Genomic DNA, 56,649 nt, shown 5'->3' with positions numbered 1-56,649 from the left:
GAACCGGAGTTGCCTTGATCTCGTTCCACAATTCGATGCGACGGCCGAAATCTTCCGGCGCCTGGAGGAAGACAAGCCTGTCGGAATAGGTCAAGCCGATCTTTTCATTGGCGTCACCATTGGTGGTGTTGCCGTAACCGGTCTTTTCACTGATGTAGGTTCCGACCGCCTTTTCGAGCATGGCGTCGACCCAGGCGTGGGCGAGTTCGGTATCGCGGGCCTTGGCGCTTATCGCCCAGCAATCGATCCAGCCGATAGCACCTTCCTTCGGAATTGTAAGCCCGACATTGGCGCCACGGCTGCGCAACATCGGCGCCTGAGGCTCACCCATCGACATCATAAGATCGATGCCTCCTTGGGCGAAAATACTGACGCCGTCGTCGAAGCCGGCATAGTAGCTCGCGACATTGGCCTTTTGCTCCAGAAGCTTGGCCTTGACCTGCAAGAACTGGTCGGCCGAGAGGTTGAAAGGATCCTTGAGGCCGAGCAAGAGCGCCGTGGTGACGATTGCGTTGTTGGCATCATCCATCACGATGATGCGCCCCTTGTATTTCGGGTCCCAAAGAACGCTCCAGCTGTCAGGCGCGGTTTTGAACGTGTCGGTGCTGTAGATCAGCGGAATGGAACCCCAGGCGAAGGGAACCGCGTACGGCTTGCCATCGAAAATAATCGCCGACACGGAACGGAAAGCCGGCAAAAGATTGCTCGACTGCGGGACTTTGGCGAGATCGACAGGCTGAAGAAGCTTCTCCTGGGTCAGCCGCTTGTAGGATGAGGTCTCGATGGCGATGACGTCGAAATCAGCGCCACCCGACGCTGTCATCTTGGCGAAGATTTCATCGACGCTGCCGGTGTAGCTGATGCTTACGGTCGATCCGGTCTTTTGTTCGAAGGCTTTAACCCACTGGTCGTCGGCATATCCCTCCCAGGTCAGGATGCGCAGTTCCTTGCCGGCCGCTTTGGCTGGCTTGAACGCGGACGATGCCAATGCGCCAGCTGCCATGGTGGTGGTCAGAGACAGAAATTCACGTCTTTTCATTTTCATTCCCCTTCGTTGAGTTTTCTATGCGGCGTAGTTAACTGGTGTCTGGTACCAACCTGCCTTGTGCTGTTCCCAATAGAATGACTTGAGCCGCTCGCTTAATTTTCCTGGTTTGCCGCCGCTCATGACGTGATCGTCGATACGCGATACGGGCATGACGCCGCCCGCCGTCGTTGTGCAGAACATCTCGTCCGCCGACAGCAAATCCTGCTTCCGCAACGGCGCAATCCGTGCCGGAATGGCGAGCATTTCGCAAAGTTCGAGCACAGAGCGGCGCGTGATCCCCTCGAGCGCGCCGCGATCGGGGGTGAGCACTTCGCCGTGGCGCACGATGAAGACGTTGAACCCCGGCCCCTCGGTGACATAACCGTCGCAATCCAGCAGGACGGCGGTGTCGGCTCCGGCATCATGGGCCTCGAAGAGGCCGCGGGTCAGATCGCCCCAATGGTAGTTCTTGACGGTCGGGTCAATGGAGGCCGCGGGGATTCGGGGCACCGAAGCGATATGGAGATGGGCCCCGCGGGCCTGCACATCGAGCGGGATGACGTCGATCCATGGAATGGCATAAACGATAAGCTTGTTGTCGCAGTCCTGCGGCCGCCTGGAACCGAAAACGCGGGGGCGACCCCGGGTGCAGACCATAGCCACATAGGCATCCCGCAGCCCAGAAAGCGCAACGCATCGCACTGCTATCGAAGCAATCTCCGCCATCGAATGAGGTGGCGCCAACCTGACGCCCAGCATCGATCGCTCGAACCGGGCAAGGTGATCGTCCAAACGAAAGAAACTCCCGTCCCGCACATGCACGACGTCGTAGGTGACATCAGAACGGGAGAAACCCCAATCCAGAACGGATATCTTGGCTTCGCCGGCGGGGACGAACTTGCCATCGCAATAGGCGACGCCGTTTGCATGCTTAGCGTTCATGGATGCAATCTACACTTCCCGAAATGAGCATGAACAAGCTGACAAGAAAATTGCCCACATGCAAGACAATTTTCTTTGGAGAAATTTATTGACATAAGAGAAAGAGGGTGGGAATTAGCTTCCAAGCGGACTTTTGGGGCGCGTTTGGGACGAATCTTTTATGCAAGAAACATCTGGACAAAGGCCGCTGGGCCGCACCTCGCTCGAAGCCACAGCCCTGGGTCTGGGGACGACGGCGATCGGCGGGCTGTACTCCGCGACAAGCGATGCCGCCGCTTTTGAAACAATGGAAACTGCCTGGGATCTCGGCATACGATTTTTCGACACGGCCCCCCAATACGGCAACGGCATGGCCGAACAACGCCTCGGTTCCTTCCTGAAAACCAAACCGCGCGACAGCTATATTCTATGCACCAAGGTTGGCAGGCTGCTGCGGCTTCCCCAAGAGCCTGAGGGCGAGGATGCGTACTACAAGGGGACGCCTCCTGAGCGGCCGGTCTTCGATTTTAGCCATGACGGGGTGATGACATCGGTCGAAGAAAGCCTGCGGCGCCTCGACCTCGACCGCATAGATGTGCTGCACATCCACGATCCTGACGCGCATTATGCGCAGGCGATGGACGGGGCCTACAAGGCATTGGACAAACTGCGCTCGGAAGGCCAGATCGGCGCAGTCGGCGCCGGCATGAACCAGAGCGAAATGCTGGTGAAGTTCGCGCGCCACGGCGTCTTCGATTGCTTCCTTCTTGCCGGCCGCTACACGCTCCTCGAACAGGGTGCGCTTGACGAACTCCTGCCACTTTGCGTGGAAAAGGAGATCTCCATCATCATTGGCGGCGTGTACAACAGCGGCCTTCTCGCAAATCCCGGCGCTGGCGCGAAATTCAACTACCAGGAGGCCGACAAGGAGCTGATCGACCGCGCCCTGCAACTCGAAAGGGTCTGCTTGCGTCATGGTGTGCCGTTGAAGGCCGCCGCCATTCAGTTTCCGATGTTTCATCCAGCGGTCGCAAGCGTCCTGACCGGAGCCAGAAGCCGCGAGGAGATCATCGAAAACGACGCGCTTTTCCGGCACCCCATCCCGGCGGCCATGTGGGACGATCTGCGATCCTCGGGACTGATCTCACCCCAAGCTCCCACTGTCTGAACCGCATGCAAGCGCGCGTGATCGACGCTCATCACCATTTCTGGAACCTGGCGACAGGCAGCTACCCATGGATGGTCGGCGACGCCATGCGCCCACTACGGCGTGATTTCGGCCCCGGCGACCTGCTGCCCCTGATGGCGGAAGCCCACATCGATTCAACCGTCCTGGTGCAATGCCGTCATGATCGGGAGGAGACCCGCGACTTTCTTGCCATTGCCAAAGATCATGCCTTCGTTGCTGGCGTCGTCGGCTGGGTCGATCTTCAGGCGAACGACTGCTCGCGCCAGATCGCAAAGCTGCGCGCTCTCCCGGGCGGGGAACGACTTGTCGGCATCCGCCACAATGTTCACGACGAGCCCGATGCCGATTGGCTGCGACAGCCGGCGGTCCGTGCTGGCGTGTCGGCCGTTTTCGAGGCGGGGCTAACCTTCGACCTGCTTGTGCGCACCCGGGAGGTGCCTGCGGCAATCGACCTGGTGCGGGAATACCCAAGCGGCCGGTTCGTGCTGGATCATATGGCCAAGCCTCCGATCGCATCAGGGGTTATCACCTCCTGGCAATCCGGCCTCGAAAAGCTCGCAGCGCATGGAAATGTCTGGTGCAAGATTTCCGGCCTCGTGACCGAAGCGGAATGGGGATCCTGGCGGACCGAAGATTTCGATCATTGCATGCAGGTGGCATTGGATGCTTTCGGGCCCGAGCGCATAATGTTCGGCTCAGATTGGCCGGTTTGCACATTGGCTGCTGGCTACAAGGACGTGAGAGAAATCGCAGGCAGGTTGGCCGATGCCAATCCCGCATTGGCTGACCGATTTTTCCATCTCAACGCGATGGATGCCTATCGCCTGCGGTCGGTGGCGGGGTCACGACCATCATTCTCACCAGAGGAAACGAAATGAACATCAACTTTAAAGACGGCGCATGGCTCAACCAGCCGGCAAACTGGTTGGCGGAGGATGCTAGCCTCACTATGACGACGGATGCCAAGACCGATTTCTGGCGAGAAACCTACTACGACTTCACTCGGGACAGCGGCCATTTTCTCGGCGTTCCGGCAACCGATGGTTTCACCGCCGTGATTCGCATCCAGGGCGAGTTTCGGACCCTGTATGATCAGGCGGGGCTCATGGTTCGCATCGATGACAAGCGCTGGGTCAAGACCGGCGTGGAGTTCACCGATGGCGAACTCTTCCTCAGCACCGTCATAACGGACGGCAAGTCCGACTGGTCGGTCTCGCAGCCCTTCAAGGAACTGGAGGACTTCTACATCCGGGTGACGCTTGCCAAAGGCGCCCTTCGCATTCAAGCCTCGCGGGATGGTAAATTCTGGCCGCTGTTGCGCCTCGCGCCCTTCCCGTCCGCGGCCTCCTACGCGGTCGGTCCGACAGCCTGTACGCCGGAGCGCAGCGGGCTGAGTGTCCGCTTTTCAGAATTCTCGATCGGTCCGGCCATCACCACCGATCTCCACGATCTGACCTGAAGGATACTCCATCATGCTGATTGGGATCGACCCTATCCTGAATGCTGACATTCTCCACGCGTTGCGTGCCATGGGCCATGGCGACGAAATTGTTATCGCCGATGGGAGCTTCCCCGCACAAACGGTGTCGAAGCGTCTGGTCCGCATGGAAGCGAGCGATTTGCCGCGCATGTTGAAAGCAGTGCTATCGGTGATGCCGGTGGACGATTCCGAGCCGGATCCCGTGATGGGCATGGAAGTCATCGGCGATCCGGACAAAATCGTACCGGCCCATATCGCAATACAGGCGGTGCTCGATGCCTTGCCCGGTCAGCCAACAAAGCTTGCTCGGATTGAGCGTTTCGCATTTTACGAGCGCGCCAAGCAGGCATTCGCCGTCATAGCCACTGGCGAAACCTTGTTCTACGGCAACGTGATTATTCGCAAGGGCACCGTCGATTTGGGCGCGAACTGACCGACTTTGAAGGCCATTTCGCGCCATTAGTGCGCCGATCGAAGTGGCTTTCGTACTCGATTGACGTTCAGTAGGGCAGTGACTTCCCCCTGTAGTCGCAATAACGAAAGGCGCTCGCACCCGACCCGTCCTCGAGCAGCGCCACCAGGCCGCGAACAGAGGTCGATACATCGATGTCGGCTTCCGTGCCCCCCATGTCGGTGCGCACCCAGCCTGGATGGGCGACCGTGACGGCGAAAGTCCCTCGGCCGCATCGATCGTAGAAGCTCTTGGCGGCCGAATTCAGTGCCGCCTTGCTGGCGCGATAGATCCAGTCGTCCCCCTTTGTATTAAGTCGGACCGAGCCCATACGCGAACCAAGGAGCATGATGTGGCTCAGGGATGGACCGAGCCGCCGCGCCAACATGTCAGCCAGCACGGCGGGCGCCACGCTGTTAGTGTCAAAAATCGCGGCGACGACTGCCGGGTCGAGAGTCTCGTCGATATCCTTGGGCATGATCCCTGCCGCGATGACGATATGGGTCGTGCCTTCAAGAAGCGGCGCATCGACAAGGCGCTCGCGGGAAGCGCTGTCTGTGATGTCGAGCCCAAGCCAATGCGCCGCTGGCGCGTGGGCGCCACCATCCCTGCTCGTTGCCACCACAAGCCGACCCTGCGCCGTCAGCACTTTGACCAGCCCGAGACCGATTCCGCGGGAGGCGCCGACGACGAGATATTTTTGCCCCGCTGGCCGCGTCGCAACTGCTTGACCGTTCATGGATAGCGCCTGCCTTTGTCCGATCCTAGCGATAGGTGGCCGCGCCGGCCTCAGTGATCCAACCCGCGGCAAGGTCCTTTCGGATGGCCTCGGGATCGCGCTTGCGCGAGTCGCCATAACCTCCACCGCCTGGCGCCACGACGATTACCTGGTCGCCTTGATAGACCTTGGCGTTCGAGAATTTCGAGGCCGAGACCTTGCCGCTATCCTGATGGAAATCTTTCCAGTCCTGAGACCCGGACCGCTTGATATGTAGGCTGCCGCAGCCGCCGGCCTGACCCTTGAAAAGCCCCCACGGCGCCAGTTCCTGTCGATCCGACATGAAGGACAGCGTGAGTTCCTCGGCGAGGCAAGTCATCTTTTTACGCAATGCCAGGCCGCCGCGATACTCGCCAGGCCCCCCGGTATCGGAGACGAATTCATGAGCATCAATGCGCCATGGGAAACGCGTCTCGAACACTTCGACAGGGTTCAGCCGCGAATTGCCGTTAATCGCGTTGCAGGCGCTGTTGCCATCGGCATGGCTGCGCCCGCCCCAGCCGGGGGTGGAAAGATCGTAGCAGACGATGTACTCCTCGGTCCGCGCATTGTAGCCGCCGAACAGGAAGTTCGAGTGGGTGCCGCCATCGGTCGCGAAGGCTCGTTCCGGTACGGCCGCCGCCAATGCGCCGATGACCGTGTAGCAGATGCGGATATGGGTTTCGGTGTTGCCGCCGACTTCCGGCGCCGGATAGTTGGCGTTGACCACCAGACCGGGCGGAGCGACTACCCGAATCGGGCGGAAGCAGCCTGAATTCTTCGGGATACTCGGGTCGGTCAGGTGAAGTATAGCGTTATATGAGGCCGAGAGCGCAACGGAAAGAACGCCGTTGATGGGACCCTTAGCCTGCTTGTCCGAGCGGCGGAAGTCGACAACGATCTCGTCGTCTTGGACAAAGACGTCGACTGCGATCTTGTAGCGTCGCTTCTCGATGCCGTCGTCCTCCATATAGTCCTCGAAACTGTAGCAGCCGTTCGGAAATTCCTTGAGCTCGGCCCGCATGCGCGCCTCCGAATAGTCGAGCAGGCTATCGGTCAGTTGCATGAAGCGGTCGTGGCCGAATTCGGTGACCAGCGCCCGCATGCGCTGCTCGCCGAGCTGGACTGCGCTGATCATTGCGCGGAAATCGCCGAAGTTCTGCCTGGGCGTGCGGTAGTTGGCCAGCATAAGGCGCCAGATGTCTTCGACGTCTTTGCCGCGACGCCGTATCTTCACCGGAGGAACGCGCAGGCCTTCGTGGAAGATTTCGGTCGCTTCGCCGGCGAAGGCCCCCGGCACCATGCCGCCGACCTCCGCAACATGCCCGATCGCCACCGAGTAGCCGACGAATGTCTTGTCGACGAACACCGGCTGAATGAAAGTGTGTTCGGGCGTATGCATGCCACCGCGATACGGATCGTTGTGAACGATCACGTCGCCCTCCTCAAGAGTCTCGACAGGGATCTCCTGGGTGATCGTTTGGATAACCAGCGGCAAGCCACCGATCATTGACGGTTGAAAGTCACCGGTCCCGATCAGGTTGCCCTTGGCGTCGGCCAATCCGCAGGTGAAGTCCAGGCCCTCGTTGAAGATGGTCGAATAAGACGTCATCATCAAAGTGATGCCCATCTCCTTCGCGATCTGGACCAGGCGGCCGTCCAGAATGCTCATCTGGACCATATTCTTGGCGTGTCTGCCCTGCATCGTCATTTTCCCGTTGCCACGCGTTGCCGTTTCGGCTCGACGCCTTCTGCGCCACGCTTCTGGTTTGCGATCTCGGATTCGCGCTTCATGTCCCAATCAACGCACCAGTCGGAGCAGTAGCGCTTGTTGGCGCCGTCTGTGGTGATGCGGATCGGCGACCGGTAGAGCAGAATCCCGCAATTGTCGCACTTCGTGTACTCTTCGAGGTAATAGCCGTTGTCTGAGAACTTCATCGCGTTTGCCTTTCCGAAACGTGGAGGTTGCCGTAGTCGTCTACGAGCAGCTCCTGGTCGGGATGCAACACGACCAGGGACACAGCCTCTTCGATGACCGCCGGGCCTTGGATCGTGTCGCCGGCCATCAGTTCCTCGCGCCGATATATCGGCGTGTCGTGGCGTCCTTCGTCATAGCCAACGGACCGCATTGAAATCGGCTTCGGTGCAAAGCTTGTCCTGTCCAGCTTTGGCACCTGTGGTTTCGAAAGCCGTTTGACTGCCGTTACGTTGAAGTTCACGATCTCGATGAACTCACCAGGAATGTTGAAGCCGAAGCGCTCGTCGTGCGCCTTGTCGAAACCGGCCCACAGCTCCTTCGCAGTGGCGTCGTTGAACGTGGTGAACCGGAGGGGTAGAGAGAGCTCGTAATTCTGGCCGTGATATCGCAGTTCGACGCGGCGCTCGACGCTGATATCGCCCTCGAAACCCTGGGCGTGGAGTTGTGCCAGGCAGTCGGCCTCAAGTTCCTTGAGATGCTGCGTGGCGCGACCGTGGTCCATGCGATTCGAGGTCATCTGCACCGTCCGCTGGCGGTCGACACGAGCGTCCGTCGCGGTAAATCCGAACGCCGAGAACTGACCGGGATGGACCGGGATGATAGCCCGTGACATCGAAAGGTCTTTCAGCAGATCGCATGCATGCACCGGCCCGGCCCCGCCGAAGAACATCAGCGAGAACTTGTCGGGTGACTCACCCTTTTCAACCAGCACACTGCGGATTGCGCCAACCATATTGTTGTTGACGATCTTGATCACCGCCAGGGCGGCGTCATCGACACTGAGGCTGAGGCGCTCGGCCAAACGCTTGACACCGGCGCGCGCGCCATCGGCGTCGAGCGCCACCGTGCCACCAAGGAAATTGTCGGGGTTGATGCGGCCCAGCACCAAGTTTGCGTCCGTCACTGTCGGCTCGGTCCCTCCGCGACCGTAGCAAATGGGGCCGGGGCGCGACCGGGCGCTTTGCGGACCGACGCGGAGCAGCCCGCCCTTGTCGATCCAGGCGATCGAGCCTCCGCCGGCGCCAATTGTACGCACGTCCAGCATCGGCACCTGGATTGGAATGCCCCATTCCACTTCGAAATCGGTTGTGAGCGAGGCGGTGCCGTTCACAATCAGCGAGCAGTCGGTCGACGTGCCGCCCATGTCGATGGTGACGAAGTTCTTTTCGCCGGTCACGCTGCCTATGAACTGCGCCGCCACCACACCACCTGTCGGGCCCGACAAGGTCATCTGGACCGGCGCCTCGCAGGCTCCTGCGACGGTTGTCTGCCCGCCATTCGATTTGGTCACCACCACGCGGGCCGCCCCGACTGCCTCAGCGATCCGGCTCTCGAGCTCGCCGAGTTGATCGGTGACGATCGGCTTCACATAGGCGTCTGCTATTGTTGTCGAGGCCCGCTCATATTCCTTCCATTTTGGCAGAACATCGTAGGAGATCGAGATCGGCAGGTCCGGAAAGCGAGACGCGAGATAGTCGCGGACCGTGATCTCGTTCTGGGGATTGATATAGGAAAACAAGAGGCACACCGAGATCGCTTTGATATCGCCCTGTTCGGCGATGCGGTCGGCGACGCGACGCAGGCTATCCATGTCCAGGGGAAGGATGATGTTGCCCTCGCAGTCCACGCGTTCGATGACCTCGAAACTGTTGGCGCGCTGGAGCAATGGCTGCGGCTTCACCCAGCGTGAATTGAAATGGAAGCGGCGATTGCCGCGCTGAATGAAGGGGACGTCCCGAAAGCCCTGGGTGGTCACGAAGGCGACGTTGGCGCCATTGCGTTCCAGGATTGCGTTGGTTGCGATGGTGGTCCCCAAGCGGATGCCGGAGATCTCGTTGCGGCGCGGAAACTGCTTCAGGCCGTTAAGTATGCCGTCGGACGGATCGCCTGGCGTCGAAAAATCCTTCCAGACGGTCACTTCGCGGCTCTGCTCATTATAGGCGACGAAGTCGGTGAAGGTGCCGCCGACGTCGATACCCAGTATGTAAGACATGTCGTTCCTTTCCTGCCGGTGTGGGCAAACACGCCCGCACAGGTGGCATCAATCTTCGTTCGGCACGTTTATGCCGGCCATGAGGTGAAGCAGTTCGCCCTCGTCTATCTCCGATGCCCGGACCGCAGCGACGATCTTGCCGCGCCTTAGCACCAGGATACGATCGGCGGTGGTGAGCACGTCGCTGAGCCGGTGGCTGATCAAGAGGATAGCGACGTTGCGTTGCGGCAGGCGCCGAATCAGCTCGAGTACCGGCTGGCCGGCCGAGACCGACAACGCGGYGGTCGGTTCATCCATGATGACAAGCTTCGGCTCATAGGCGACCGAACGGGCGATGGCGACCATCTGGCGCTGACCACCGGACAGCGCCGTCACTGGCTCGCGCAGGTTCGGCAGCTTGACTTCAAGCATGGTGAGAAGCTGCTGCGCCTTCGCCATCATGACGTCGTGGCTCAGCCGGGCGTAACCCAGCACGCTACGACGGGTTATCTCGCGTCCGAGAAAGATGTTGGCGCAGATATCGAGATTGTCGCAGAGCGCCAGGTCCTGATAGACCATTTCCACGCCGTGGTCGCGCGCCCAGGTGGTGGAGGAACTCTGAACCGAAGCGCCGCCGATCCGGATCTCGCCAGAGGTCGGTGGTACATCGCCCGCGATCATCTTCGTCAGTGTCGACTTTCCTGCGCCATTGTCGCCGACAAGTCCAACGATCTCGCCGGGGAATATCTCGAAGCTGACGCCCCGCGTGGCCTCCACGGCGCCATAGTTCTTGCGCAGATCGCGCACTGAAACGGCCGACGCCGACGTTGCTGAAGTGCTCATCTATGCCTCCTCTGTGCCGCGTGATCGGCCGACACAGCAACGATGAGCAGACCGCCGGTGATGATCATCTGATAGAAGGTGTCGACCCCCGCGAGGCTGAGCCCATTGTTGATACTCGCCATGAGTAGCGCCCCGATCACGGTGCCAAGAACCCTGCCTTCCCCGCCAAAGAGGGAGGTGCCGCCGATAATTGCCGCGCTGAGAGCGCTCAAATTGACGAATAGCCCAACGTTCGGGGGTCCAGCGTCGAGCCTGGATGTCTGTATGATTGCTGCGACCGCGGTGAGCGCGCCCATCAGCCCGAACAGCGCCAGGACCATGCGGTTGACGTTGATGCCTGCGCGCTTCGCCGAGGTCGGGTTTCCACCGATGGCATAGACGTGTCGGCCAAAGCGCGTGTGGCGCGCGCTATACTCCATCACGAATACCAAAAGTGCCAGGAACGCCAACGGATAGGGAATGCCGTTGCGGGTGGCAAACACCCATGCCGACAACGCGGCGGCGCATAGCGACAGTGCCAAGATGACCAGATTGACGGCGCGCCGCTCATATTTCTGGGGGCCGAGCAGCGCCGTATATGCGCGCACCCACCCGTGGAGATAGATGGCCGCGAGTGCCAGGATGATGACCAGGCTTATGGTCGTTGGGATTTCGCCATTGGCGATTTCATAGAAGGTGTCGCCGGCGCCCGACAACGTTTCGGCGCCCGACAGGACGTAGGCAAGGCCGCGTAGCCAGGAAAAGCCGGCCAGGGTGATGATGAAGGAGGGAATGCCAAGCGTTACGCGCAATCCGCCCTGGAGAAGCCCGACACCGACACCAACCAGAAGCACGATGAGGATTGTAAGATAGGCATCAAGCCCGGCCTTCTGCAGCAGCAGCATGCAGAGCACGCCGCACATGGCAAGCAGCGACCCGACCGACAGATCGATTTCACGGGCCACTAGCAGCCAGCACAGGCCTGCAGCGATGATGGCGGTTATCGCCGCCTGGACCGCTAGATTGGACAAATTGCGCGGGCTGATGAAGACGCCGGTCCAGACATGAAAGCCTATCCAGATGGCAAGCGTCGCCAGGATCAGAATGATGATGCGCCAGTTGCTTCGTTCCGCTTCGAAAGACTGCCTCGAAGGGGCGGTTGCCGCGACATTTTCCGTCGACATAGCCGTTTCTGCTATTTTGGCGTTCATGGTCCAGTTCCTGTTCAGGCGGCGAACCATGGATTGTGTCCGCAAAAGACATCCGGCGCGCAAGCCCGTTGCTGAAGTGGCAGGTCGAGCGCTCGAGTGGGAGGCTTCTCGAGCGCTCGACCTCGGACCGGCGGCTGGGTCCGCCGGCTTGGATGGCCGTTAGAGTTGGTCCGCCCCGGCCGGCCATTTGTCCTTCGGAATGCTGTCGAGGATTGCCTTGCTATCGACGTAGATCGGGCTATACGCCTTCAGGTATTCGACCATGTTGTCCCGGGTGATATTGCGGTCCTCGACGGGAACGTAAGGCAGTGTCACACCATTTCCGGCATCGTAGGTTTCAGAAATACCGAGCGCCTCGCCCCTGGCCAGCTTCGCGCAAAGCTCGCCGGAGATCTTGCCCATCTGATCGAACAGGGTGAAGCTCGACAGTGCCATGTTGCCGAGCAGGATGTGTCGGCAGCCCTCGATAGTCGCATCCTGGCCGGTCACGAACGCCTTGCCGGCGAGCCCGACCTTTTCGAGCGCGCCGATGACGCCGCCCGCCATGCCGTCGTTGTTGCAGAGGAAGCCCGCGATGTCGTTGTGATTGGCCGTCAGCGAATCTTCCGCTTGGCGACGCGCCGCGTCCGGATCCCAGCCATCGTGAAACAGGTGGCTGACCACCTTCAACTCGCCCTTGTCGATCAGCGGCTGCATGATGTCGTAGTAGCCTTTGGTAATCTCTTCGGCCACGGTGTTGCCTGCCTGGCCCGAGGTCACCACCCAGTTGCCCTTAAGCACACCGGCGTCGAGCGCTGCCTGAGCCGCCTTGCGACCAACACCGCGGTTGTTGCGGGCCACGTAGACATCAACGTCCTTTGAGGGGATCGCGGTGTTGTAGGCCAACACGGGCACACCGGCACGCTTGGCTCGCTTTGCCATGTTGACGCCAGCTTCGGCGACCACCGCGACAATGGCGAGCGCATCTACGCCCACGGTAAGCAGGTTCTCGACATCAGCAAGCTGCTGCTCCACCTTGAAGTCCGCTTGATTGACGATCGGCTCGAAACCTGCAGCCTTGACGGCCTGCTCAAAGCTCGGCCTGTCCAAATTCTTCCATCTCGGGACCGTGAACGTCTCCATGGCGAACCCGATCTTGCCGGTGCCGGCTGCCGAGAGCTTTCCCGTGCCGCCAAACGTCGCGATGGTAGCGAGGCCTGCGCCGGCACCCAGAAATCCCCGTCTGGACAGGTTGAAATTTCCTTTCATGGTCATTCCCTTTCTTGCGGTTGAACGCTTATCTTTAACGTTAAAGGTATTGATTTTCGGCGACACCTGTCAAGGGCTTTGTTGCGGCTTCGCTCTTTCGGCCCTTTTTTTCAAAAAGATCGTTTAATTTAGGGTACTTAGCGTAAGTTCCGGACTTTGCGCCCACTGTAGAATTCGAATTTATCGTTAAATGCATTCACCATTCAGAGGAGGTCCATACCGCAAAAATCCTCCTGAGATTGCCTCGCAGCGCCGGGCAGTCTATTTAACGCTACAAGTACCCCGGGAAGGGATTTGATGGCTGGCCGGAAGATCAGAGATCAGGTGACGCTGAAAGATGTGGCGGCGGCGGCTGGCGTGTCCGTCATGAGCGTGTCCAACGTCGTCAATGAACGATGGGACCTGGTGAGCGAGCGGACACGCGCCATCATCGAGAACGAAATCAAGCGTCTTAAATACCAACCCCAGCTCGCCGGCCGCTCACTTAGGACTGGGCGGACCAACACGATCGGCCTAATCGCGCTGCAGGGCAGCGACGACAGCATCCGCTTCAACCGCAAGAATCAGGCCGCCATAGCTGGATTCCTCGAAGCGATCAGCGGCCAAGGCTACACGGTCTGTCACGTGGTTCGCAGCCACTGCCCCATCGAGACCGCCATCGGATCACTGGCGCAGCGTCTGGACGGCGCCGCCCTTTTGGTCGACGAGAGCCTGGAGATCCGCAAGAAGGATATTGCGGTTCTCGCTAGTCTCGGCATCCCGATTGTCGAGATCCAGGGCCTTCGCCTGCACGATTTGCAGGACTGCTGCTCAATACATGAAAAATCCGACGCTCAGATCAACGGTCTCGCGGCCTTCATGGCAAAAGGGCCGCCAGGTCCGGTTTTCTATATCCGCGTGGGCGACAGCGACCGCCGAGCTCTGCGCCGATACAAACTGCTGCGGGCCAATCCGATGCTTCGGCACTTCGAGTTCGCCGAGCCCCTTGGCATCATCGATTTCTTGTCGCAGAGCGCCACCGCGACGGTCTCCAACGTCTTTGTATCCAGCGAGATCGAACTTGCTGACGTGGCGCATGGCTGTGTGCTGGCGGGGCGACCAGACGTGCTTGGCCAACTTGTCTGCCTTGATGCAGAATCTCAGAACGAAAGGCCGGACGGGGCAGGCATTCCGGGATTGCAATCGGTCGCATTCAGGGTCGGCACGGTGGCTGGCACATCCCTCCTGGGACGGCTCAACACGAGCGCCTTCACCTACCGGGACATAGGCGTCGATTGCCGGCTGGTGCTGCCTGACCGCGCTCGATGGAGCAGCGGTCGAAGTTTGCGTGTTGTTTGATGCCCCGATTACCGTCGTTACTTTTTCTAACCAATGATACCCTGGAAATGAAGCTATAAATCAATATTAGCGGAAAAATTCAATGAGCAAACGGAATGGAATTGAGTTAATAATCTATTTTTCAATTGCAATCTCGCTTCTACTCTTAGCTGTTTACCTGGGGCACGAAAACGGCGCACGCAATACTGACTCCATATGGCCTCTTGGGTCGGGTCACTAGGTGCTAGTCCCTATGATTGCTGGGCCTGAGGGCGGCCCGTCATCCGATATGCAACTGTACGAGCGTTAAGCCGGCTGGCCGGCGCAGAGCGCCAAGACCGCCGCTTGCCAGCTGACTCATCGGCGTCATACGCGATCGCGTATATCTCCCTTGTATACGTGATCGCGTATATATCTCTTTTATACGCAATTCCGTATATTGACGATTAATACGCGATCGCGTATATTGCAGACGTGGAGACTCATCATGACAGACCAGATCGCTCGCAACGAAAAACAGCTCGGGGCCATTCTGCGCCGCGCCCGCAAGACCGCCGGGCTCACGCAAGGCTCGCTCAGCAACCAGATCCACCTGCGCCAGGGTACGGTCTCCCGCCTCGAGGCCGGCGAGCCCGCGATGCAACTCCGCACCCTGATGGCCGCCCTCGCCGCTCTCGACCTTGAACTCGTCGTGCGCGCGCGCAGCAAAGGCAGCTCTGCTGATATTGAGGATCTGTTCTGATGGCACGGCGCCGGGCTCACATCCCCTTGAATGTCTTCCTGAACGGGCGCCTGGTGGGCGTACTGCGCAGGGAATCGACGGGCGCCATCGACTTCCAATACGCCCGCGAATGGCTGGACTGGCGCGGCACCTTCCCGATCTCACTCTCGCTTCCCCTACGGGAAGACCGCTACATCGGCATGCCAGTGACCAACGTCTTCGACAACCTGCTTCCAGACGATGACGCCATACGCAGGCGTGTTGCCGAACGCGTCGGCGCCGACGGCACGGACGCCTACAGCATGCTGGCTGCGCTCGGCCGTGACTGCGTCGGCGCGTTGCAATTCCTGACCGATGGCATGGATCCAGGCCCTGCCGGCAGTGTCGAAGGCAAGCCGGTCAGCAACGAGGACGTCGCAGGGATAATCGAGAACCTTGCTGCCGCTCCGCTGGGCCTCGGCGAGGATGAGGACTTTCGCATCTCGATTGCCGGAGCGCAGGAAAAGACCGCGCTGCTGCGCAAGGACGGAGGCTGGTTCAAACCGATCGGCACGGCAGCGACCACCCATATCCTGAAGCCGCAGATCGGCCGGCTGCCGAACGGCATCGATCTCTCCAACAGCGTCGAGAACGAGTATCTGTGCCTTAAGCTGCTGCAAGCGTTTGGCGTTCCCGCGGCACAGGCAGAGATCGCTGACTTCGGCGAGCGCCGTACCCTGATCGTAGAACGCTTCGACCGGCTCTGGGCCCGCGACGGCCGCCTCCTGCGCCTGCCGCAGGAGGATATCTGTCAAGCGCTGTCGGTGCCACCGACGCGCAAGTACCAGTCGGATGGCGGTCCCGGCATGCGCGAGATTGTCGAGCTTCTGAGGGGTAGCGATACGCCTGATGAAGATATCGCCACCTTCTTGCGCACCTGCATCTTGTTCTGGATGATTGGCGCGACCGACGGCCACGCCAAGAATTTCAGTATTTTTCTCGGCCCTGGCGGACGATTCCGCATGACGCCGCTTTACGACGTGCTGACCGCGCAGCCCAGCCTTGATACCGGACAAATCCCGCGCAAAAAATTCAAACTGGCAATGTCGGTCGGCAAGAACAGGCACTATTCGGTACCTGACATCATGCCACGCCACTTCCTGCAGACCGCTGACATTGCCGGTGTGGGTACCCCTGTCATGCGCAGAATTTTCGATGACATTGCTGAAAACGTGGAGAAGCAGGTCGACGAGGTGATCATGTCGCTGCCCCGGGGCTTTCCTGAACAACTGGTCGACTCGGTCAAGTCGGCTATCGGCAAGCGGGCGGCCCTCCTCGCCGATAACAAGGCTGATGCCGGCGATTGATCACGGTGCGACGAACCGGCTGCCGGGACTTGCTCGCCAGCCGCGGCTGATCATCATCGCCGTCATCGGTGCAACAACATTGTCGCCCCGTGACCGCCAGAGGCGTCGCGCATACCCACCATCATGATGAACAGGGCATCGGCCTCCAAGCCAGCCGTTTATTGGCCTGCAATCCGTCAGGGCGGGTTTTCGCTGTTGTCCATCGGATTGATATCCTCGGAAATCTCCTGTCGCAGTTTCGGCCCCTTTGCCAGCCGCCTGCCCAGGGCCGTCACGAAGGCCTCATAGCGTTCGGCCGCCTTGGCGCGCGCGGCCTGGGCGGCGGGCTCGGGCAAGGCCGGCGTTGTCGCCAGCCAAAAGCGGACAAACACCGCCAGTGTCTCGACCGCAATGCCGATATCGCGCTCCTGCCTGGCCAGGCGTCGATCGACCTGATCGAGACGTTTGGCGATCGCGGCCTGTCGCGCATGATCGTTGCTGATGGAGAATGCCTTTGGGCGATCGTCATTCCGTCCTCGGCGTAGAAGTCGAGAAGTGCTGGCGAAACGGATGTCAGCTTGAGCCGCTGCTTGACGACGTTGACCGAGATGAAGAAAGCAGCTGCAATCTCCTCCTCTGTCATGCCCTGGTCGAGCAAATCCTTGAACGCCCGATATTGGTCCAGCGGGTGAAGTGGCGCGCGTTCGATGTTCTCAGCCAGTGACACTTCCGCCGCCAGAATTGCGCTGGAAGAACTGCCGACGACACATGGCACCGGCGCTGTTTTGGTAAGCTGCTTCTGCTTAACTAGCATCTCGAGGGCGCGATATCGGCGGCCGCCAGCTGGCACCTCGAACATCCCCGTCTCTTGGCCGTCGGCATCAACCACAGGACGAACGTGCAGGCTCTGGATCAACCCGCGGCGAACGATCGAAGCAGCGAGGTCGTCGATCGAGACGCCTGCCTTGATGCGACGCACATTGGACTGGCCGAGCACCAGCTTGTTGAAAGGGATATCGCGCGAAGACGATAGCGTGATCTTTTGAACAGCAATGGTCATTTAAGTTCTCCGCGACGGGCCGCCGAGAGCCTCTCTCTCAGCCTTGAACCCGTCACAAGACCCCTCCAACCCTCTCCCTCTCCTGCCTGCACAATCCGACACACCGGTGATTGACAGCCGAGCGCGCACGCCTGAAGGCATGTCGGCCTGAACGTTGTTTCCGCTTGAACCGATGGTTGAAGCGGATCGACGAAGTGCGGCTGGCACTTATGGCTATGCCGATCGGCGGGACGGCGCATGCGCTGGTCCGGTCAGCGAAGGTTATGCCGCCAATCTATCGTTGCCTGCGCCCGACTCGACGGATGCTTCGGCCTCCACCGGCAGGTGGCCAAGAAGCCAGTCGGCCGCCTTGCTGGCCTGGCTGGCGGCACGGACGATGGCGCGATTGTCCTCGCGCAAAACCTCCAGCCATGAGCCGATATAGTCGGCGTGCCGAACCGTTGGGACGATGCCCAGGGCTGCACAACAGAACGCCGCGTTGATTTCTGCCACGAGCTCTTCGAACGCATACTTCCTGGAGGCGGTAGAGCCGGATAATTTGCGGTCCAGGCGTGAACTGTGGCCGGTTGCATGACCGAGTTCATGCAAGGCTGTCCGATGCCAATTGATCGGCTCGAAGTAAGCTTGGGGCGGAGGCACCTGTATATAGTCGTGGGCCGGCGCGTAGAACGCCCTGTCGCCGCCAATATGAAAGTCGATACCGGTGGCCTTGATCAGCGCCTCGACGCGCGGTTCGATCGGGCTTGCCACCGGCAGCGGCGCCGAAGCTGCGACTTCGTCAGGTAGCCCTTCACATTGCTCGATGTTGAAAACGGTGAAGCGCTTGAGGAACGGGATGGCTTGAGCATGCTCGCCCGTCTCGCGAGCGCGCTTCTTCTCGTGATCGGGGACAAAACGATCGGCATAAACGACCGTTGTCCCGCGCTCGCCTCTACGAACATTCCCGCCGAGCGCGAAAGCCTGTCGATAGGTTATCCAACTCTGCATTGGGAACCCGCGTTCAACGACAGCGCCCCAGAGGATAAGCACGTTGATACCGCTATACGCGCGATGCGTGCTGGCATTCTTCGGCAGGGAAAGCGATGCGTTTGCCGCGGAAGTCCCCCATGGCTGAACCCAGGGAAAACGACCCGCTTCCAGCTCGGCAATTATCTTGCCGGTGATCTCGTCGTAGAGGTTCGAACGGTCGGCGGCGGCATGGGTTCGATTGATCGGGACAGACATCGCGGTTCTCCGCGACGGGCGCCGAAGGCCTCTCCTTCCGCTTTCAACCCGTCGCGAAAAACCCGCCCACTCCTCTAACTCTCCGTGGGGAGAGCCCCTGCTCTCCCGACCAAATGAAAAACGGCGTACAAAGCGGAAGCACCGAAATGTCCGTCATAGCGATCAAGTCAGTTCGGTGCTGGAGCACGTTCGTGGCCCTGAGACCGGTTCAACAGGGCGGCCGAAGGAGCATCAGCATAGCGCCGCCGTGAGGCGGGATGCGGGACCGACCGCCCCCGGCGAAGGGCGCCGGATCGAAAACGATCGGTGTCGGTGCCGACCGTCGCTGTGCTTCCGACGGTCAATTTCCAGTACGCCCACTCGCCGATCAATCAATAAACCATCCTATTTATACGCCCTGACCGCAATTCACCGCACCGTTTGGTCGGGTCCCTTCCGGCTGTGGCTGGTACGATCCAGATATTGATCTCTGAATGGAAGCCCGCGCACAAGGACGAGCGCATGCGGCAGCGAGATCATGAGAAGCGACACCCTTTCCTATCCTCCTCGGGGTCTCTCACGCGAAGAAGCCGCCCGATATGTTGGCGTGGGCATAACCAAATTCGACCAGATGGTTGCTGACCGTCGCATGCCGAAGCCGAAGAAAGTTGACGGCCGCGTGATTTGGGATCGCCTTAAACTCGAAGCGGCGTTTGCCGAACTACCTGGAGACGATGATGAGAATATCGTCGACTTCCTGTTGCAAGGGAATCACCGCAGGGAATAGATTCATTCTGCATGACCGACAAATATCCCGGCCTATCCTCCTACACCGATCGCCACGGAAAACTACGCTGGCGCTATCGGACGAAGGAGCGTTTGGTCAGTCTGTCTGCTCCCAATCAACTGGGATTCAAGGAAGCGTACCAGGCGGCGGTCGAAGGCCGGAAAGTCCCCAAGGCCCCTGTCGTCCAAATGCCTGGAGCCGACCAAATCGAGTGTCTGGATTCGTTACGAAACGGTCTGCAATTTCAGACTATCTTCTCAACCTTGCGATTTCGATATAGCGGCGGCGTAATTCCATAGCGACGGCCCCGGGCTTCCCACCGCCGATAACACGGCCATCGATTTCCACTACCGAGAGGATGAATGTCGAGGCGCTGGTCAGGAACGCCTCCCTTGCGGCGAACGCGTCCTCAAGGGTCACCCGCCGCTCAGCAAGTCGGTATTCGCCCTCGTTGGCTAGCGCCAACACTGCCTGTCGCGTGCAGCCCGGCAGGACGTGTTGCGAATTCGGCCGCGTTATGAGTTCGCCGTCTTCAGTAAGGATGAAGAAGGACGACGACGCGCCTTCGGTGACGAAGCCGTCCTCAACCAGCAGCGCTTCTTGGCAGCCTCCCGTTTTCGCCGCCTGCTTTGCAAGAGCCTGAGCGAGCAGACCGGTCGACTTGATGTCGCGCCGCTGCCAGCGGATGTCAGGCGCACTCTTCACCTTGATGCCGGTTTTGGCTGACGGAAGGTTCACGATGTCGCGTTCCTGACAGAACATTACCAGGCCCGGCTTCAGATCGGCGCTGAAAGTGAAGTCGCGTGGGGCACTTCCGCGCGTCACCTGAAGATAGATGGTGCCGTTCGCCAGATTGCAGCGCGCCACCAGTTCCTTCTGCAGGCGTTCGATTTCTTTGATTGGCCTCGGTAAAGGAATGTCTAGGGCTGCAAGGGAGCGCGCCAGCCGCGCGAGATGAGCGTCTGTATCCACGAGGCCGCCGTCGAGGACGGCGGTGACCTCGTAGACGCTGTCCGCGAAAAGATAGCCCCTGTCGTAAATAGACACAGTGGCCGACTCGGCCGGCACGAACCGGTCGTTAACAAATGCTACCGCCGTCATGAAATCAGCCCTTGTTCAGGATAAGGCTGGCGGCGCGCTCGCCCACCATGATCGTGCTGATGTTGGTGTTCGCCGAAACGATGGTAGGCATCACGGAGGCATCTACCACCCGCAGGCCTTCAACACCACGGACCCTGCATTCAGGATCAAGGACGGCGAGCCGGTCATTGTCACCACCGATCTTGCACGTGCCGCAAACATGCCAGTTGGGCCAAACCGTCCGTTGCGCCCACTCCCTGAGATAGGCTTCGTCCGCGGTCAGCCTCGATATGTCCATGCCCGGCGCAAACTTGTATTTGTAAAGCAGATCGCGCGGCAAGCCGGGCCGCTCCGACAACTGCGCCGCTATCCAAGTGCTGGCATAGTTCTTGAAGGTCTTTACCGCGAGCGCCCTCGTCCCGTCATTGTATGATGACGGGAACCAGAAATCGACGGTTTCCTTCAGCCTCGGAGAGTCCAGCAGCTTGAAGATGAGGTGCATGCCCTGGACAAGTCGCGCAAGGTCGCGAGGATCGGACGCCATATTCATCTCGACCTTCGGCTCGGTATCCACGCCTGGCCCCTGCAGGCAAACCTCCCCGGTGGAGAAGGACTTATTCACCGCAACCAGCATCGCCCCCATCCGCTTGCCGATAGGATGCCAGCCCGCCTTGTTAGTCGGCAGGATAAGCATGTCGCCGGCGGGACAGTTTTCGAGGCCTGAGGAGTAGCGCAGGCCAAGGAAAATCTGGCGGCGGATGTCATCGGGCAGCCGCGCCTGCTTTCTCAGATGCACCGCGATGCTGACGGAAGGATGCTCCAGCAGGTTCTGACCGACCCCGGGCAGATCCTTCACAGTGGCGATACCATGTTCAGTCAGATGTTGGGCGGGGCCAACACCGGAGCGCATCAGCAACGCCGGAGAGTGCAGTGCCCCGGTGGAGATGATGGTTTCGCCGCCCATGATCCGCCGCTCGGAGCCATCTGGGTTGCGCACGAGCACGCCGATGGCGCGCGACTGTTCAAACAAAATCTTTGTAACGGTCGAATTGGGGATGATGTGCAGGTTGGGACGCTCGCGGGTCAGGCTGTCGAGATAACCCACAGCAGTCGAGACGCGGCGGTTGTACTGGTTGGCGATCGTGATGGGAAAGATGCCATCCGTCGTTTCGCCGTTCAGGTCCTCGCGCATCGGATAGCCGAGATCCTGCATGGCTTCCGCCACGGAGCGGCTGAACCCTGGCCAGCCCTTCTGGAAGATACGCCGGATCGGGATGCGCCCATCCCGGCCATGGATCTCGCCGTCGAAATCGACGTCGCGCTCAAGCTTCTTGAAGAAGGGTAGCACGTCGGACCAGCCCCAGCCCTTGGCGCCCAGCGATTCCCACTCGTCGAAATCGTGCGGCAGTCCGCGAATAGCCATTTGGCCGTTGATGCTTGAGCCACCACCCATCACCTTGGCCTGCTCGAACTTCTGACCGGTGGGCGAGCCGTCGATGACCTGGGTCCTGGTGTGGATACGCAGATCGCGCCAGTGATAGTCCGGATGGAAATAGGCGAAGCCGGGATAGCTGTCGGCGATGATTTCGGGAACGCTTTCCGGTAGCACGTCCGGACCGGCTTCGATCAGGGCGACACTCGTTCGTTTATCCTCGGATAGACGGTGGGCCAAAACGCAACCAGCCGAACCACCACCAACCACTATGTAATCATATTGCATTCTTAAAACCTTATGCCGCGTAACGTGGTGAACCCTCAGCGGGCGACAGTGCCGTGGTCGATCCAGATGGCCTTGTGCCTGAGATATTCCTCAAGTCCGGGTCGCCCCCATTCCTTGCCGAAACCCGACCCCTTATAGCCACCGGCAGGTGAACTCAGATCGGCCGTCCTGCCATGACGGTTGATCCACACCACGCCCGACTCGATCGCCCGGGAAACCCGCAAGGCGGTATTCAAATTGTCGGTGAACACGCTGGCCGCGAGGCCATAAATTGTGTTGTTCGCCAGTTCGACGGCCTGCTGCATGTCAGAGAAGCGCTGAACGGAAAGGATCGGCCCGAAAAACTCCTCCTGCGCCGCTACGCTCTGCTTATGGACATCGTCGAGTATCGTTGGCTGGAAGAAAATTCCGCCGCCGGTGCTGGCGATGCGGCTGCCGCCTGCAACGACGCGCGCACCATCACGCAGAGCGCCGGAAAGAAGTTCCTCAACGCGGGCGCATTGCCTCTCATTGATGATCGGCGAGAGCGTGGTGTCCGTGCTCCATGTCGGACCGGGCTTCACGCTTTTGAACAGCGCGCCGATCTTTTCGATCAGCCTGTCGGCAATGGATTCATGGACGACGAGCCGGGTCCCGGCCGTGCAGCCCTGCCCAGCATTTCCGGTAAACGTCCGAAACGCCTGGTCCGCAACGTAGTCGAGGTCCGGCACGTCGTCGAACACGACGATGGGGCTCTTGCCACCCAGTTCCATGACAACCGGCTTCATGCCGTGGCGCGCCGCCTCGCACACGATGTCCGCCCCGGTGCGCGTGGACCCCGTGAAGCTCACCTTGGACACCAGCGGATGGCGCACGAGCGCCGAGCCAGTGCTCTGGCCAAAGCCCTGAACGATGTTGAGAATGCCGTCCGGCAAGCCGGCCCTGGTGGCGAGCTTGGCGATCTCGACAATAGAAAACGGCGTCAGTTCGGACGGTTTGAAGACAATGGAATTTCCGGCGGCTATCGCGGGCGCAATCTTCATCGTGGCGTTCAGCAGCGGGAAGTTCCAGGGCGAGATGCCAGCGATGACGCCGATCGGTTCGCTCAGGATCAGGCTGAGAGCGCCAGCATCGGTGGCGGTGACGACCCCCTCATGCTTGTCGATATATTCCGAATAGTAGCGGATGAGTTCGGCGCAGACCGGCACGTCGCGAGCCCGGGTCTGGGCGACGAGACGGGTCGAGCTGACCGCCTCGATCGCCGCGATCCGCTCGCGTTCGGCATCGACGAGGTCGGCCCAGGCCCGCATCACTGCGGCGCGTTCACGCGGCGCCTTTTCCTTCCAGCCGCTGGAGCGGAACGCGTTGGACGCAGCGTTTACGGCGCGTGCCACGGTATCGCTGGATGCATTGAACGTATTGCCTGCAACAACGCCGTCGGACGGGCGAATGACCGTAATGGTTTCGTCGCCATGGTCGCCCGCCGCACCGTCGATAAAGTGGCGCCCGTCGAATTCCAAGGCTGTCGGATCAATCTTGCTCTGCATTGCTTCAATTCCACACTTGTTCACTGCGGAGTCCGTAGTTCAATTCCGGATAATCTGGCTGGCGCCCTTGTGCCAGGAGAGCCAGACCCGCTCGCCCGGCCGTATTTCTTCCGAAGGTCCGACCTGCCTGACCTGCAAGATTTGGCCACTGCCGACATCGACCCGGTAGTGCACCGTACCGGAAGAATGCACGACATCCCGTACGGTGCCCACGGCCACATTGTCGGCGGCGGTTGCAGGAGACTTGGCTATGTAAATCGCCTCTGGCCTGACGCAGACCGAGCAGTTGGCCACCGACGATGTCTCGCCTTCGCAGCGAAGATCTATGTTCTGCTCGGTGGCGACAGCGCCGTTGGACGCCTGCCCGACAATCCGGAACAGGTTGGCCTGCCCCAGGAAGCCGGCCACGAAGGCATTTCGGGGCCGATCATAGAGTTCCCGCGGCTCGCCGATCTGTTCGATGCGGCCGTTGTTCATGATCGCGACGCGGTCGGACATGGTCGCGGCCTCGTGCTGGTCGTGCGTGACGTAAAGCACGGTGACGCCGAGCTTGCGCTGGAATTCCTTGATTTCGAACTGCATTTCCTCGCGCAGGTTCTTGTCGAGAGCGCTCAGCGGCTCGTCCATCAGGAGAAGCGTCGGCTCGTATACCGAGGCGCGCGCCAGCGCCACGCGCTGCTGCTGGCCGCCGGAAAGCTGCCCCGGATACCTGTCCGCCATGGGGGAAAGGCGCACGCTTGCCAGCGCCGCGCGTACCTTCTCTTGGATCACCGTCTTAGACATCTTGCGCACCTTGAGCGGATAAGCGACGTTCTGAGCCACCGTCATGTGCGGGAAGAGCGAATAGTGCTGAAAGACCATCCCGGCATTGCGCTTTGACGCCGGGACGCCGACGACGTTCACGCCGTCCACGCTGACCGTGCCGGCAGAAGGCTGCATGAAGCCAGCGGTCACGCCCAGGAGCGTTGACTTGCCCGAGCCACTCGGGCCGATCAGCGAGAAGAACTCGCCGCGACCAACGGTGAAGCTCGTCTTTTCCAGAGCCTGGAAATCGCCATAGTGCTTTTCGACGTTCTCGTACACCAGATGCGATCGAGTTTCGCTATTGATCATTTTAGGGATCTCCACGGCCCCGATGTCCTTGTTCCGCCAGTTAAACACGCTTCTTCTCCCGAGTGACCAGCGCCACCGTGGTGAGTAGAACTAGGGTGATGAGGACGATCACGCTGGAAGCAGCAGCGACGATCGGGGTCATATTGAAGCGCAACTCGCTGAATAGTTGTTTCGGCAAGGTCATCGTGGTCGAGCTAGTGAGGAAGAGAGATAGGATCACTTCATCGAAGGAAAACGCGAACACGAATATCGCCCCGACGACTACCGCAGCGCGGATGCCGGGGAAGGTAACGGTCCAGAACACCGTCCAAGGATCGGCGCCCATGGTTTCGGCGGCCTGCTCAAGCCGACCGGAGCGAAGGCGCAAACTTGCCGAGACCGGCACGAACACCAGCGGAACGCCCATGGCCGCATGGGCCATGATAACGCCGGTGTAGGACCCCAACAGGCCGAGCCGGGCAAGGGTGGCGTAGAGCCCGATTGCCAGAACCACCTGAGGAAACAGCATGGGAGCCATCACCAGCGCCGTGAACGCACGCGTTGATGGGCCTTCGCGCTGCGTCGAGCCCAATGCCGACAGCGTGCCCAGAACGGTGGCGATCAGCGAAGCCGGAATGCCGATCAGCACGCTATTCAAGAACGCGTCGCGATAGGCTTGCGATGCGAAGAGCTCGCGATACCATTCGAGAGACCAGCCAGGCGGGGGAAACGCCAGGTTTCTGCTAGAGCTCAGTGACAGCGGAAAGATCACCAGCGTAGGGACCACCAGATAGAACAGGGCCGCGAACGCTATGACTTTGATCAGGAAGGAGATATTCAAAAGGCGGCTTGCGCCTTCATATCCATGGTCGTGGTTGGAGCTATATTCGCTCATGGCTCAATTCCCTCCAAATCCGCCGCTCTTGCGAGCGACACGCTCGTAAGCCAGGTAGAGTATCGAGGTAATGACGAGCAGCACTGTACCAAGTGCCGAGGCTGCGGGCCAATTGGCGGTTCGGTTGATATATTGTTCGATCAGCACGGAAACCATGACCTGCTGGCGTCCTCCCAGAAGCGCCGGCGTGACATAGAAGCCCACTGAAGTGATGAAGGTCAGCAATCCGCCGGCCATTATCCCTGGTAAGGAAAGCGGAATCCACACGCTTACGAATGTTCGCACTTCGCTCGCGCCGAGCGTTTCGGAGGCACGGATCAAAGTTCTGTCGATACGGTCGAGCGAATTGAGGATCGGGAATATCGCAAAAGGCAGAACGGCATGCGCCATGCCTATGATCACTGCTGTCTCGGTCTGCAATATGCTCAAAGGATTGCCGATCAAGCCCAGATCCAACAGGGACTTGTTAATGAAACCGTAGCGCTGGAAGAGTGCTATCCATGCATAGGCCCGGATGACCACGCTGGTGCAGAAGGGTATAACGACCAGCGCCAGCGTGATCTGCCGCGTCAGACCCGAAGAATTCGATATGTAAAACGCGATTGGATAACCCAGCAACAGGCACACAACAGTTACGATAGCCGATATTCGCAACGTGTTCACGATGACGCGGATATGCGCCTCGCTTTCGACAATGCCCCGGAAAGGGCCGAGGGTCAGCCCGTGATCATAGATGGCGGTACTGACGACGTACAGAAGAGGCCAGACGAACAGCAGGGCAAGGAAAATGGTCGGAAGCCCGACCAGCGAGAAATGGGCCTGTCGACTGGTCACTATCATGCTGTGCTTCCTTTGAAGCCGGCATGCCTCCTAAGGTGGCATGCCGGCTCGGGCGACCTTAGCCCAGGAGGAACTTATTAAATGCGTCAAATGCTGCCTGACCGTTGTCAGCCCACCAGCCGGCATCTTGAAAGACGACGCTCGGAAAATTCCCTGGGCCGGTCGGAAGGGCAGCAAGCTCTTCTGCCGTAAGATATTTTGAAGCGTCGGTGTTTGTCGGCGCATAGGGCGCGACTTTGCTGAGCTCTGCCTGATCCTTTGCATCGGTCATGTGGTCGATGAACATTTGCGCCCACTTGCGATTGGGTGAGCCTAGTGGGATCACGGACGCGTCGCCATCCAGGACGGCCTGATGGAAGTGGTAGTCGACAGGCTCGCCATTCTTGCGAGGATTAAATAGACGCCCCGCCCAGCCAAATTCGAAATCTACTTCATTGTCGGAAAGCATCTGTGCACATTGCGCACCGTGCTCCCAGAACACGAGATCGTCCCCAAGGCCCTTCAAGGCATTTATAGCCGCATCGATGTTCAGAGGATAAAGCTTGTCAGCTGGGATACCAGACCCCAGCGCTGCGATGTCCATTGTCAGTGAAGCATTCTTCCACATGCCTCGGCGTCCTTTGAATTTCGAAGGATCGAAAACATCCTTCCAGTCCTTCGGCGCAGTATCTTTGTTGAACTTAGAGGTGTTCCAGGCCACGACGCTGGCCGAGAGGGAAGTGAGCATATAGTGGTCATTGACCGTCTGTGGGATGAGCTTGGTTTTGTCGATATTGCCGTAGTCCAGCCTTTCCACGAGGCCTTGGCGTGCCGCTATGGCAGCCTCACCAGAGGAGATCGAAAGCACGTCCGCCTGAGACCATGCTTTGTTCTCGACTAGCGCCTTGAGCTGCGAGATTCCCATATACTCGGCTGGGACGATTTTGATGCCGGTCTTGGCCTCGAAAGTATCATAGTGCGCCTTCTTGTACGCATCACGGATGATACCGCCACCGTCCGGAACGATCAGTCGGTCAGGCTTTGATTGCCCGATCGCCGGCATTGCAAGGCCCGCGCTTGCGACCGCGCCAGCTGCCACGCCTTTTAGAACTGTTCGCCTGCTAATCATGCTGCATTCTCCTCTGGGTTGGCCGATTCAGACTCGGCTTGTTTATTATCGAAACTCTGAGCACCATCACCGGACCAGTCGAATGGGCTCATCGGCCACGTGTCGTTGAGACGATATCCTACCGGTAGTGGGTCGGTTGGGCTCAAGACATGGGTGTGAAAGCCTGTGACCCATGCACGACCGGTGATCGTTGGAACGATCCCGCTTTTGTTTCCAATCGTGACCTCCCTCACGATTCTACCGGTGAAGGTGGTGCCGACGATTGAGTCGTGTAGAAAGGGTTCATCCAGACCGATCTCCCCCCGATCGTGCATCACCGCCAGTCGAGCCGAGGTGCCTGTTCCGCAAGGTGACCGGTCCAGCCTTCCCGGCGACACGACAACTGTGTTGCGCGATCTGATTTCACCGGTCCGCAGGCGCTCGATTGGACCGGCAAAAAGCGTCTGGTTGACGGTATGAATCTCGGGATTCTCAGGGTGGATCGCTTCGAACTGGGTAGCGGCGGCGTGCTTTATACGCTCTCCGAGGTTGACCAGTTGCTTTGCATTCTGCGGCGCAATATCGGCCCCGACTTTTGCGGCATCGACGACAACATAGATCATTGCCCCGTAAGCGATATCCACCGTGATCTCGCCCAGGCCCTCGACGCGGATAGGAATGTCCAAGCCGAAGACGAAACAGGGGACGTTTTCGATCGTGATGCCGGTGCACTGACCAGCGCTGCAATGGGCGCGAACCTTTATCAGGCCTCCAGGCGCCTCGAGCACAAGATCGGTAAATGGTTCCTTCATCGGTAGCAGCCCGCTTTCAAGAAGAGCCGTTACTGTCGACATCGTGTTGGTACCGGACATCGGTGGATAGGCTTCCGACTCCATGATTATGAACCCAGCGTCCACCCCTGGCTGAGCAGAAGGTAGCACCAGGTTGACACACTGAATGACTTTCCCGCGCGGTTCATGAAGCAGAAACTGACGTATATCGTCGCGATGCTCCCGCATATACCGAGCTTTCTCAAACATCGAGGTTCCGGGCATGTCGATAATACCACCGACTATCACTTCATTGTGCGCGCCTTCTGCATGCATGCTTATCGTATTAATTGTTCTTTTGAAGCTCATGGAATAAACCTCAAAGAGACGTTTTGATTGTTTTTCATTTCTTATTTCTACGATATTTTTGCAGTGATCGTTTTGGTTCTGGAGTAATTCAACATCGCTTCAAGGCCTTTCTCCCGACCAAATCCGCTGTTCTTGAACCCGCCGAAGGGAGTTTCGACGCCGCCAGCGAAGTATTGGTTGATGAATACCTGACCTGCCTCGACATCCTTGGCAAAACGCAACGCCCTCGAGACATTGGCGGTGTAGATCCCAGCTACCAGGCCGAAACGGGTGCCGTTGGCAAGCCGAATGGCATGCTCGGCATCGTCGGCTACCTGCACGGTCAAGACCGGTCCGAAAACCTCCTCCTGAACAATGTCCGCGCCGGGATCGTCACTGCGGATAATGGTCGGCTCGTAGTACCAGCCGCCTTCCAGGCCCTGCACGACGGCCTTGCTACCGCCGGTTAGAACCGATGCGCCGCTGGCTCTCGCCGCATCTACAAAGCCGGTTACGCGATCGCGTTGCTCGTTCGTTATCAGCGGTCCAAGCTGTGGGTCGTCGCTGCCCCGGCCAAGCTTGAGCGACTTCGCGCTGTTACATACTGACTCGATGAATTGGTCGGCTATTCCCCTCTCCACAATAAGACGGGATCCAGCGGAGCATACCTGGCCAGCATTGGTGAAGATCGCGCGCATCACCCCGTCCAGCGCGGAAGCGTGGTCGGCGTCGTCGAGGACGACGACCGGCGACTTGCCGCCGAGTTCCAGCGTAACCGAGGCCACGTGATCGGCGGCGGCATGCATGACGCGCTTACCGGTCGGAACCGACCCGGTGAACGTCACATGCGCAACACCAGGGTGGGAAACGAGTGCGGCTCCGGTTTCACCGCCCACTCCAGGAACGACGTTGTAGACCCCGTCCGGCAGCCCTGCCCGCTTTAGGATATCGGCTAGAAGGATCGCGCTGAGCGGTGTCTGTTCGGCCGGCTTTACGACAGCCGAGGCACCAGCGGCAAGTGCCGGAGCGACGCCGCGAGCCGTGGTGACAAGTGGAAAGTTCCAGGGAATGATATGTGCTGTAACGCCGACGGGCTCGCGAAGCGTGAACGATACGTGCGAATTGCCGAGCGGTATCGACACACCTTCGAACTTGTCGGCGATGCCGGCGTAATACTCGAAGTAGCGGGCGCTGGTTTCGATATCGCCCTTCGCTTCGCGTAGCGGCTTGCCGCTGTCGAGCGTTTCTATCAGCGCCAGCCGCTGGCTGTCTTCCCGTATCAGAGCTGCCGCGCGCATAAGGACACGCGCACGCTGCGCTGGAGTGGCGTTCCTCCAGTCACCGCGCCAGGCCGCCTCGGCCGCCGCAACGGCTTCGTCAACATCCGAGGCCGACGCAATGGCAACCTCGGCGATCAACTCGCCCGTAGACGGGTCGTGAGTGGGATGCGTCCTACCGTCCGCAGCCTGACGCCTGTTGGAGCCGACAACCATGTGAGTTGGCAGATCTAATTGATTGGAAGCTCTGACATTCATGGGAAAGCTCTTTCAGAAAAGCGCGGGTAACGATGGATTACCGAACGGCCGCGATCTCTTTGAGTGTAGCCGACAGCTTTTCGCGACCAAGCTCATCGAGCCCCAGAAGCGGCTCTCTGGGAAAGCCGCCCGGGCGTCCGAGCAGGCGCATGCCTTCTTTCAGCACGACATAGGGATTGAACCCGGCGCCATACATTGCGTCGTAGAGCAAATCGACCTGCTTCTGCCCACGGATTGCACTGGTGAAATCGCCTTTACGGATCGCGTCGAAGAATGCGAATGAATCCTTGCCCAATACGTTGGGCGACATCGCCACCACGCCGACGGCGCCTCGCTGCATCATAGGGATGAGGTAGTTTTCCAGACCGGTGAAAATCGCCAGTTCGGCGCCGACAGCGCGAACGGTGCTGCTGACCTGCTGCAGGTCCTTTACACTCTCTTTCAACGCCACAACATTGGTGAAGCGCATGAGCGCCCTTAGCGTCTTGGCGTCGAGGTTAACTCCCGTCCTGGCAGGATTGTTGTAGAGCATGAGCGGCAGGCCGACAGCGTCGACGGCGGCAAAGAAGGCCTCTGTCTCGCGCGCGGACGGCAAGACATAAGGCGGGGGCAGGATCAGCGCGCCATCGTACCCGAGCGCCTTGGCCGATTCCGTCAGATGCACTGCGGTAGGCGTGGCAATCGCGCACACACCGGCAATTAGCTTGACGCGGGATTTGGTTTGATCAGCGACGATCCGGAAGAGCTCGATACGCTCCTTGTCCGACATCGAGAACCATTCTCCAGTGCTTCCGGCCACCACGATGCCGTCGACACCTTCGGCTATGAACAAATCCACCATCTCACGCGTGGCTGCCTCGTCCAGACCCCCATCCTGGCGGAACGGGGTGACACAAACTACGAAGTAGCCATTCCAATCTATGCGCCTGCTCACGCTACCACTCCAAATTGAACAATTGCTGGACGCTAGTGGGGGAACCACGGCGTTCAAAACGAATAGATTTCATTCGGACAATGAATGCGCATTGTGGTTGCAGACGCTTGAGCTTGCCGAGCCCATTGCCATACTAGAAGGCGGAAACACGGATTGACGGTATGAGCAGAAAACTCCCTCCGCTAAACGCGCTGCGCTGTTTTGAGGTCGCAGCCCGCAGGGACAATTTCACGCTGGCGGCTGACGAGCTGTGCCTGTCGCCCTCCGCTGTCAGCCACCAAATCAGGCTCCTGGAAGACTATGTCGGCCAGGAACTGTTCGTACGCGACGGCCGGCGTATGGTGCTGACCGAAGCCGGAAAGCTGTATTTTCAACTGGTCAAGGACGCATTGGGCCGGATCGCCGACGCTCGGTCCATTCTTGTGCGGCGCGAGCAGAAGGAAAAGCTGTGCATCGGCGTGCCGCCGGATTTCACGACCGAATGGCTCATGCCCCAGCTTGCGGAATTCATGAGGGAACACCGGGATTTCCAACTAGAGCTCGTCACCTCGCCGAAGGAGAACAGCTTCGTTGACCATAAGCTCGATTGCGAGATCCGTTATGGCCATGGTAACTGGCCGACCGTCCAATCCGTCTTGATAATGAAAGACGAACTGGTCCCGGCATGGAACCCGCGGTTTTTTTCGCTGGATGAGAATCTATCGCACCCGAAAGAAATCCTCGGTCATCTGCTGGTGTTCACCGGCAACCGGTTGGTGAACTGGCTGGATTGGGCCGAACAACACGCCGTCGAGGGCATAGACGAGGCCCCTGTCATGCATATCGACCGCTCGGCGTTGGCCGTCGCAGCTGCGGTGCAGGGGCTTGGTATCTGCCTGGAAAGCAGGCTGTCCATGCATGCCGCCGTTGAGACTGGCGTCCTCAGGATTGCCGAAAATTTCGCATGCTACACGGAAGAGGCGTATTACTTCGTCTATACAAAAGGTGGCGAGCAAGCCGGCCGTGTGCGTGTATTCAAGGATTGGCTTGAGAGCAAGGCTCAGGAAACCTTAGAGTAAGCGATTTGTTGATCTCACCTAGTCTAGAAAACGACTCAACGCTTAGGCTGAACGAATCCGCCGGCTTGTTGGCCCGCTTCGCCCACTGGCCCCCTCCATATAACCGGTGAACAGAAGGCCGGAGTATTCGCTGGGCGCAGAACAGCCGATCCTGAAGCCCTGGTAAGACCGTATGTCCGCCTCTGCCGGTGATGTGGCTCGCCCTACACTGCGCCTCCGAGGGTTGCTCGAGTGGGCTGAGCCGATCCTAAACACAGGAGGACGGGCCGTGGCAGATTAAGTGATGGATCCCAACTCGATCGAAGCGAGCCTCACATCTTCAGCAACATACCCGAACAGTTTGGCCGGATTGTGAACTAGGATATTCTCCAATGTCGGCCGGTCCGGCGCATAACGATACATCAGTTCAAGTAAATCAGCATCATTGGGAGGCTGAACTACCGAGACCGGATGCGGCCAGTCGCTCGCCCAGATGCAGCGGTCGGGCGCAGCCTCGATATAGGCTCGCGCGATCGGGATCACATCATCCCAAGGGGGGCCTGCCTTCGAGATCTTCTCGCCGAGCGAGAGCATCACCCAGAAATTTTCCCGTTCCAGCAAATCGAGCATCTTGCACAGGTTGGGATCGTCCTTGCCGCGTGCAGGGTCGGGCCGTGCCATATGATCGATCAGCACAGGCACGTCGAGCGATTGATACTTCTCGACGCTTGACATGATGCCGTCCTTCTCTGGCTGGATTTTTACATACCAGCCAAGCTCGCGTATCCTCGCGATGGCGCGGGCATAATCTGTGTCCGACAGTACCGCGCCGAGCTCTTTGCGGAAGCTGAAGCGTGCGCCGCGGATGCCAGCATCATGGAGAGTGCTGAGATAGGCGTCGCTTGCTTCCGCGAACACCAGCGCATTGGCGCAGCCGCGATAGTTCGGGCCCATGGCGGCAAGGGCGTCCAGCACGACGGCATGATCGGCGCCGTAAGTAGTGGTCTGCACGATGATGCCGCGCTCGATGCCGAGCGCCTTGTGCATGCGCAGGGCCGCCTCCCACGTTGCAGTCGGCATTTGATAGGCCGCGCCAGGACGGATCGGGTATTTGTCCAGGGGGCCTAGCACGTGAAACTGGCTGTCGACGCACCTCGGAGGCGGCGCCTTGGCAGGACGGCGCGGACTGGGGTCGAACGGTAGATAGCTCGGCATCACAAATCCCTTCAATCGACCACGGCGGTGAAGTCGCACTGTACGAGCGCGCCGCCTTCTAGATCTAGCGGCAACGCATGGCGCGCGGGGCGCGAGTGTTCATCCGGAAACATCTTGAGCCACTCTTCATTGAGCGGGCCGCGCTGAGAACGGTCCTTTAGCCAGACCGTAATCTTGACGATATCGTCGGTGGTGCCACCGGCCGCTTCCACAATGGCCTTCATACATGCGAACATGTTTGAGCATTGCGCCTCAAGACTCTCCGGCATTTGCCCGCTTCCGGGATCGCGCCCCAGGATGACCCCTGACATCACGAGATTGCCCAAGCGGCAAGCGTTCGGAATGGGGTTGACGTGCTTGAAATTGGGGATGTGGATACTCTTGCGCCGCTTCGGAGCCGTCATGAACTCTGAGTCCTCGTTTGCTGGATCAGACGAATTGGCAAGAGACTGAACCGAAGCCGCCATAGTCGGCGTGAAACGTGTCGCCACGGCGAATGTCGACGGGCCGCGTGAACGATCCCGCCAGCACGACCTCGCCGGCCGCAAGATGCTCGTCATGCGGTGCTAGGCGATTGGCGAGCCAAGCGATGCCATTGGCGGGGTGATTAAGTACGCCTGCCGCAAGGCCTGTTTCCTCGATCTCGCCGTTGCGAAACAGCAGCGCGCCGATCCAACGCATGTCAGCGTCCAGTGGACGAAATGGACGGCCGCCGAGCACCAACGCAGCATTTGCAGCATTGTCCGAGATGGTGTCCATAATCTTGCGTCCCTCGCCCGTAGCAGGATCAAGGCGATGCATGCGCGTCTCTAGGATCTCCAACGCCGGCGTCACATAGTCGGTGGCGTTGAGCACGTCGAAGATCGTGCAATCGGGTCCGCAAAGCGGCGCCTTCAGGACAAAAGCCAGCTCGACCTCGATTCGCGGCGCGTGGAAGCGGTCAAAGGGAATCGGGCCGGCATCTGCGTAGAACATGTCAGCGAACAGCACGCCGTAGTCAGGCTCGGCGATGCCGACCGCGCTCTGCATGGCTTTCGAAGTCAGGCCGATCTTGTGGCCCTTGATGACACGGCCGCGATCGAGCTGCAGTAGCGTCCATGCGCGCTGGATGGCGTAAGCATCCTCGATGGTAATTTCGGGGTACGCGCGCGAAAACATCGGGATGAGTATCTTGGTGCGTTCGGCCTCGTCGAGTTGTGTCGCGAGGCGTCCGATCGTCATTACATCAAGCATATCTATAGCTCCGCAAATACGGTGTTACGCAGCACGCCGATGCGACTGGACTCCACTTCAACGAGGTCGCCTGCCTTGAGCCAGCGCGGCGGATCAAAACGCGCACCGGCACCGGCCGGGGTGCCCGTCACGATGATATCGCCGGGCTTCAGCGTGGCGAACGTTGAAAGGTAGGCGATCAAGACATCGAAAGTGAACATCAGGCGCTCGGTGCTGTCCTGCTGGCGTACCTCGCCATTCACGCGCGTGATGATATCGTGCACGCCGCGCGGATCCAGTTCATCCGCCGTTACGATCCATGGCCCGATGCTGCCGGAGCGGTCAAAGTTCTTGCCCTGCGTGACATTGAACTTGCCATGGCGCAGCCAGTCCCGCACCGTGCCCTCATTGCACAGCGTCATGCCGAAAATATGCGACCAAGCCTGTTCGCGCGAAATGTGGCGCCCCCCCTTGCCGATCACAATTGCCAGCTCGCCTTCATAATCGAGTTGCTCGGAGACGCTTGGCTTCTCGATCGGCTGACCAGAGCCGACCATGGAGGATGGGCTGCGTACGAACAGGCTCGGATATTTAGGCAGGTCGGAATCGTCTTTGTATTCGGCGTTGCGCTCGGCGTAGTTCACGCCGATGCACCACAGTTTCTCCGGCGCCGCGATCGGCGGCAACAGGATCACTTGCTCCAGCGCATAATCTGGCCTTTGGCCAGCCACCGCCTGCCGCGCGGTTTCCAAGGCATCGTTAGCAACAAGCGCCTTCAGATCGGGAAAATCCTCGCCGATTCGCCTAGTGAGATCGACGACCCCGCCTTCTATAGCAGCGCCATAGTTCGGCTTTCCGTCGAAGAGATAGCTCAGCAGTCGCAATGCTCGTCCTTCCCAGTTCTTGTGCCCTACGCGGCGGGCCGACTTCGTTCCGCATTCATTCGAGCAATTTGGCGTTTGAAAGGGCGCTGTGTAGCGTGACGATATCGCCAAGGGGCGACCACCATGCGCGATCGGATCGAGCAACGTTGCCATAGTTCACGAGACTCTCGCGGACGTGGATCACGACCTCTCCGAGCATCAGGCTCCTGGGCGCTCCTGGGCGCCTCTGCCGAATCCGAGACAACCCGAAACACGCGCTCCATTCGACCCTCGGAACCGCGAGCTGCGGCACTTTGCTGACTCAGCAACCTTGCGAGCCTGAACTGCTCGATCTTACTGACAATGCGCGGTCTCACTGAGCTTCCAGGCAACGCGTCCATAAGCGGCTTATCCGCGATGTGGATGATGTTGGTATTTGAGGATATTGTGCGCCAGCCATTGTAGTTATCTTTTACGTCTCACTGCGACCGCAGCCACTGCATCCTACCGCCTATTCTGTCGAACCTGGCTTCGGACACCTGTCAGTTGTCCGCCCAGTCTCTTTGTAATCGGCCCATATCATCGTCCGGCCAGATACGATCTTTCGATCCCGGGCTGTACAAGTCGAGCGAATTATGTCGCTATTGTCCATAATGTGGACGCCACAGATGGCTGAATCGAGGGGTAGGACGGAACCGAGGCAGGGCGCGCAGGCGATCCGGCGCGCCTTGACGGTTCTCCGTATTCTCGCCGCTGGGCGGGAGGTGGGTGTGCCACTTGCTGAAGTCGTGCGGGCTACCGGGTTCACCCGTCCGACCGTGCACCGGATCGTTCACGTGCTGGTCGAGGAGGGAATCGTCGAACGGCAAGGCAGCCGCTACGCAATTGGCAATCAGGTGCCCGAATTGGCACTGGCCCATCCGCGCCGCTCGACCTTGCTTCTGGCCGCGGACGCCGCCATGCAGTGCGCGTCAGCAGCGATCGGTGATACACTGTTCCTTACAGTGCGAACCGGCAACGATACCCTGTGCGTGAACCGTATAATCGGCTCCTACCCAATACAGGTGCTGTCGATCGAGGTTGGCTCGCGGCGGCCCCTCGGCGTAAGCAGTGCAGGCGTCGCAATCCTTGCAGCGATGCCGAGCCATGATGCACGGATGATCGTCACGGCCAATAAGACGCGGTTCGAGGCCTATGGAACCGCCCTTGAAACGGTTCTGACACAAATCAGCGCGGCCCGGCGACGCGGCTTCAATTTACGCGAACTTGGCCTCGTTAAGGGGACGAAATCGATTTCCACCTGGATTAAGACGCCTGACGGGCGGCCTGCAGCCGCGATAACCGTATCTGCAGTTCGCGCACGTCTTGGCCCGCGCAGGGAGCAGGAAGTGGCTGAAATCCTCTTGAAGGAGGCGCGTGCAGTCGAGCAAAAGATCCGTTCCACCCCGCCCTGGAATCGATTGGCACTGGAACGCTTACAGTCAACCGATGAATTGGCGGATTGATCTGCTGCACAAGTGTCGCGACAGATTTTCATCGCGTTCTAAAGCGTGTCGCGGTTTAAGGGATTCGGGATCTGGCTAATGCTCCTGCTCCGGGACAACAGGCCTTAGCGGCACCACGTCGGGCAAGAAAGTCCTGCAATAAGCAACCGATGCCGCTAGCGCCTCAAAACGGAAGCTGTCTGTTACATGCCCATGCCTTGCGTAGGAGAGCATCCAAATCCCGTCTTGGATGGCGATCACGGTGGCAAATTTGAGTTCATGTTGGGGCAGATATGGCATAACTAAATATTGATTGAGCCAATGATAAGGTAGTGACGAAACTTTCGCAGTAAACTCATTGTCCAGCTTTCGCACCTCTGAGATAACGCTTCCGGAAAGAAAGAGGACACCCACGACAGGATTAGAATTGTAATACTCTGTGAGACGGCTTAATCTGAGTGCGATAAAATCTGGCCAATTCTGCAATCGCTTTAGTTCAGCAGGCTCTATGAGTCGCTGGACCCGTTGGCTCAATGCTTCCAGATGTCTTCTTCCTAATTCGAGAAAGGCCACCTCCGGTTTCGGGAAGAAATGATATGCCGAAGCCGCAGGAACACTTGCTTGTCTCGCGATATCATAGATACCAATTTCCCTCATATCTCGCTCGGCAAGCAACTCTCCAGTCGCGGTCAATAGCGCTTCAAAACGCAAACGGCTCCGCTCCTGAGTAGGTAACCTTGCCGCCGGCGGCAAGCCTGCAGTGCGCGTCATTTCGCCAACATCCCATGCAAACACGATTTTAATCGAGATCCGACATCGATTAAGGTGCGCTTATACGCCAGGTCGGCTGATATCTACAGCTAGAATCGATGTTTTCTGCCAAAGATGGGTACATGTTCGCTGCGCGAAAGCCATCAGCTTAGACTCAATTGGAGCCGATCTCCTTAGAGAAGAAAAACGTTGCCCGCCCTTTTTGCGATTGACCCCAGGTGAAGATCATCCAGACGGTGCGCGAGAAGTTCTCGTGGCTGCAATGCGAGGCGCCCCCCAGCCGCCGGCGCCGTTCCATGTCACGCCGCGCGGCTTCGCCGGGCCGAACCTGCTGGCGATGGTACTGTTCGAGAAGTTTGGCCAGCATCGGCCACTCAATCCGCCCGAGCGAGTGCTATGCCCGCGAGGGCGTTGATCTCGGCCTTCGACCATGGCCGACCATCTCGGCGCATGCACTGTGGCGCTTCCGCCCCTCCATGCTCTAATCGAGAACCATGTTCTGGCAGCGGTACGCCTGTAGGTGGCGACACCACGGTACCGATACTGGCGAAGAAGACGCCCTTATTCGGATTGCTGCACAGCCCTACGCTTTCTCAAACTGGCGGTACGGCCCCGGATCGAACCAGTTCATCCCCGCTGACTCAAGAGCGTTTTCCGGATCAATAGATATGCCGTCACCTGCCTCGTTGGCAGAGTGGAAATTCAATTCGAACTGAACGCCATTCGGATCGTAGGTAAAGAGTTGCCAGAGCGCGGTACCAGGGATGGTGCGCTCGCGGTAGGGAATACCCAGCGTTCGAAGGCGTTGCCGCGTCTCGCCGAAACCGTGCGCGGACAAGGCAATGTGGTCAATGGCGCCGGTCCCCTGCGGCACTCGCCCATCATTATCAAGAGCCGAATCACCTGTATAGAGATGCAGGATCGAACCACCCTGTGGCGTGCTAAGTTGCATCCAATAGCCTGGAAAATTGAAAGCGGGCCTAGCTGCTTCAACCATGCCAAATATTTGCTCGTAGAATCGCTTTGTCGCTTCAGGCTTGCTGGTTTTGATAGCGATGTGAAAGAGATTGGTGATTGGCATATGATGGCTCCAGGCATTTATACCGGTCACATTCTTGTGGACAGCTTCCGCAGGCTTAAAGAAGTTGACTTGAAGTCAAGCGCCCGGACGGATCATGTGACCACGAAAGAGACTGCCTTGCTCCACCAAGTCACCGGCCACAGCCCGGTAACTTGCGACATGCTGCGACGCTATGTGTCGATCCCAAAGGGCGCGGCTCTCCCATAGTTCACTGAACATCCAGCTCTGACCATCCTCGGCCTCGCTCAACTCGTAGCGCAAGCATCCCTCCTCAGCCAATGTCGGAAGCACCATCTCCTTGAGAACATCCCTGAGGACGTCGGCCTTGCCAGGTTTTGCTTTGACGCTGCCAATAACTGTAAGTGTCGTCATGAATGAAAACTCCTTGAGGATTTTGCTTGGAAGGGCTTGGCGTTACGAGGGCAATGCCGCGCAGTTGATTGCGGTTAAGGCATCAGGCCGGGCGCCTTTGATTTTCGTGCTTTGATGATGCTTGAAAGCTGTACGGTCACCAATACAAAAATGCAGATTGTTACCAATATCGACGAGATGGCGGCAACAGTTGGATCAACCTGATCTCTCATGTTCTCGAACATTTTCTTAGAAAGGGTTGAAGCGGAACCGCTGGATATGAACAACGCAACTACGACATCGTCGAAGGAGGTTATGAAAGCGAATAGCATTCCAGAAAAGATAGACATTTTGATCTGGAGCAGTGTTACCGTAAAAAATGCACGCGAAGCAGAAGCGCCGAGACTGCGCGCCGCCTTTTCCAAGGCAAAATCAAACCCCTCCAAGCCGTTTCCAACCGCTATCATCACAAACGGTATAGCTAGCGTAGTATGCGCGAGCACCAGACCAACCAGTGTGTTATTCAGGCCCAGCTTGGCAAATAAAAAAAATGTCCCGATCGCAATGAATATCATTGGGATCGTCATCGGTAATACCAAAACGCTCCGTGTAAGGGAGTGCGCGCGGATTTTGGACTTATGCAAGCTATAGCTCGCGGCTGTCCCAGCGATCGTGGCAAGCAGCGTTGTCGAAATGCCAACCTTTACAGACATCCAGGTTGCCGTGCGCCACTCGGGGGACGACAAGAAAGTTTCATACCAGCGAAGGCTCCACGCTCTTGGAGGAAATTCAAACGACTGCGATGCTGAAAATGACATCGGAATTACAATCAGGCACGGAATTACTAGGAACAGGATCGTCAACAACGCCAAGGCATAGAGCCAGAGCCTCTGACGGTGGGTGATCTGGGTCGACGTGGCGGGCCTATCAAGTCTCATCTTGAGCCGCCCCTTCCATGAAGCATGCGGGAAAGAAGGCGCAATGAAAACAGAAAGAGCCCAGTCACCACAACCAACGTAACGCCAAGTGCGCTCGCCGCCCCCCAATTTGAATAGACCCTGATTGCGTCCGCCATCATCACCGACAAAGTGGCGACCCTGCCGCCGCCGAGAAGGGCCGGCGTCAGATAGAAACCCAAGCCCATCACGAATGTCAGCGTGACCCCGGCGAGCAAGCCTGGCAAAGTCAACGGCAGATAAATTTGCCAGAAGGCCTTCGTTGGTCCTGCGCCGCAGCTAGCCGCGGCCCTCATCAGCGATGAATCAATTACTTTCATCGAAGCGTAAAGGGGCAGGATCAGAAACGGAAGCATCACATGTACCATCCCGATGATTGTTCCCGTCCAATTGTTCACCAATGTCAGGGGCTCCGAAATAGCACCCGTCCAAATCAGAAGCTTATTGATGACTCCATGCCGTTGAAGCAGGACAAGCCACGCGTAAGTCCGCACGAGAACCGAGGTCCAGAACGGCAAGAGAACTAACACAAGCAGGATCTGAGCCGCCCGGGGCGGCAGTTGTGACAGCAGATAGGCTACGGGGTAGCCAAGAAGAACGCACAACAGAGAAACCACCGCAGAGAGCTCCAGTGTGCTGAGGAACGCTTGGACATAAGCAGGACGAAGCAATCTGAGATAATTTTCCGCAGACGGGGCACCCGAAGTGTCAAACATCGAAGTCCACGCCAAGAATCCAAAAGGCAGCAAAATTATAACGCCTACAAGGCATAGTGCCGGCAAAGTGAGGCCGGCGTAGACCCACTCTTGGTATTGGCCCTTGATGAGCTTACAGCGGGAGACGTACATGGTAGCTCCGGGCACTATTCGGCCAATAGACTTGTCGACTTGTGTCTCAACCACAAAACGACTCGGTCTCCCGGCCTTGGCAGGGATTCGCGAACCAAGGGGGTATGTTTTACGGCGATTTCATACTTGTCGAACAACATAAGGGATATGAGGGAGTGATCTCCGCGGTAGACCACGTCGACCACTTTCCCCTCGAGACGATTGTCACGATCAGGGTCCCCACTCCATTCAAGGCATTCCGGCCGAATCGTCAGCTCCACATTCTGGCCGGAGCTGCTGAAGTCGTCAGGAAGCGAAAGCTTCTGACTGCCATTTAAAAAGTACCCGCCTGTTCGCCTCTCGACGGGCAGGAAGCGGGTTTCACCCAAAAAACTCGCAACAAATTTTGAGTTTGGCCTCTCATACACTGCCTCCGGCGTATCAAATTGACAAACCATGCCTTCGGTCAGGATCGCTATGCGATCGGACATCGTCAAGGCCTCCTGCTGGTCATGAGTCACATAGATGGTGGTGGTGCCTAAGCGCTTATGCAGCCGCTTTAGTTCTATTTGCATGGACTCGCGAAGGTTCTTATCGAGAGCCGAGAGCGGTTCGTCCATGAGCAATATCTTGGGCTCGAAGACGATTGCCCGTGCAAAGGCCACGCGTTGCCGCTGCCCTCCAGATAGTTCGTCAATTCTGCGCTGGTGCAGATGCCCCATCTGCACTAGGTCCAGCGCTTCAAGGACCCGCTTTCGTATTGAGCCAGCAGGTATACTCCGCAGACGAAGCGGATAAGCTACGTTGCCGAACACGTCCATATGCGGGAAAAGAGCATAGTTCTGAAACACTATACCCAAGTTTCTCTTGTGGGGCGGTTTCGCAATGAACTCCTCCCCATCGACCATAAGGCTCCCCTTGCTGGGACGCTCGAACCCGGCAATAACATTGAGCAACGTCGTCTTTCCAGACCCGGAGGGGCCGAGGAGGGTAACGAACTCCCCAGCCCTAATGGTCATCGATACATCTTGAAGCGCCGTAAAGTTTCCATACGTCTTGGTGACGCCAACTATCGAGAGCGTGCCTGGCTCTAATGTCTCGACGTGATTCATGGTTTATTTGGTCGTTAGGAGGGTGTATTCCTCCATTACACTGTCGTTATTCTCGGACCACCAAACGGCATCCATCACAGCTTGCTTCTTCAAATTATCCGGGGAGGAGTTGGACTTGGCGACGACTTCAGGAGGCGCCTTGGTCAAGGCATAGGCGAGACTGTTCGGCGATCCGGCATATGGCATGAATTCGGGCAGTCGAGCCTGGATCTCGGGAGAAACCGCCGCCGCAATGAACTTTTGAGCGGCCTCGACATGAGCGGCACCCTTCGGAATTGCGAGGCACGCAACATCGATCATGCCGTCTTCAAAGGTGAAATCGACCGGCGCGCCGTCCTTAATCAGGGCCTTTGCTCGACTAACGAAGATCGGCTCCATGTCGACCTCGTTGTCCTTGAGCAGTTGTTGGGCCTGCGATCCCCCCTGGAACCACACCGAGATGGACGGCTGAATCTTCTCAAGAGATGCGAACGCCCTCTTTACGTCGATCGGGTAAAGCTTCTCCCGATCGACACCGTCTGCCATCAGAGCAATTTCCAGCATCTGGTTCGGCTTGTTATGGAAAGCCCTGCGTCCTGGGAACTTGGTCACGTCCCAGAAGTCCTTCCAGTTCTTCGGAGGATTGTCCTTGTATACGTCGGTACGCCAGGCCAGGACCCACGAATAAGTATTGATACCTATCCAGTCGATCCCGAATTGAGCCTTGCTGTATCCCTCACTGCTAATCTGCTTGTAATCCAGCGGCTCGAAAAGCCCCTCTTTGGTCCCGGCCGCACACTCGTCGGAACCGAGTTGCACGACGTCCCAGCCTGGCGAGCCTGATTGAACCTGAACGCGGACTGCCGCGATCCCATCGAGGGTCTGCTGCGTCAGTGTGAGGCCTGTCTTCTCCGCTGCAGGCCCAAGAACCGCCTTGACCAGGTCGTCTTGCTGTGCGCCGCCAAACCCAGCAAAGACCACGGATTTGGATTCGTCGGCCAATGCCGGCCAAGCGACTGCGGCAAATCCGAGCGCGACGTAAGTCATCCACGATTTTTTGATCATTTGTTTCCCTTTTTTTACTAGCTGATTTATATTCAGCCTTGGCATTCACCGGTCGACAACTCTTGGTGGTCACCTTACGATGCAAGCAAGGTCGATAGTAGGCCGACACAACGACTAGGGACCTGTGCCAGAATTCCGTTCATCGATTGGCATACGCAAATTCGAGCCGCATTGTCGCCAATGGCACCGCATCCACCCGCTCGCGTTGAGCGTGAATATCCGCGTCGCCCGCGCGATCGAGGCATGACTTGATCCGGGCAGGATCATCCGATGGAACTCGTACGATGGCTGCGATGTTACTGGCACGAGCCGCTAGCAGCACTAAGTCAATCGTTGTGTGATCGAATGGAGCGTGTTCCTCGTCCACCACGACGAAATCGTAGCCCAATGTCCCGAAGATCTCGGCGGCGTGGGCTGTGGGCGCGTTCATGAAAGAACCAACTACGGCTTGTCGCGACGCGAAGCGCCGATGGAAGGGCGAAGCTTGCTGTATATGGTACTCGGACATTGTTCCCCTGTCGCAGTCCGCCTCTTAAGGGTCTCGGGCCGACTTTTGTTGCAAAAACCGTTGCATGGGGGGTCCCCAACCGTCCATATTTATCTGTATGCGTTCCACCAGGCGGAATTTAGAACGCATCGCAAAACGGTATGTTCGTGAGATTGCATTCTACGAGGATCTGCTCTACCGGACGATAAAAGCGCCTTGTCGTGATCGGCTTCGGAGCCTTGGCACGCAGCGTTCAAGCGTCCTTTCAAGAGTCTGGCGGCGAGTTCCGACTTCAGCGACGCTGGTTCCTCCGGTGCTGACGCCAGGACCGCAGGAACCCGGTGACATTAAACCTTTGCGAATGTGGCGGACCTGATTGCCTGGCACCCGTCGCTCGTCACTGAATCCACAAGCCTCGAGGATGTTCATGACTTCGTTCCGACCCTGCTGCGAGCGGGCTCCAAACTACATCGTGGCGGCAGACAGGCGGGGCACCAGGCACTGTTCGTCAATCTCAAGCTGAAGCAGAAGTGGGGCATGGTCGGCCTGACGGCGGACTCTGCCTTCATCCCCTACAGGGAAGATCCGTAACTCGTCGAAGATGGTGGCTATCGATCCGGTGCGACATTCTGCGGCAAAGAGGGCAAGGTCGAGCCGGCGCCCTGGGGCGGGCAGAAACGCGATCACTCCTTCGCTCTCGGGCGATGGCCTCGACGGCTAACGCGCCGAGAGCAATGAAGACAAACGCAAATTTCTGACCATGGCGCTGATTCCCCTCAGCACACAGCGCAACCCCATAGCGAAAATCATCGAATGTGCGTCAGCGCAAACTTTTGCGCGAAAAACCAGGGTTGCGATTCAGCTGTCATTACACTCAGGACAAGTCAAACGTCGGAAACGCCAAACAGGCTCTTGACCAACGCTCCTTCGATATTTATCTGGTTTTCTGCAGCGCGACACTCCGCATCGCACCAGAGCGAGCCTTGCATGGGTTTGGATATAACAATAATTGGATAAATATCCGTTTTTGGCATGGGAGGAGTGGATGGGATTTCTTGACTACAAAGTTAGGCCACGCGTTCTGGTTGTCGGAAACGGACACCCGTACGACCGCACCGCGTTTATGGCGATGTTGGAAAGCGTTGGAGGAAAGGAATTCTTCTTGGTCGAACACCCTATTGCGGAAGCAGTGCTCAATCACGAGGCGACCCGAGAGGTGGATGCGATAGTGCTATATGACATGCCGGGCGGATGGCCCAGGCGAGGGCCGGATTACGCGCTCGAACCAAGCGATGCCTTCAAATACGGCTTCAACCGTTTGCTTATGGAAGGAACCCCAATCCTAGCACTGCATCACGCGATTGCTGGTTGGTCGAAATGGGAGGACTATAGCGAAGTGTTGGGTGGAAAACTCGCATTTTACCCAACCAGTATCCGCGGCAGAAATCCGGTAGGCGGCGGCATCCGCATGGGGGTTGATTACAAATTTGAAGTGACCGATCCCACTCATCCGATCTTCGCGGGCATCCCGAATTCGTTCGATCTCAACGACGAACTATTTTTATACGATGTCTTCGAAGATGATGTGAACGTCTTGGCTCGCTCCAATTACTCCGCAACGGTTGAGAATTTCCACTCACTGGAACTTACAGTTACCGGGGAGCCCCAGTCGAACAGGGGTTGGGTGCGACCTCCTGGCAGTACCGCTCTCGTTTGGACCAAACGGGCTTACAACAGTTCACTGGTCTATATACAGCCGGGTCACTACCCGCATACATATGCCAATGAGAACTACCGTAGACTTGTGCACAACGCCTTGGACTGGGTGATTGAACAAACGCGGATGTTAAAACTAAAAACAAGCTGATAATTTAATCAACATATGTCTGTAGTGGCGCTACATGTGACAGGAACGTCTTTCAACAAGCAACTGTTGCCGCAAACGCCCGTGGCAGAGTCCGTATGTTACATGCCCATTGCTCGCGTAGAGGTCCGTCCATCCAGCCTTGTATAGCGAAAAAACCGACGAATATTATTTTCGTCTGGCGGATACGGCATAACTGGCTTTGATTCATCAGCTTCTTTTTCGGCTAATATCTTATCAAATTACCATATTGGGATAGAATACCGACCTTTTTTTCACCATGTCGCAAATCTATGAACAGAATCTATGTTTTCCAAAGAGGTGACCTATGAAACTTTACAGTTCACCCGGCCCCAACCCGCGCATAGTCCACATGTTCGCCGCAGAGAAGGGCTTCAAGTTAGACGTTATTGAGATCAATCTCGTTGGAGGAGAAAACCGTCGGTCGCCGTTTTTGGCAATTAATCCCGCAGGCGAGCTTCCAGTGCTCCTGACTGATACGGGGGAAAACATCGCGGAGACGACGACCATTTGTGAATTCATCGAGGAGAAATATCCAATGCCATCGCTGATAGGAATTACATCCGAAATGCGGGCATTGACTAGGATGTGGACTCGCCGTATTGAGATCCACTACAATCAGCCGCTATCGGCTMCATTTCGCTTTGGGAAGGCGCTCAAGTTATTTTCTGCGCGAATTCACTGCATGCCTCACGCCGTTGACGACTTTGCGACGCTTGCTCGGCAAGGTGAAACTTGGCTTAATGGCCTAATAGGCGACAGAAAGAACGTTGTGGGTGACCATCTGTCCCTTGCCGATATCGTCCTGTTTTGTTTCGTCGATTTCGCGGTTAAGCGAGCCGATATGGCGCCTCTGCCGACAAGCAAGAACCTACGAAGATGGTATGATCGGATCCGAGATTGCGATTCTGCGATCGCGACAGAAGCTGCGGCATACGCATAATTGCAAAACTGGCTTGCGCCTTTCGTATTCTCGTGATTCGCCGCTGATGGGCTCATAGGGCTGAAGTAGATGCCTGCATCGACTATGAGGATTGCATGCTGCGGCATCGACGCGCCAGCCCTCGCCCGGTCGCAGGCGCTTTGTGAGTGGCTGCACGTTTCCGCGTCGAGTGCCGGTGAGGCTCTCAGACATATCGCCGAGTTGTACCGGATCCGAGGACGACATCCGTGGCCGATCTTCACAAGAGCGCTGCGCGCAGCGTCAGAAAAGAGCAGGCCGATCTCGTGGGCCGACTTGGAACCGAGCGCGAGCGAGAACTCCGACTGGTCAGCCGGAAGAGCAGATTCGTCAAGGCGATCTACTGCACGCTCTCAGGAAGTGAGGCCGTTCGCGTTCCTTGATTGTCAAACCGCTCAGCACGAGATCCGGCGGGATCGCCCCGCGACAAAGCAGTCGTAAGAGCGCTCAGCGAAGACTCGTCGACGGCACCGCGGCAGCGGTTACGGTGAAGTTCTACCTTCATCTGGTACTGGCAAGATCCGAAACTCGTCAAAGACAGTGGCTATGGATCTGCCGCAACACTCTGCGTCAACGAGGGTAAGGTCGCGCCAGCGCCCTGGAGTGGGCGGTAATAGCAATTACTCCTTCGCTCTCGGCGATGCCCTCGACGTCTAATCCGCGGCAGTCAAGGATGACAAACGCAAATTCTTGGTGCTGATTCCCCTCAGCAAACAGCACAACGCCCATAGAAAAATCAACAAATGTGAGTTAGAGCGCCTATCCCACGCTGTAACAGACTCGCCTGCATCGAGTGCTTGAACAACGCGCTTAAGAAGGTTGTTGTAGAGATGCGGATTCTTCAGACGCCTGGCCTCCAGGCCAACCATCCTGCATGACAGGACCGTCAGATCGGGCGCCCCCCGTCTATACAATCAAGCCCATCAACGAATCGTGTCGGGGTCGGATAATCACGAATACGCTGCTGGAGTATTGATCGTCCATCCTTCACAATTTCTTTCGCCTCAAGTCAATTCTCGTAAGACACGGTGAAGGTCAGTTTTGGGTCGTAGTGCGCTTCCCAGTAGCCCCTCCACAAGTCTTTGCTAATCACCCCCACCTCCCCGTTGCCAACGGGTTGGCCGTCGAGCACAGTAATTGGCATTACGCCTCCGGCAGTCGTGACGATAAGCAACTCATCGCATTCGTAGGCAGCGCTCACGGGGACGTCTTCAACGATAGCCTCGATATCCTTGCTCCTACAAATTTCCAAAATCGTTTTTCGGGTCACGCCCTCTAAAACGCCGCGATTGGGGGTGCGGACTGTGCCATTCTTAATAAGCATAACATTGAAGCCAGAACCTTCCGTGATATTGCCATCACCGTCCGAAAGGATCGGATACATCGCGCCCCGGTCTTGAGCTTCGAGAAGCCCCCGTGTGAAGTCACCCCACTGATGGTTCTTGACTGTGGGATCAATCGCGCCAGGAGGAATGCGACGCACAGTTCGGGTGATGATGGCCCGTCCTCCGACCTTTTGCACATCCTCTGACATCGCGAATATATATGGAATAACCATCAGATATAGACTGTTATCAATTTCCTCTGGTTTGTAGTGCCTAATGAACTTCAGACCTCGCGTCAGAAATACTCCGACATATGCATCACGTATGCCGCTTTTTGAAAGCATGTCCAAAAGCTTTTCCCGAATGCTGTTTTTATCTAGGGGGCTTCGCAAGCGCAGTCTCGATGCACTTTTCTCGAAGCGATCAAGGTGATCGTCCAGGCGGAAGAAGCGCCCATCCCAAACAGCAGGGACATCATAGGTCAAATCAGAATGTAAAAACCCTTGGTCGAGCAGCGGAATTCTTGCTTCGTCGATGGGGACGAACTTCCCATCAATGAACGCGATCCCTCGAGCGAATGGATTCCCGCTAGATTCCAACTGGGCCACGCGGCGTCGATATTCGATAAAAATAAAATCAGTATATGCCACACCGCTCTCCTTAAGTGACAAAGGCGCGAAATTCCGCCGAGAATTCGATAGATATCGAATTACGTTGTTAACCTCGGTGTATATGTCTGTCAAGATCAACGCATAATGGCATCATACGATCTGCCGGTTTCATCGCCGGTTAATGGACACTGGGATGACACGAACAGGATCGCTACAGAACCGGGCAATGAAGAAGTTTCGGGAGGTTTTGAACCATTGGAATGACACGATCGTGCCGTGCCGCCTGCAGTCGAAATCGCCGGATCTTCCGCCGCCCCGCCGCGGGCGAAGGGGCGATAGCGCTCCAGCATCGGCTGCAAGTTGTTGATGTCCCGGTCCAGCGCTTTCCTGTCTGGCCTCAGCTACGGGGCCGCTCGATACAAACGCCACGAACCTGCAGAGAGCTGCATCATCCGGCATAGCATGGTCGAACCTTCAGCCGCAGGCGCCCGCCTCCGGCAACGGACCCACGCGCCAGGCAATCCATGACGCCGACATGGGTCCGCACGGACCAGTCCCTGGCCGCAATACCGGCGAAGCAGCAACGAAGCGGCCTGCCGCACCCACCTCGGCGTTTCCCACCGTTGGTCGAGCCGTCGCCGACATCGGCCGCAGTCCGAAATCCCCATCGCCATCGATTCTAGCCTCCGGGTTCCTAGAATCAGAGCTTTCGGACGCCTGCCGGCACCCGAAACCCCTCGCCAAATCGGTCGTTCCGGTACTAAGCGCACAATCCACGAGCTGCCTTACCGTTGGGTTAGGCAACAGTCACTTCGCCCTATGGGCACTCATTTTGCCCGAAGCAGACCCGCATCTACACTTGCATCACGCCGAAGCTCGGCCCGTAAGATCAACATCGGCTCAATGAAGAGCGTGACTACCGCTCTGTACTAGCTCCGGTCGAGGGTACGCCAACATTCATTGCCGCGACCGTCACACCTCGCATGTGCTTTAGCCGCACCGCGATCGATCGAACGCCCAGTTCGACTTCCTGGTCCATCACAGCAAAGCAACGTCCAGAGGCCCTCCAGGATCGCCAGCAGGGCATTGTTGTGCTGGGCGAGCTCGGCATCCCGAGGATGCCCCAAGTGAACCGCAAATGGCGGCGCCGTCGCCTTGGCCATCCGCTCGACATCAGCGGCGCCCGCATCACCACCGAACTCGAACTGTCGGTGGCCGGCAGGAAACTGGCGCTGGCGACCATGTGGATGGTTGCCGCGCAAGCATCGCCATAGCCCCTGAGCGTGTCTAAGCATGTCGTCCGTCACAAATGAATCTCGGCGTTTCTGTCCGCGAAACGGCGAGACGCGGGGCGAGAACCTTGGCTGCGTATCGTGGACAACTGCCAGCCACAATGGCTGGAGTGTTCGAACATGTATGTAACGAGTGATCCCCGCACTTCCCTGGCGACAGCCAAGCGTGCAGCGCCATCGCGTTTTGCGGCTGCGGAATACGCGCTCTTCTACGCCAGGCGGCCACAGGTCGAAACCGCCGAGGCAAGAAGCTGGATTGGCCGCGGCCAGAACATGATCATCGCTTATACCGAGGGCGAGCAGGGCACTGCGCTGGTGCGCCAGGGCCAACCCGACGAATATGGCATCATCCTGCCCGACCGCGGCCAGGGGGTCGAAATCACCACGCCGCTTGGCATAACCCATGTCCCCGGTTACTCGATCGCCTTCATTCCAGCTGGTGATAGTACCGTCCGGCTCAAGGCGGCCGGTACTGTCGTTCGCGTCTTCTCGCCCAAAGCAGCCGACATGGCTGCGCTGGCCGCGAATCAAGAGGCTTTCACCGGGCCGCATCCGACCGTCCCCGATTTCGCGCCGTGGCCGGAACCGCCTGATGGGCCGAAAGTCAGATTCTACAGCCTAGATGTCCGCGCGCAGCCCGGGCGGTTCGGACGGATATTTCGCTGCTCAACCCTCATGATCAATTATCTCGAACCGCGCGACGGCCCGCGGCCGAAGACCCAGGTCTCTCCCCACCATCACGATGACTTCGAACAGTGCTCGCTGGCCTTAAGCGGAGAATTCACCCATCACCTGCGCTGGCCATGGACCACTGACATGACCGCGTGGCGCGACGATGAACACGTGGTCTGCGGCTCGCCATCCATCTGCGTCATCCCGCCGCCGGTTGTCCACACCACTACTGCGGAGGGCGCCGGCATCAATCAGCTGGTCGACATTTTCGCACCCCCGCGCTTGGATTTCTCGGCCAAACCCGGCTGGGTGCTCAACGAAGCGGACTATCCTGTACAGCCAGGAAGCACCCCATGACGGCCCGCACCCTCGGCAGCACGCGCTTTCGCGAACGCATATCGGCGCATGAGCCCATGCTCGGCACCTTCGTCAAATTTCCCAGCAGCCAGGCAATCGAAATCCTGGGGGCCGAAGGCTTCGACTTCGTGGTGATCGACGCCGAACACGCGCCACTTGACCGCACGCAGATCGACCTGATGATCCTGGCGGCCCGCGCCATCGGCGTTGCGCCGATCGTGCGCGTCGGCCATCCCGACCAGATCCTGGGCGCGCTCGATTGCGGCGCCGATGGCGTGATGGTGCCCCATGTCCGCTCGACCGCCGACGCAGAAGCGATAGCCGCAGCCTGCCGTTATGCAGGCGGTTCGCGCGGCTTTGCCTCTTTGACCCGCGCCGGTAGTTGGGGTGACCGAAAGAGCACTGATCACATGGACTATCAGGACGCCAACGTCGTCTGCATCGCCATGATCGAAGACCCTGAAGCCGTCGAGGTGCTCGATGACATTTTGGCGGTGGAGGGCATTCACGCCGTCTTCGTCGGCCGTGGCGACCTTACGGCGTCGTTCGGCCGCGATCCCGAAGCGGGCCCCAAGGTGTCGGCGATGAGCGAGCGCGTGGCGCGGGCCGCCACTGGTGCCGGCAAGCCACTACTCATGCTGGCCACAAGCACTAGCGACGCTGCCGACGTGCGCGCGCTGGGCGTCGCCGCACTACTGGTCTCCAGCGATCACGGTATGCTCAAAAGCGCCGCAGCAACCCTTCGCAAGGAATATGCCGGCGACCGCTGACTGCTTAGTGGTCGGGAATCTCAGCCGCCAGTTCTTCATCAACGGCCAGCACCACCTTGCCGAGTTTTCTCGTTTGCGTGGAGAACGGCGTGGACGCTGCGGACATCGTCGAGCGCAAACGCCGCGTGGATGCGCGTTGTCATCCGCCTGCTCGCCAGCAACGGCCAGACCGATGTTACCAGCGGCTCGGCAATCTTGCCCTCGTAGGCTGGCGAGCGAAGCCGCAGCCTCGAGCCGGTGGGGGCAGCCGCCGGCGCACCAGGTGCGAATGTTGACCTCGGCCATCGAGCCAAGTGGGCTTGCGACGAACACGAAATCGCCCATCAGGCGCCATGAGGTCAAGCTCTGCTGCACATACGGCCGGCCTGGGCGTCAAGCGTTACATCGAGGCAATGCTCGCCGGCGTGCCGGCGGATATCAACCGCCCATTCCTGCCGATAGTCGAACACAGCGGCCGCACCGACCGCGATACAAGCGGCGCGCATCGCGGCACTGCCGGCCGTCGCGCACACCCGGGCACAGCCCAGCAGCTTCGTCATCCGGATGACAGCCATGCCGAGGCCGCTCCAGCCGCCCTGCACCAGCAGTGTCTCTCCTTCTCCCAGCCGACCCACCAGATCATATTGCTCCAGGACGAGAAGAAGGTCTCTGGCAGCGACAGGGCCTCCGTGAAACTCAGCCTCGCCGCGCACGGACACGCATTGTACCGATGGCGCCAAGACATACGGCATAGGTGCCACCACTGGCAGCGCAACACCGCGTATCCGACCGCGAGCGTCTAGACACCCTCGCCCAGACCAGCAACCCGGCGAGCAGCATGGAGCGCTCGAATATCGGTCACGCCGGGCGGCTGCGGATAGAGCCCTCGCCGTTGCTGCACGTCCGGCGGTTGACGCTGGCGGCACGCACCGCGAGCAACACCTCGCCCGGCCCCTCGACGATCTGCTAGACCTCCCGCTGCCAGGTCGGGAGACCAACGACGCGCAAGATCTTTCAAGCCCCCGCCAAGTGATGAGCCGAACCTATCACGCCAGGCCTACAAGTTTGGCGGGATTATCGCGCACCATTGTAACGACGTCGGCCTCGCTGAAACCGAGTCCCAAGCATAGAGCCATGGCCTGGCGCAGGCCGTCCACCGGGCTGGGATTGTCAACCTGGCCAAGGTCTGAGCCGATGGATGAATTGGCGACACCGGCGGCTTCGATGTGAGCCTTCAGCTCGGCGGGAGAAAAGGTGTTGAACCGCGAGTCGACATAGAGACATGCCGATTGCTCGACAATGGCGCCCAAGGCGGCCAGTTCTACCGTGTCGGCATGGCTGAAGTGCAGCCCATACATCGGGTGGTTGATGACCAGCCGCTTAATGCCGCGCTGGCGGGCTTCTTCGAACAGTGGCCTGATCTCAGCAACGTGCAGATGACCCGATGACAGGATGGCGTCATGAGTCGCGATTAGGTCGAGGATTTCCTTGACGCTGTCGAGCAGGTTGCCATCGTCATCGAGCACGGTGAGCGGTTTGGGCTTGCGAAGCTGCACGTTGGACTTGAGCTTGGCGCCGCGATGGTTAGAGCGGATATGGTTGGCCGCATGCGCCGTAGGCATGAACACCATCCTGCTGCCGCTCTTGAGGTGGAAATCCACGACGGCCGGATTGAAGCCGCCCGTCGTGTTGTTGAGCACGAGAGAGCCATACATTGCGACACCGAGATGGCCGAACAGCCGCTCCATGATCGGAAGGAACGGCCCGACGGAATAGTGGTGATCCTTGAAGAGTATGCCTCTCATGCCGGCGGCAGCCGCCTGTTCGACGGCTTCGAAGTGATCTAGCTGCCGCGCCATGGTCGATGGACCAGAATGCACATGCAGGTCGATAGCGCCCTTGAGCAGGCGATCGATGACCGCCGGGTCGATCGTGGCGATGATCCGGCGTGCCTGGGCCCGGTTTTCGTCGTTGTCTGCCATGGTCTAGGGTCCCCGCATGATCAATCGCAGCGACCTAGCCACCCTTGCACAGGAGCGGCAAATCCAGTTTGAATGCGTTTCGACAGCCGAAACGGAGGCAAGGATGATTGATCGGGGCGAAGGCGAAGTGCGGGCGGCGAGCCGCGTACTAGTAGTGCTGCAGGCGATGAACCGCGAGCCGCATTCGACGATCCTATCGCTGCATCGCGCCACCGGCCTGCCCAAGCCAACGCTGGTCAGGCTACTCAAGACGCTCGTAGCCGATGGATATGTCAGCAACGACCTGCGTCAGGCCGGCTATCAGATCACGTCGCTGGTCACCTCGCTTAGCAGCGGCTTTCACGGCGATCCTCTGGTGGTCGAGGCCGGTCGTCCCTGGGCCATGGAGCTCAATGGACAGTTCAAATGGCCTGTTGCGATCGCTGTCTTCGACGGAGACGCGATGGTGGTGCGCTACTCGACCGTGCATGACAGCCCGGTTTCTCCTTTCCACGCCACCATCAACATGCGGCTCAGCCTTTTTACGCGGGCACTGGGCCGGGCCTATCTTGCCTCCTGCACTAACGAGCAGATCGAAGCCCTGCTAGAGGCGCCCGCCCCCAATTCGGGCCTCGAAAGCCTGGCCGACCGCGACCCCGATAAGGTTCGGCGCACGGTGCGCGCCATCAGGGATCGCGGCTATGCCTTGCGCGACCCAAATGTCGAGCCTCGAACCTCAGACACTATCGCGGTTCCGATCTTCGGGCGCGGCGGCGTGCAGGCCAGCATCGGCATCACCTATTTCCGCACCGCCACCAATGCTTTTGGCTCGCGCGATGATTTCGTAGCGGCGCTGAAGCGCGCCGCTGCCGGGATTAATGCCGAGGTGGAACGGCTGACCGCGCACCGCGGGTGACGTCGTTCCGCTTGACATTGTTCCAGCGCGCGAGTGCCGCGAGGGTCGGGCTGTTGACTCGGCCAGCGTTTCGCGTCCCGAATTCGAGTGATCGCCTCGGGCTGACGCAGGAGGCGTCTATCATCATGCTGGCCGGCATCTTCTATAGCGCTGCCTGTGGCGGATCGACCACCAACTGGAGCCGGAGATCACGTTATTACTGCGCTTCCTCTGCCTTCACGGGAGAAGTGGCTTTAAGATTGATAGCGGTGCGCCGTGCCAGATGCTTCCGGGAAAGGGGGCACTTCAAATTCGTCTGTATTAGAGCGAGATGACCGACGTCTGCCTTGATAGAGGGCGATTCAAAGATGAGTCCATCCAAGACAACGGAGCAGGAACTGCTGATCTCACCTGTGGGGGTGGAGAGGCGGTAGCGCTCTCCCGACTAGAACCCCTGAGCAAACAACGATCCTATTTATACGCCATAACCGCAATTTACCGCAGGCCTTGATCGGCGCCCTTCTGTCGGAGGCTGACACGATCTAGATCGTGCTCTCTGAACGGAAGTCCGTGCAGTTAGGACAACGGCGGCAGCGAGATCATGAAGGGCAACTTCCTTTCCTACCCTCCTCGGGGTCTCTCACGCGAAGAAGCCGCCCGATATGTTGGCGTGGGCATAACCAAATTCGACCAGATGGTTGCTGACCGTCGCATGCCGAAGCCGAAGAAAGTTGACGGCCGCGTGATTTGGGATCGCCTTAAACTCGAAGCGGCGTTTGCCGAACTACCTGGAGACGATGATGAGAATATCGTCGACTTCCTGTTGCAAGGGAATCACCGCAGGGAATAGATTCATTCCGCCATGACCGACAAATATCCCGGCCTGTCCTCCTACACCGATCGCCACGGAAAACTACGCTGGCGCTATCGGACGAAGGAGCGTTTGGTCACTCTGCCTGCTCCCAATCAGCCGGGATTCAAGGACGCGTACCAGGCGGCGGTCGAAGGCCGGAAAGTCCCCAAGGCTCCCGTCGTCCGCATGCCTGGGGCCGCCCTACCCGGCACATTTGGAGCGGCCTTTCAACGGTTGAAGATCTCGGTCAAGTGGCTGTCGCTTGACGAAGCCAGCAAACGCAAGAACAAGCGGCTGATTGAAGAATTTCTAGAACTGCGGGTGGTCCCAGATCACCCACTGATCTGGCGCGACGTACCAGTCAAAAACCTTAGACGTATTCATATTGAAGAGCTTCTTGGCCGCTTCATCGCCACACCCCATAAGGCCAAGCACCTGCTGGTGGGCATACGCAAGCTGGTCTATGTCGCACTGCGGCAAGATTGGATTGAAATCGACCCCACCGCGGCAGTCGAGTGGCGGCCCGCCTATGCCGGCTGGAAGGCATGGTCGCGCGAGGCGATGGCCCAATTTGAAAACGGTTGGCAGCTCGGCACTGCGGCACGCACTTGTTACGGATTGGCGCTTTGGCTGGGCAACCGCCGCGGCGACGTAGCAGGCCTGCGCTGGGATCAGAGGGTCACCCGCCGTGTCTTCATCGACGGCGTCGAGCGTCACTTCGACGGGTTTGATATCGTTCAGGGCAAGAACAAGGGACGAACGGGCGGCAAGCGGCTTTTCGTGCCGATCACGCCGATGCTGTCCGAGATCCTGGATGCGGCTGACAGGCGCGGCGAGACCGTTTTGGTCAACGCTTATGGTGAGCCCTTCTCCGCCAAGTCCTTGACTGGAATGATGGCGCATTGGTGCAAGCTTGCCGGTCTTCCGAAGGGCCTGACCCTGCATGGCTTGAGGAAATCGCTCGGTGTTTATCTGGCGGAGGCCGAGGCCTCCACCAGGCAGATGATGGACGTCCTCGGTCACGACGATATCGATCATGCGGAGCTCTATTCGCGCGAGGCATCGCAGGTACGGCTGGCGGTCCAGGGGATGGATCGAGTCGTGCGGCTGGTCACGCGCAAGCCGATGCTTGGCGAACCTGTTGGCGAACCTCGTGGCGAACCACCCTATAACTCATTGATAAATAACGATAATGGTGGGCCCGGAGGGACTCGAACCCCCAACCAAGCGGTTATGAGCCGCCGGCTCTAACCATTGAGCTACAGGCCCCACGCGGGCTGGATTAATGTTTTTCGCATCGCGGCACAAGGCTTTCCCGTCGGGCCTCCACGGATCGCCCAAATCAACCCATA

Annotated in this window: 54 protein-coding genes, 1 tRNA gene and 3 pseudogenes (1 of these 58 only partly in view); 20 read left to right on the top strand and 38 right to left on the bottom strand. The window is 58.6% G+C overall.

Annotated elements, in window-relative coordinates:
- Window positions 1–1,039, bottom strand: the 5' portion of a protein-coding gene (locus AC1D2G_RS20375) for an ABC transporter substrate-binding protein (RefSeq protein ID WP_224620523.1). 8 nt of this gene lie to the left of the window's left edge; the window shows 1,039 of its 1,047 coding nt (coding positions 1–1,039); the start codon lies at window positions 1,037–1,039; its stop codon lies beyond the left edge, outside the window.
- A 24-nt stretch (window positions 1,040–1,063) separates the two neighbouring features.
- Window positions 1,064–1,969: an aminotransferase class IV gene (locus AC1D2G_RS20370; protein WP_477416176.1), complete on the bottom strand. Its 906-nt coding sequence runs from the start codon at window positions 1,967–1,969 to the stop codon at window positions 1,064–1,066.
- A gap of 160 nt (window positions 1,970–2,129) precedes the next feature.
- Here AC1D2G_RS20370 and AC1D2G_RS20365 point away from each other — a divergent pair, with 160 nt between their 5' ends.
- From AC1D2G_RS20365 to AC1D2G_RS20350, 4 genes are read left to right on the top strand one after another with little or no spacing between them, the layout of a single operon-like run.
- A complete protein-coding gene (locus AC1D2G_RS20365; protein WP_477416307.1) occupies window positions 2,130–3,116 on the top strand; it encodes an aldo/keto reductase in 987 nt (328 codons plus the stop codon).
- Between the two features lie 17 nt (window positions 3,117–3,133).
- Window positions 3,134–4,015 carry an amidohydrolase family protein gene (locus AC1D2G_RS20360; protein WP_477416174.1) on the top strand — a complete coding sequence of 294 codons (882 nt, stop codon included), beginning with the start codon at window positions 3,134–3,136 and terminating at the stop codon, window positions 4,013–4,015.
- Window positions 4,012–4,596, top strand: coding sequence for a DUF1349 domain-containing protein (locus AC1D2G_RS20355; protein ID WP_477416172.1), 585 nt, complete (start codon window positions 4,012–4,014; stop codon window positions 4,594–4,596). Before AC1D2G_RS20360 ends, AC1D2G_RS20355 begins: the two co-directional genes overlap by 4 nt.
- A 13-nt stretch (window positions 4,597–4,609) precedes the next feature.
- Window positions 4,610–5,050, top strand: a complete 441-nt coding sequence (locus tag AC1D2G_RS20350) for an RbsD/FucU domain-containing protein (RefSeq protein ID WP_027042671.1) — start codon at window positions 4,610–4,612, stop codon at window positions 5,048–5,050.
- A 67-nt stretch (window positions 5,051–5,117) separates the two neighbouring features.
- Here the strand turns inward: AC1D2G_RS20350 and AC1D2G_RS20345 are convergent, their stop codons facing one another.
- From AC1D2G_RS20345 to AC1D2G_RS20315, 7 genes are all read right to left on the bottom strand, one after another.
- A complete protein-coding gene (locus tag AC1D2G_RS20345; protein WP_477416170.1) occupies window positions 5,118–5,807 on the bottom strand; it encodes an SDR family NAD(P)-dependent oxidoreductase in 690 nt (229 codons plus the stop codon).
- 25 nt (window positions 5,808–5,832) lie between these two features.
- The gene (locus AC1D2G_RS20340; protein WP_477416168.1) at window positions 5,833–7,530 is read right to left on the bottom strand and encodes a hydantoinase B/oxoprolinase family protein; all 1,698 of its coding nucleotides are present in this window, start codon (window positions 7,528–7,530) and stop codon (window positions 5,833–5,835) included.
- Window positions 7,531–7,532: 2 nt separating this feature from the next.
- Window positions 7,533–7,763, bottom strand: a complete 231-nt coding sequence (locus AC1D2G_RS20335) for a hypothetical protein (protein WP_224620531.1) — start codon at window positions 7,761–7,763, stop codon at window positions 7,533–7,535.
- The gene (locus AC1D2G_RS20330; protein WP_477416166.1) at window positions 7,760–9,796 is read right to left on the bottom strand and encodes a hydantoinase/oxoprolinase family protein; all 2,037 of its coding nucleotides are present in this window, start codon (window positions 9,794–9,796) and stop codon (window positions 7,760–7,762) included. The genes AC1D2G_RS20335 and AC1D2G_RS20330 overlap by 4 nt, the downstream gene beginning before the upstream one ends.
- 48 nt (window positions 9,797–9,844) lie before the next feature.
- Complete coding sequence (locus AC1D2G_RS20325) at window positions 9,845–10,618, bottom strand: ATP-binding cassette domain-containing protein (RefSeq protein ID WP_477416164.1); 774 nt, start codon at window positions 10,616–10,618, stop codon at window positions 9,845–9,847.
- Entirely contained in the window at window positions 10,615–11,808 is a 1,194-nt protein-coding gene (locus AC1D2G_RS20320; RefSeq protein ID WP_477416162.1) for a sugar ABC transporter permease, read from the bottom strand. Before AC1D2G_RS20320 ends, AC1D2G_RS20325 begins: the two co-directional genes overlap by 4 nt.
- A gap of 159 nt (window positions 11,809–11,967) precedes the next feature.
- Window positions 11,968–13,122: a sugar ABC transporter substrate-binding protein gene (locus AC1D2G_RS20315; protein WP_477416160.1), complete on the bottom strand. Its 1,155-nt coding sequence runs from the start codon at window positions 13,120–13,122 to the stop codon at window positions 11,968–11,970.
- A 231-nt stretch (window positions 13,123–13,353) separates the two neighbouring features.
- Here AC1D2G_RS20315 and AC1D2G_RS20310 point away from each other — a divergent pair, with 231 nt between their 5' ends.
- The 3 genes from AC1D2G_RS20310 (at window position 13,354) to AC1D2G_RS20300 (ending at window position 16,440) form a co-directional block, all read left to right on the top strand.
- Window positions 13,354–14,394: a LacI family DNA-binding transcriptional regulator gene (locus tag AC1D2G_RS20310; protein WP_477416158.1), complete on the top strand. Its 1,041-nt coding sequence runs from the start codon at window positions 13,354–13,356 to the stop codon at window positions 14,392–14,394.
- A 466-nt stretch (window positions 14,395–14,860) separates the two neighbouring features.
- Complete coding sequence (locus AC1D2G_RS20305) at window positions 14,861–15,115, top strand: helix-turn-helix domain-containing protein (protein WP_477416156.1); 255 nt, start codon at window positions 14,861–14,863, stop codon at window positions 15,113–15,115.
- Window positions 15,115–16,440 (top strand): type II toxin-antitoxin system HipA family toxin, encoded by a 1,326-nt coding sequence (locus tag AC1D2G_RS20300; RefSeq protein WP_477416154.1) that lies wholly within the window; start codon window positions 15,115–15,117, stop codon window positions 16,438–16,440. Before AC1D2G_RS20305 ends, AC1D2G_RS20300 begins: the two co-directional genes overlap by 1 nt.
- Before the next feature lie 176 nt (window positions 16,441–16,616).
- On the opposite strand, the gene AC1D2G_RS20295 is transcribed toward AC1D2G_RS20300, so the two are convergent.
- The 3 genes and pseudogenes from AC1D2G_RS20295 to AC1D2G_RS20285 form a co-directional block, all read right to left on the bottom strand.
- A complete protein-coding gene (locus AC1D2G_RS20295; RefSeq protein ID WP_477416305.1) occupies window positions 16,617–16,991 on the bottom strand; it encodes a hypothetical protein in 375 nt (124 codons plus the stop codon).
- A pseudogene (locus AC1D2G_RS20290) lies at window positions 16,952–17,479 on the bottom strand (ParB/RepB/Spo0J family partition protein); the annotation flags it as partial. The pseudogene AC1D2G_RS20290 and the gene AC1D2G_RS20295, both read right to left, overlap by 40 nt.
- Before the next feature lie 261 nt (window positions 17,480–17,740).
- On the bottom strand, window positions 17,741–18,703 hold the full coding sequence (locus AC1D2G_RS20285; RefSeq protein WP_477416152.1) for an ArdC family protein: 963 nt from the start codon (window positions 18,701–18,703) through the stop codon (window positions 17,741–17,743).
- Between the two features lie 517 nt (window positions 18,704–19,220).
- Between AC1D2G_RS20285 and AC1D2G_RS20280 the strand changes: the two genes are divergently transcribed.
- Window positions 19,221–19,469, top strand: a complete 249-nt coding sequence (locus tag AC1D2G_RS20280; RefSeq protein ID WP_477416150.1) for a hypothetical protein — start codon at window positions 19,221–19,223, stop codon at window positions 19,467–19,469.
- 249 nt (window positions 19,470–19,718) lie between these two features.
- Here the strand turns inward: AC1D2G_RS20280 and AC1D2G_RS20275 are convergent, their stop codons facing one another.
- The 10 genes from AC1D2G_RS20275 to AC1D2G_RS20230 are packed head-to-tail and all read right to left on the bottom strand — an operon-like array spanning window position 19,719 to window position 31,296.
- Window positions 19,719–20,570, bottom strand: coding sequence for a D-amino-acid transaminase (locus AC1D2G_RS20275; RefSeq protein ID WP_477416148.1), 852 nt, complete (start codon window positions 20,568–20,570; stop codon window positions 19,719–19,721).
- 4 nt (window positions 20,571–20,574) lie between these two features.
- Window positions 20,575–22,269: a GMC family oxidoreductase gene (locus AC1D2G_RS20270; RefSeq protein ID WP_477416146.1), complete on the bottom strand. Its 1,695-nt coding sequence runs from the start codon at window positions 22,267–22,269 to the stop codon at window positions 20,575–20,577.
- A gap of 35 nt (window positions 22,270–22,304) precedes the next feature.
- On the bottom strand, window positions 22,305–23,795 hold the full coding sequence (locus tag AC1D2G_RS20265; protein ID WP_477416144.1) for an aldehyde dehydrogenase family protein: 1,491 nt from the start codon (window positions 23,793–23,795) through the stop codon (window positions 22,305–22,307).
- A gap of 39 nt (window positions 23,796–23,834) precedes the next feature.
- Window positions 23,835–24,956: an ABC transporter ATP-binding protein gene (locus tag AC1D2G_RS20260; RefSeq protein WP_477416142.1), complete on the bottom strand. Its 1,122-nt coding sequence runs from the start codon at window positions 24,954–24,956 to the stop codon at window positions 23,835–23,837.
- Window positions 24,949–25,782, bottom strand: a complete 834-nt coding sequence (locus tag AC1D2G_RS20255; protein WP_477416140.1) for an ABC transporter permease — start codon at window positions 25,780–25,782, stop codon at window positions 24,949–24,951. Before AC1D2G_RS20255 ends, AC1D2G_RS20260 begins: the two co-directional genes overlap by 8 nt.
- A 3-nt stretch (window positions 25,783–25,785) precedes the next feature.
- A complete protein-coding gene (locus AC1D2G_RS20250; RefSeq protein WP_477416138.1) occupies window positions 25,786–26,622 on the bottom strand; it encodes an ABC transporter permease in 837 nt (278 codons plus the stop codon).
- Between the two features lie 58 nt (window positions 26,623–26,680).
- Complete coding sequence (locus AC1D2G_RS20245) at window positions 26,681–27,730, bottom strand: extracellular solute-binding protein (protein WP_477416136.1); 1,050 nt, start codon at window positions 27,728–27,730, stop codon at window positions 26,681–26,683.
- Entirely contained in the window at window positions 27,727–28,848 is a 1,122-nt protein-coding gene (locus AC1D2G_RS20240; protein ID WP_477416134.1) for a proline racemase family protein, read from the bottom strand. Before AC1D2G_RS20240 ends, AC1D2G_RS20245 begins: the two co-directional genes overlap by 4 nt.
- Before the next feature lie 47 nt (window positions 28,849–28,895).
- Entirely contained in the window at window positions 28,896–30,362 is a 1,467-nt protein-coding gene (locus tag AC1D2G_RS20235; protein ID WP_477416132.1) for an aldehyde dehydrogenase family protein, read from the bottom strand.
- 37 nt (window positions 30,363–30,399) lie between these two features.
- On the bottom strand, window positions 30,400–31,296 hold the full coding sequence (locus tag AC1D2G_RS20230) for a dihydrodipicolinate synthase family protein (protein WP_477416130.1): 897 nt from the start codon (window positions 31,294–31,296) through the stop codon (window positions 30,400–30,402).
- A gap of 161 nt (window positions 31,297–31,457) precedes the next feature.
- Between AC1D2G_RS20230 and AC1D2G_RS20225 the strand changes: the two genes are divergently transcribed.
- Window positions 31,458–32,354 carry a LysR substrate-binding domain-containing protein gene (locus AC1D2G_RS20225; RefSeq protein WP_477416128.1) on the top strand — a complete coding sequence of 299 codons (897 nt, stop codon included), beginning with the start codon at window positions 31,458–31,460 and terminating at the stop codon, window positions 32,352–32,354.
- Window positions 32,355–32,630: 276 nt separating this feature from the next.
- Here the strand turns inward: AC1D2G_RS20225 and AC1D2G_RS20220 are convergent, their stop codons facing one another.
- Genes AC1D2G_RS20220 through AC1D2G_RS20205 form a run of 4 tightly spaced genes read right to left on the bottom strand, consistent with a single transcriptional unit; the run spans window position 32,631 to window position 35,644 of the window.
- Window positions 32,631–33,548 (bottom strand): amidohydrolase family protein, encoded by a 918-nt coding sequence (locus tag AC1D2G_RS20220; RefSeq protein WP_477416126.1) that lies wholly within the window; start codon window positions 33,546–33,548, stop codon window positions 32,631–32,633.
- 11 nt (window positions 33,549–33,559) lie between these two features.
- Entirely contained in the window at window positions 33,560–33,952 is a 393-nt protein-coding gene (locus tag AC1D2G_RS20215; RefSeq protein WP_477416124.1) for a RidA family protein, read from the bottom strand.
- A 25-nt stretch (window positions 33,953–33,977) separates the two neighbouring features.
- A complete protein-coding gene (gene hpaH, locus AC1D2G_RS20210) occupies window positions 33,978–34,781 on the bottom strand; it encodes a 2-oxo-hept-4-ene-1,7-dioate hydratase (RefSeq protein ID WP_477416122.1) in 804 nt (267 codons plus the stop codon).
- Between the two features lie 2 nt (window positions 34,782–34,783).
- Window positions 34,784–35,644: a fumarylacetoacetate hydrolase family protein gene (locus AC1D2G_RS20205; RefSeq protein WP_477416303.1), complete on the bottom strand. Its 861-nt coding sequence runs from the start codon at window positions 35,642–35,644 to the stop codon at window positions 34,784–34,786.
- A gap of 632 nt (window positions 35,645–36,276) precedes the next feature.
- Here AC1D2G_RS20205 and AC1D2G_RS20200 point away from each other — a divergent pair.
- Window positions 36,277–37,128, top strand: a complete 852-nt coding sequence (locus AC1D2G_RS20200; protein ID WP_477416301.1) for an IclR family transcriptional regulator — start codon at window positions 36,277–36,279, stop codon at window positions 37,126–37,128.
- A gap of 75 nt (window positions 37,129–37,203) precedes the next feature.
- On the opposite strand, the gene AC1D2G_RS20195 is transcribed toward AC1D2G_RS20200, so the two are convergent.
- Entirely contained in the window at window positions 37,204–37,878 is a 675-nt protein-coding gene (locus AC1D2G_RS20195) for a TetR/AcrR family transcriptional regulator (RefSeq protein WP_477416120.1), read from the bottom strand.
- Between the two features lie 215 nt (window positions 37,879–38,093).
- On the opposite strand from AC1D2G_RS20195, the pseudogene AC1D2G_RS20190 reads away from it, so the two are divergent.
- Window positions 38,094–38,430, top strand: a pseudogene (locus AC1D2G_RS20190) (transposase); the annotation flags it as partial.
- 31 nt (window positions 38,431–38,461) lie between these two features.
- Here AC1D2G_RS20190 and AC1D2G_RS20185 read toward each other — a convergent pair.
- The 7 genes from AC1D2G_RS20185 to AC1D2G_RS20155 form a co-directional block, all read right to left on the bottom strand.
- Window positions 38,462–38,959: a VOC family protein gene (locus tag AC1D2G_RS20185; protein WP_477416118.1), complete on the bottom strand. Its 498-nt coding sequence runs from the start codon at window positions 38,957–38,959 to the stop codon at window positions 38,462–38,464.
- Between the two features lie 75 nt (window positions 38,960–39,034).
- Window positions 39,035–39,331, bottom strand: a complete 297-nt coding sequence (locus AC1D2G_RS20180; RefSeq protein ID WP_477416116.1) for a putative quinol monooxygenase — start codon at window positions 39,329–39,331, stop codon at window positions 39,035–39,037.
- 74 nt (window positions 39,332–39,405) lie between these two features.
- The gene (locus tag AC1D2G_RS20175; RefSeq protein ID WP_477416114.1) at window positions 39,406–40,248 is read right to left on the bottom strand and encodes an ABC transporter permease; all 843 of its coding nucleotides are present in this window, start codon (window positions 40,246–40,248) and stop codon (window positions 39,406–39,408) included.
- Window positions 40,245–40,982, bottom strand: a complete 738-nt coding sequence (locus tag AC1D2G_RS20170; protein ID WP_477416112.1) for an ABC transporter permease — start codon at window positions 40,980–40,982, stop codon at window positions 40,245–40,247. Before AC1D2G_RS20170 ends, AC1D2G_RS20175 begins: the two co-directional genes overlap by 4 nt.
- Before the next feature lie 146 nt (window positions 40,983–41,128).
- Entirely contained in the window at window positions 41,129–42,205 is a 1,077-nt protein-coding gene (locus tag AC1D2G_RS20165; protein ID WP_477416110.1) for an ABC transporter ATP-binding protein, read from the bottom strand.
- A 3-nt stretch (window positions 42,206–42,208) separates the two neighbouring features.
- Entirely contained in the window at window positions 42,209–43,249 is a 1,041-nt protein-coding gene (locus AC1D2G_RS20160) for an ABC transporter substrate-binding protein (RefSeq protein WP_477416108.1), read from the bottom strand.
- A gap of 139 nt (window positions 43,250–43,388) precedes the next feature.
- Entirely contained in the window at window positions 43,389–43,679 is a 291-nt protein-coding gene (locus tag AC1D2G_RS20155; protein ID WP_477416106.1) for a hypothetical protein, read from the bottom strand.
- A gap of 420 nt (window positions 43,680–44,099) precedes the next feature.
- Here AC1D2G_RS20155 and AC1D2G_RS20150 point away from each other — a divergent pair, with 420 nt between their 5' ends.
- From AC1D2G_RS20150 to AC1D2G_RS20140, 3 genes are all read left to right on the top strand, one after another.
- Entirely contained in the window at window positions 44,100–44,327 is a 228-nt protein-coding gene (locus AC1D2G_RS20150; RefSeq protein ID WP_477416104.1) for a hypothetical protein, read from the top strand.
- Between the two features lie 454 nt (window positions 44,328–44,781).
- Window positions 44,782–45,603: a ThuA domain-containing protein gene (locus AC1D2G_RS20145; protein WP_477416102.1), complete on the top strand. Its 822-nt coding sequence runs from the start codon at window positions 44,782–44,784 to the stop codon at window positions 45,601–45,603.
- Between the two features lie 325 nt (window positions 45,604–45,928).
- Window positions 45,929–46,564 (top strand): glutathione S-transferase family protein, encoded by a 636-nt coding sequence (locus tag AC1D2G_RS20140; RefSeq protein WP_477416100.1) that lies wholly within the window; start codon window positions 45,929–45,931, stop codon window positions 46,562–46,564.
- Window positions 46,565–47,591: 1,027 nt separating this feature from the next.
- Here the strand turns inward: AC1D2G_RS20140 and AC1D2G_RS20135 are convergent.
- Window positions 47,592–48,557 carry an aminotransferase class IV gene (locus tag AC1D2G_RS20135; RefSeq protein WP_477416098.1) on the bottom strand — a complete coding sequence of 322 codons (966 nt, stop codon included), beginning with the start codon at window positions 48,555–48,557 and terminating at the stop codon, window positions 47,592–47,594.
- Window positions 48,558–49,645: 1,088 nt separating this feature from the next.
- Between AC1D2G_RS20135 and AC1D2G_RS20130 the strand changes: the two genes are divergently transcribed.
- From AC1D2G_RS20130 to AC1D2G_RS20120, 3 genes are all read left to right on the top strand, one after another.
- Window positions 49,646–49,792, top strand: coding sequence for a hypothetical protein (locus AC1D2G_RS20130; protein ID WP_477416096.1), 147 nt, complete (start codon window positions 49,646–49,648; stop codon window positions 49,790–49,792).
- 99 nt (window positions 49,793–49,891) lie between these two features.
- The gene (locus AC1D2G_RS20125) at window positions 49,892–50,839 is read left to right on the top strand and encodes a cupin domain-containing protein (RefSeq protein WP_477416094.1); all 948 of its coding nucleotides are present in this window, start codon (window positions 49,892–49,894) and stop codon (window positions 50,837–50,839) included.
- On the top strand, window positions 50,836–51,609 hold the full coding sequence (locus tag AC1D2G_RS20120) for an HpcH/HpaI aldolase family protein (RefSeq protein WP_477416092.1): 774 nt from the start codon (window positions 50,836–50,838) through the stop codon (window positions 51,607–51,609). The genes AC1D2G_RS20125 and AC1D2G_RS20120 overlap by 4 nt, the downstream gene beginning before the upstream one ends.
- Window positions 51,610–51,947: 338 nt before the next feature.
- Here the strand turns inward: AC1D2G_RS20120 and AC1D2G_RS20115 are convergent, their stop codons facing one another.
- Window positions 51,948–52,340, bottom strand: a complete 393-nt coding sequence (locus AC1D2G_RS20115) for a zinc-binding dehydrogenase (protein ID WP_477416090.1) — start codon at window positions 52,338–52,340, stop codon at window positions 51,948–51,950.
- Between the two features lie 294 nt (window positions 52,341–52,634).
- A complete protein-coding gene (locus AC1D2G_RS20110; RefSeq protein WP_477416088.1) occupies window positions 52,635–53,570 on the bottom strand; it encodes a DUF6282 family protein in 936 nt (311 codons plus the stop codon).
- A 103-nt stretch (window positions 53,571–53,673) separates the two neighbouring features.
- Between AC1D2G_RS20110 and AC1D2G_RS20105 the strand changes: the two genes are divergently transcribed.
- The 3 genes and pseudogenes from AC1D2G_RS20105 to AC1D2G_RS20095 all read left to right on the top strand — a co-directional run.
- A complete protein-coding gene (locus AC1D2G_RS20105; protein ID WP_477416086.1) occupies window positions 53,674–54,465 on the top strand; it encodes an IclR family transcriptional regulator domain-containing protein in 792 nt (263 codons plus the stop codon).
- 580 nt (window positions 54,466–55,045) lie between these two features.
- Window positions 55,046–55,294, top strand: coding sequence for a hypothetical protein (locus AC1D2G_RS20100; RefSeq protein WP_477416084.1), 249 nt, complete (start codon window positions 55,046–55,048; stop codon window positions 55,292–55,294).
- Between the two features lie 12 nt (window positions 55,295–55,306).
- Window positions 55,307–56,299: pseudogene (locus tag AC1D2G_RS20095) on the top strand (tyrosine-type recombinase/integrase); the annotation flags it as partial.
- 191 nt (window positions 56,300–56,490) lie between these two features.
- Here the strand turns inward: AC1D2G_RS20095 and AC1D2G_RS20090 are convergent.
- Window positions 56,491–56,566, bottom strand: a tRNA-Ile gene (locus AC1D2G_RS20090).
- Window positions 56,567–56,649 lie beyond the last annotated feature (83 nt).

It is taken from the genome of Mesorhizobium sp. P2_C7 (assembly GCF_056404515.1).
Note: the sequence above shows the minus strand (reverse complement) of the source record. Positions and strands in the feature narration are given on the sequence as shown.

Excerpts from the sequence above, each read along its gene's own strand:
- AC1D2G_RS20115 (WP_477416090.1), bottom strand. The coding sequence starts at position 52,340 with ATGCCGTATGTCTTGGCGCCATCGGTACAATGCGTGTCCGTGCGCGGC.
- AC1D2G_RS20340 (WP_477416168.1), bottom strand. The coding sequence starts at position 7,530 with ATGCAGGGCAGACACGCCAAGAATATGGTCCAGATGAGCATTCTGGAC.
- AC1D2G_RS20220 (WP_477416126.1), bottom strand. The coding sequence starts at position 33,548 with ATGCCGAGCTATCTACCGTTCGACCCCAGTCCGCGCCGTCCTGCCAAG.
- AC1D2G_RS20245 (WP_477416136.1), bottom strand. The coding sequence starts at position 27,730 with ATGATTAGCAGGCGAACAGTTCTAAAAGGCGTGGCAGCTGGCGCGGTC.
- AC1D2G_RS20370 (WP_477416176.1), bottom strand. The coding sequence starts at position 1,969 with ATGAACGCTAAGCATGCAAACGGCGTCGCCTATTGCGATGGCAAGTTC.
- AC1D2G_RS20185 (WP_477416118.1), bottom strand. The coding sequence starts at position 38,959 with ATGCCAATCACCAATCTCTTTCACATCGCTATCAAAACCAGCAAGCCT.
- AC1D2G_RS20255 (WP_477416140.1), bottom strand. The coding sequence starts at position 25,782 with ATGAGCGAATATAGCTCCAACCACGACCATGGATATGAAGGCGCAAGC.
- AC1D2G_RS20305 (WP_477416156.1), top strand. The coding sequence starts at position 14,861 with ATGACAGACCAGATCGCTCGCAACGAAAAACAGCTCGGGGCCATTCTG.
- AC1D2G_RS20155 (WP_477416106.1), bottom strand. The coding sequence starts at position 43,679 with ATGAACGCGCCCACAGCCCACGCCGCCGAGATCTTCGGGACATTGGGC.
- AC1D2G_RS20110 (WP_477416088.1), bottom strand. The coding sequence starts at position 53,570 with ATGGCAGACAACGACGAAAACCGGGCCCAGGCACGCCGGATCATCGCC.
- AC1D2G_RS20285 (WP_477416152.1), bottom strand. The coding sequence starts at position 18,703 with ATGTCTGTCCCGATCAATCGAACCCATGCCGCCGCCGACCGTTCGAAC.
- AC1D2G_RS20250 (WP_477416138.1), bottom strand. The coding sequence starts at position 26,622 with ATGATAGTGACCAGTCGACAGGCCCATTTCTCGCTGGTCGGGCTTCCG.
- hpaH (WP_477416122.1), bottom strand. The coding sequence starts at position 34,781 with ATGCTTGATGTAATGACGATCGGACGCCTCGCGACACAACTCGACGAG.
- AC1D2G_RS20300 (WP_477416154.1), top strand. The coding sequence starts at position 15,115 with ATGGCACGGCGCCGGGCTCACATCCCCTTGAATGTCTTCCTGAACGGG.
- AC1D2G_RS20275 (WP_477416148.1), bottom strand. The coding sequence starts at position 20,570 with ATGACGGCGGTAGCATTTGTTAACGACCGGTTCGTGCCGGCCGAGTCG.
- AC1D2G_RS20265 (WP_477416144.1), bottom strand. The coding sequence starts at position 23,795 with ATGCAGAGCAAGATTGATCCGACAGCCTTGGAATTCGACGGGCGCCAC.
- AC1D2G_RS20270 (WP_477416146.1), bottom strand. The coding sequence starts at position 22,269 with ATGCAATATGATTACATAGTGGTTGGTGGTGGTTCGGCTGGTTGCGTT.
- AC1D2G_RS20350 (WP_027042671.1), top strand. The coding sequence starts at position 4,610 with ATGCTGATTGGGATCGACCCTATCCTGAATGCTGACATTCTCCACGCG.
- AC1D2G_RS20310 (WP_477416158.1), top strand. The coding sequence starts at position 13,354 with ATGGCTGGCCGGAAGATCAGAGATCAGGTGACGCTGAAAGATGTGGCG.
- AC1D2G_RS20235 (WP_477416132.1), bottom strand. The coding sequence starts at position 30,362 with ATGAATGTCAGAGCTTCCAATCAATTAGATCTGCCAACTCACATGGTT.
- AC1D2G_RS20105 (WP_477416086.1), top strand. The coding sequence starts at position 53,674 with ATGATTGATCGGGGCGAAGGCGAAGTGCGGGCGGCGAGCCGCGTACTA.
- AC1D2G_RS20215 (WP_477416124.1), bottom strand. The coding sequence starts at position 33,952 with ATGACGGCTCCGAAGCGGCGCAAGAGTATCCACATCCCCAATTTCAAG.
- AC1D2G_RS20145 (WP_477416102.1), top strand. The coding sequence starts at position 44,782 with ATGGGATTTCTTGACTACAAAGTTAGGCCACGCGTTCTGGTTGTCGGA.
- AC1D2G_RS20320 (WP_477416162.1), bottom strand. The coding sequence starts at position 11,808 with ATGAACGCCAAAATAGCAGAAACGGCTATGTCGACGGAAAATGTCGCG.
- AC1D2G_RS20200 (WP_477416301.1), top strand. The coding sequence starts at position 36,277 with ATGTGGACGCCACAGATGGCTGAATCGAGGGGTAGGACGGAACCGAGG.
- AC1D2G_RS20345 (WP_477416170.1), bottom strand. The coding sequence starts at position 5,807 with ATGAACGGTCAAGCAGTTGCGACGCGGCCAGCGGGGCAAAAATATCTC.
- AC1D2G_RS20170 (WP_477416112.1), bottom strand. The coding sequence starts at position 40,982 with ATGTTTGACACTTCGGGTGCCCCGTCTGCGGAAAATTATCTCAGATTG.
- AC1D2G_RS20280 (WP_477416150.1), top strand. The coding sequence starts at position 19,221 with ATGAGAAGCGACACCCTTTCCTATCCTCCTCGGGGTCTCTCACGCGAA.
- AC1D2G_RS20335 (WP_224620531.1), bottom strand. The coding sequence starts at position 7,763 with ATGAAGTTCTCAGACAACGGCTATTACCTCGAAGAGTACACGAAGTGC.
- AC1D2G_RS20225 (WP_477416128.1), top strand. The coding sequence starts at position 31,458 with ATGAGCAGAAAACTCCCTCCGCTAAACGCGCTGCGCTGTTTTGAGGTC.
- AC1D2G_RS20175 (WP_477416114.1), bottom strand. The coding sequence starts at position 40,248 with ATGAGACTTGATAGGCCCGCCACGTCGACCCAGATCACCCACCGTCAG.
- AC1D2G_RS20120 (WP_477416092.1), top strand. The coding sequence starts at position 50,836 with ATGACGGCCCGCACCCTCGGCAGCACGCGCTTTCGCGAACGCATATCG.
- AC1D2G_RS20165 (WP_477416110.1), bottom strand. The coding sequence starts at position 42,205 with ATGAATCACGTCGAGACATTAGAGCCAGGCACGCTCTCGATAGTTGGC.
- AC1D2G_RS20160 (WP_477416108.1), bottom strand. The coding sequence starts at position 43,249 with ATGATCAAAAAATCGTGGATGACTTACGTCGCGCTCGGATTTGCCGCA.
- AC1D2G_RS20240 (WP_477416134.1), bottom strand. The coding sequence starts at position 28,848 with ATGAGCTTCAAAAGAACAATTAATACGATAAGCATGCATGCAGAAGGC.
- AC1D2G_RS20100 (WP_477416084.1), top strand. The coding sequence starts at position 55,046 with ATGAAGGGCAACTTCCTTTCCTACCCTCCTCGGGGTCTCTCACGCGAA.
- AC1D2G_RS20355 (WP_477416172.1), top strand. The coding sequence starts at position 4,012 with ATGAACATCAACTTTAAAGACGGCGCATGGCTCAACCAGCCGGCAAAC.
- AC1D2G_RS20180 (WP_477416116.1), bottom strand. The coding sequence starts at position 39,331 with ATGACGACACTTACAGTTATTGGCAGCGTCAAAGCAAAACCTGGCAAG.
- AC1D2G_RS20330 (WP_477416166.1), bottom strand. The coding sequence starts at position 9,796 with ATGTCTTACATACTGGGTATCGACGTCGGCGGCACCTTCACCGACTTC.
- AC1D2G_RS20365 (WP_477416307.1), top strand. The coding sequence starts at position 2,130 with ATGCAAGAAACATCTGGACAAAGGCCGCTGGGCCGCACCTCGCTCGAA.
- AC1D2G_RS20195 (WP_477416120.1), bottom strand. The coding sequence starts at position 37,878 with ATGACGCGCACTGCAGGCTTGCCGCCGGCGGCAAGGTTACCTACTCAG.